The following is a 44,792-nucleotide window of genomic DNA, read 5'->3' as shown; positions in this document are numbered from 1 at the left end:
GGCGCCCGGCACGGGGGCCCGGCCGCGCGGCCGCCGCGCCCGGAACGCGTCCCGGCCGGCGATCAGCACCACCAGCTCGGCGGTCCAGACCACGGAGGTGGGGACGAACACCGCCGCGCCCGTGACGGTGACCTGCTGGTCGAGGGCCTTGCCGATCACGTACGCGACCGCCACGAACAGGCCCAGCAGCGCGTTCAGCGCGCAGAGCAGCACCGTCCAGCGCCAGGCGGTGCGCCGGCCCCGGCGCAGCCCGTTGACCAGCAGGGCGATGAGCGCCAGCGACAGCAGGACCTGCCACCCCGGTTCGCCCAGCCCCCTGGTCTCCCCGACCGGGCCGCGGCCCGGCACCAGCCAGACGACCAGCAGGATCGCCGCGATCAGGACCAGGCCGGCCACCGCCAGCAGCCGCCACTCCCGGCGGCTGAGCCGGCCGGAGGTCCGGGCCGCTCCCGGCACCCGCAGCCAGTGGGTCGCCGCCAGCCCGCCGGCGACCGCCAGCGCGTGCTCCAGATCGTCCAGCCCTCCGACGTAGAGCAGGGACACGCCCGCGTAGGCGGCCAGGCCCAGCCGCAGCCGCTGCCGCCACGGTGAGGCCAGCGCCGCCGAGGCCACCGCGCCCGCGCACAGCACACCCGCCGAGATGCCGACGTCGATGTCACCGGCCAGGTCCTTCGCCCAGCTCCACGCGGTGTGCCGCAGGGCGAACAGCAGCAGGGCCGCCAGCAGCACGGCGCCGAGCTGGCCGGCGACCGTCACCGCGGCGGTCCGGCGGGTCCCGATCCGGGCCTCCGCGAGACCGCAGAGCAGGACGACGCCGACGAGCACCGGGAGGTAGTCGATCGGCGTCGCGCAGAACAGCGGCCCGGTGGCCAGGGTCCACCAGCGCCCGTGCTCGAACGAGGGCAGGCCGTACGCGACGTCCGGGTACCAGGACCGGTCGGACACCGCGTCCCACAACCCGCCGACGCCCAGCCCCAGCAGCAGGAGTACCGCGGCGGTGGCGACGGTGAAGGGGAAGCGCCGCAGCACCGTCACGACCGCGGGCAGCACGTGGCGCCGCCGTCGCGGCTCTGATTCTCCCGGCACCTCGCACCTCCGCACGGTGTGGCCGACCTCACCCCCACCTCGGGCCCGGAGCCTCCTCGCTCAGCGTATCGGGATTCGGCGACCGGGGCCGGGCGAGCCCGTCGGCCCGCGTGCGACGGGCGCCGGACCGCGGCGAGGGGCTGCCGGCCGGCCGGGGCGACGGGGCGCCCGGCCCTCGATAGGCTGGTCGGGGCCCGCGGCGCGGGTCGCGTGCCGGCCGCGGTGAGCCTGCCGGCCGCGGGCGGACGGGGGCGCCCGGACGGCGTGACGGGAGGACGACCGATGACCATCGACCCGGTGGCCCCGGGCCCGGCCGGAGCCGGCGGCGGTTACGGGGAGTCCCTCTTCGAGCCGTGGCAGCCCGGCGAGGGCGAGCGCATCGACCTCGGCTCGCTCGCCTACGACCACGTCACCCGGGCCCGACTGCGCGCCCTCGGGGTCGGCCCGGAGGTCCGCTGCTGCGACGTGGGGGCCGGCACCGGCACCGTCGCGCGCTGGCTGGCGACGGCCGGCGGGGCCGGCGAGGTCCTCGCCGTCGACCGGGACACCCGCTTCGTCGACCCGTACGCGGGTGGCGCGCTGCGCACGCTCACGGCCGACATCACCGCGCCGGACTTCGACCCCGGCCGCTTCGACCTGGTGCACGCGCGCTTCGTGCTGATGCACCTGCCGGACCGGCACCGGGTGATGGCCGGGTTGCGGGACCTCCTGGCCCCGGGCGGGTGCCTGGTCCTGGGGGACCCGGTCGACCTCACCACGGCCGGCCCGCCCGACACCCCGTACCGGCGCGCGATGCGGGCGATGTGGCGCGCCCTGGGGGCGACCATCGGCACCGACATCAGCTGGACGCCCGACTACCCGCGGCTGCTGCGCGAGCTCGGGCTGACCGGGGTCGGCGCGGAGGTCTTCGTCCCGGCCCTGGTGCCGGACGCCCCGATCACCGCGTTCTGGCTGGACACCTGGGACCGCACCCGCGAGGCCATGCTCGCCACCGGCCTCGTCGACGCGGGAGTCCTCGACGAGGCCCGGGCGGCCCTGCTCTCGGGTACCGTCGCCGACCTCTCGCCCGGCCTGGTCACCGCCTGGGGACGGCTGCCCTGAGGGACCCGGCGCCGGTGCCCGCCGGACGGCTCAGGGCGCGTTGAACAGCAGCGGGAACCCGAGGGCCAGCCAGGGCCTGCGGCCCCAGGCGAGCACCTTGCCGCGGGCCAGCACGGCGAACGGGTTGCACCGGCCGAGGGCGAGCAGCAGGAAGGTCACCGGCTCGGTGAGGATCGTGCAGTCGGGCCGCGGTACCGGTTCGGGGGAGACGGTGGCGACGCCGTCGCGGAAGGTCACGGTGAAGCGGGCACCGCCGCGCACCCGCAGGTCGTAGCTGGCGGAGTGACCGGCGGCGGACCCGCCGTCGACCACCCTGGGCATGGCGGTCATCAGGAACGGCACGGTCAGGGCCACCCGGTGACGGTCGACCATGTGCGGCCGCCGCAGCGCCAGGGCCAGGTCGTAGCCGTGGCCGAGCATGTGGGTGAGCAGGTACGAGGCCAGCGTGGCGAGGTCCATCGGCCCGAGCGGGGTCAGCACCGGGGCCGACGCCGGCCGTCCGGCACAGGCCTCGGAGAAGGCGCGGGCGTGCCGGACGATCTCCTCGGCGAGGACCGCCGCGTCCCGTTCGGGGAAGGCGGCCAGCGAGGCCGCGTTGGCCGCGGCCAGGCTGTCCGGAGTCCCGTCCCCGTAGCCGCGCCGCTCACCGCCGGCCAGCGCGGCCATCAGGTCGTTGGCCAGCGCGAGGTGGGCCGCCGCCTCACCCACCGTCCACTCGGCGCCGGGGATCGGCCGGCCGCTGTCGGGGCGGTCGCGGAGCAGCACCGCGATGTCCTCCGCCACGCCGAGGACGGCGTCGAGGAGAGCGGCGGGCACGGGGTCCCGGGGGGCCTGGGCAGGGGTCATGGTGGTGAATCGTGGACCGGCCGAGCCCGGCTGTCCAGGGCTTCGACGGAGGAGATTACCGGCGAGTACGACCGGTGGCGCCGCCCGTGGCCGCGCGCGGGAGCGCGGGGACGGGCCCGCGCGCCGGCGACACGACGACGGCCCCGGTGCTTGGAGCGCCGGGGCCGTGGCAGTAGCGGGGACAGGATTTGAACCTGCGACCTCTGGGTTATGAGCCCAGCGAGCTACCGAGCTGCTCCACCCCGCGTCGGTGAACACCACTCTACGGCACGAACGGCGGCGGGCCGACCGGTTTCCCGGGCGGGCCGGTGGTCCGGGTGGTCGGCGTGGATCCGGCAGGCCGATCTCGGGTGCACAGGTAGGACATATCCGACATAAGGGATGTACTGCCGAGTCGGGGTGGCGAGCGTCACCCCGTCCCCGCGGTCGCCGCGTGCGGGGCGGCCCTGCCCGGGCCCGGCAGGCCGGGGCCCCGAAAGCACGGGCCGCAGGGCCCGTCCGGTTCGGGACCAAGGTCCTCGGTCCGGCCGACCTTCGTCCTCGTCGGGACCGGCCCGGAGCGGGCAACCGTGGACGGTCGCCCGGTGAGCCCGGGTGACGGGGCCGCCCGCCCGGGTGGCCCCGACTTCTGCCGTCTACCAGGCGTACGGAGTGCGGGAGCACCGCCGTACGCCCCGGAGGACCCGAATTCCATGTCCCGAACCATCGACAACGCCCCGTATACCGCCTTCCACCGGAGACTGGCCCTGGCCTGCTCCGGTGGGCCCCTGCTGGACGGCTACATCCTGAGCATCGTCGGCGTGGCCCTGATCGGGATGCGTCCCGAACTCGGCCTCTCCACCGCCGAGGTGAGCCTGATCGGCGCCGCGGCCCTGGTCGGCATGTTCGTCGGGGGCGCGCTCTTCGGCGTGCTGACCGACAAGATCGGCCGGGAGGTGATGTACACCGCCGACCTGTTGGTGATGGTGGCCTGCTCGGTGCTCTCCTTCTGGGTCGACACGGTGTGGGCGATCGCCGTGCTGCGCTTCGTGCTCGGTCTGGCGGTGGCGGCCGACTATCCGATCGCGACCTCGCTGCTCGCCGAGTGGCTGCCCGCCCGCGACCGCGGCCGGCTGCTCGGGCAGCAGATCGTCGCCTGGTACGCCGGTTCCGTCCTGGCCTATGTGACGGGCTATCTGTTCCTGACGATCGGCGGGCCGGGCAGCTGGCGCTGGATGCTGGCCAGCTCCGCCGTCCTGTGCGTGGTGTTCCTGGTGATCCGGCGCGGCTCGCCCGAGTCCCCGCGCTGGCTCGCCGCCCACGGGCGGGTCGGTGACGCGGTGCGCGTGGTCGAGAAGCACCTCGGGGTCCGGGTGGACGGCCGGGAGCTGATGCCGGACCCCGCCGAGGCCGGCCGTCCCGGCGGCCTGCGGCTGCTGATGACCCAGCCCTACCGCCGTCGCACGCTGTTCTGCGGCCTGTTCTTCCTCTGCCAGGTCGGCCCGCTGTTCGCGATGCTGACCTTCGGGCCGCAGATCCTCGCCTCCTTCGGGATGCCGGGCGGCACCGTGCTGGAGACGCTGGGCACCGGTCTGGTGAGCCTGGTCTTCCTGCTGGGCTGCTTCCCGGCCCTGCGGCTGATCGACACCTGGGGCCGTCGTCCGGTGATCATCTGGTCCTTCGCCCTGATGATCGTTCCGCTCGCCCTGCTCGGCGTCTGGCCCGCCGCTCCCGCCGCCGTCGCCGTCATCGCGCTCTGCGCCTACGCGTTCCTGTGCGGTGGGCCCAACGTGCTCGACTGGACCTACCCGAACGAGCTCTTCCCGACCGAGATCCGGGCCACGGCGGTCGGTGTCGCGACCTCGGTGAGCCGGATCGGCGCGGCCGTGGGCACGTACCTGCTGCCGCTGTCGCTCAGCGGGCTGGGCACCGGGCCGACCATGCTGATCGCGGCCGCCACCACGGCGGTCGGTCTGCTGGTGTGTGTCCTGTGGGCCGAGGAGACGCGCGGTACCGCCCTGGGCGCGGCGCGGGGCGCCGGGACCGCGGCGGGCGCGCCGGCCCGGCGCACGCCCGAGCCGGTGGGCTGAGGTCCGGCGCTTCCGTTCCGGGGGGCCGCGGCCCCGCCGTGCCCGCCGGTCGGCCCGCGAGCCCCGGTGCTCAGCGGGCCGGCCGGTGGGCGCCGGGGACGGGGGCCAGCCGGTAGCCGTCGCCGTGGGCGACGACCCGTCCGGCGGTGGGCGGGGGGAAGTGGGTGCCGAGGACCAGGGCGCCGGTGTCGGCGAGCGAGCGCAGCAGGGTCCGGCGGGTCGCCCGCGACCGGGTGGGGTCGATGTCCACGCAGCTGCCGATGGCGGGGTGGGCGAACTGGACCGGGTGGTGGACGCAGTCACCGGTCACGACGGCCGTCTCGCCGCCACTGGACAGCTGGACGGCCAGGTGGCCCGGGGTGTGGCCGGGGGTCGGCAGCAGTCGCAGGCCGGGAGCGACCTCGGTGCCGTCCGGGTCGAGGTCGACCAGGTCGAGCAGCCCGGCCTCCTCCACCGGGTGGACGGAGTCGCGGAACATCCGGCGGCGCGGCTCGTCCATCTCCTGGGCGGCCCAGTACGCGTGTTCGGTGCGTGAGGCGAGGTAGCGGGCGCGGGGGAAGGTGGGGTGCCAGGTGCCGTCGCCGTCGGTGCGGGTGTTCCAGCCGACGTGGTCGGTGTGCAGGTGGGTGAGGATGACGAGGTCGACGGCGCCGGGCGGGTACCCGGCGGCGGTCAGGCGGTCGAGGTAGTCGGTGTCGAGGTCGTGCCAGGCCGGGTTGGCCCGGGTCTTGCCGTTGCCGATGCCGGTGTCCACGAGGACCTTCAGGCCGTCGACGGTGAACGCGAAGGTGTGGCTGTCGAGCAGCGGGCGGCCGGTGGGGTCGGCGAAGTCGGGGGACAGCCAGGGCTGCCCGCGGACCACGTCGGGGGTGGCGTCCGGGAGGAGCCAGGGGCCGGTCTCGGGTGGCAGCGCGGTCTCGTCGATCCGGTGGACGGTGAGGTCGCCGACGGTCCAGCCGGGGGCGCCGGTGGGTGAGGTGTCGTGGGGGTCGGTGGGCGTGGTGCGCATGGTCCGGTGTGCCCTTCGTGCGGGGTGTCGTGCCGGTCGGCGGCGGCCGGACGGTCCGGGAGCGCGCGCTCTGCTGCTAAAGCTCTGTCTTTGCGTTAGTCGATCCTAGGGCAGGGGTCACCCCTAAAGCAAAGGCGTAGCGTTTAGGTCTGGCCGCCGCCGACCGGTCGATGGGGCGCCGTAGGTGACGACCCGTCCGCCCCGGCTACCGCAGCGCGGCGAGGTAGTCGAGCACGTCCGCGCGGCCCGTCGCCGGGACGGCGAGGGCGACGTGATGGTCCGGTCGGACGAGAACGAGGGCGTCGCCGGTGATCCCGTAGGACCGGCGGACGGAGCCGTCGGGGTCGTCGAGCGCCACCGCCCGGACGTCGTGGTCGGGCACGGCCCGCGCGGTGAGCGCGGGGCGGGCGCCCGGGCCCAGGCCGAGCAGGGTGAAGTGGTCGCCGGCGAAGTGGTCGAAGAGCCGCCCGGGCGTGCCGTCGGGGCCGGGGTGGACGGCGTCCGGTGCCCGGTCGCCGGCCCGAACCGGGCCGCCGAGGTCCGCGGCGGCGAGCCGGCTCCACGGGTAGCCGAGCGCGAGGCCGGTGAGGTCGCCCACCCGGCCGGCTTCGACGCCGATGCCGGGGGTGCTGAGGCCCTCGCCGACGGCGGCCATGCCAGCCGTGCTGACGTCGAGGGTCCACGCGGCGATCGGTCGCCGTTCCTCCTGGTAGGTGTCCAGCAGGGCCGGTGCGGCGAGACCGCGCGCCACGTACCCGAGCTTCCAGGCGAGGTTCCAGGCGTCCTGGATGCCGGTGTTCATGCCGAGCCCGCCGGCGGTCGGGTGCACGTGCGCGCAGTCGCCGGCGAGGAGGGCCCGGCCCGAGCGGTAGCGCTCGGCCACCCGGACGTTGACCCGCCAGGTGGAGAGCCAGGTGGCGGCGGTCAGCCGGAGGTCCGACCGGCCGGTGTGCAGGGCGGCCAGCCGTCGGAAGCTCTCCAGCGACGGGGGCACCGTCCGGCCGTCGGTGTCCGTCTCCGGGGTGGCCTGCAGCTGCCAGCGGCGGGTGCCCTCGAACGGGCAGAGCATGAACACGCCCTCCGGCCCGAACCACTGGTGCCAGGCGCCCCGGTCCAGCCCCTCGACCTCCACGTCGCCGCAGACCATCATCGGCTCCGGGTCGCCGTCCCCGACGAACGGGATGCCCAGCAGCTTGCGCACCGTGGAGCGGCCGCCGTCGCAGGCGACCAGGTACCCGGCGGCGATCCGCCCGCCGTCCGCGAGCCGTACCTCGACCCCGTCGCCGTCCTGCGTGAAGTCCACCAGCTCGGTGGCGAGTTCGACCGTCACCCCGTACCCGGCGAGCCGCTCGCGCAGCAGGCGCTCCACCCGGGTCTGCGGCAGCCACAGGCCCGCCGGGTACGGGACGCCGGCGCTGGGGCGGGCGTCGGCGAACGGCTCGGTCTCGTTGACGAACGCGCCGGCGAAGTACTTGCGGAACGGCAGGTGGGTGCGGCCCGCGGCCGCCAGCTGCTCGCCGATGCCCAGGTCGGCGAGGACCTCCAGGCTGCGCGGGTTGAGCGTCTTTCCGCGTGAGCCGGTGGGGAAGGCGTCCGCCTTCTCGATGATCCGGACCGCGACGCCCTGTCGTGCCAGCCCGCACGCCAGCGTCAGTCCGGTCGGTCCCGCCCCCACGATCACTACGGTCGTCATGGTGTGTCCGCCCTTCCGGTTGTCGGTGCACTCCATGAAACGGCAACCGGGTAAGAAATGCAACCCGGTAACAAATTTATCCGGGTTATGATCGGGGCATGAGCCCGAGCGAACCGGACACGGGTCTGCGGACCCTCAAGAAGCAGCGCACCCGGCAGGCCCTCGCCGAAGCGGCCATCGCCCTGTTCCTCGACCGGGGGTTCGAGCAGGTGTCGGTGGCCGAGATCGCGGCTGCCGCCGAGGTGTCCAAGCCCACCCTCTTCCGCTACTTCGGCAGCAAGGAGGAGCTGGTCCTGCACCGCTTCGCCGACCACCTCGGCGAGGCCGGGCGGGTCGTGCGCGACCGCGCGGCCGGGCTCACCGCGCTGGACGCCCTGGAGCGCCACCACCAGGCCGGTCTGGCGGCCCGCGATCCCCAGACCGGACTGACCGACGACCCCGAGGTGCTGGCCTTCCTCCGGCTGGTCTACGAGACCCCCAGCCTCTCCGCCCACCTCTTCGACTACCTGGAGGCCGACACCCGCGCCCTCGCCGAGGCGCTGGACCCGGACGGGGCGGTGGCCGCCCGGCTGGTCGCCGCCCAGTACACGGCGGTGCGCCAGGTGCTGGCCCACGCCACCTGGAGCCGGCTCGCCGCAGGGCTGGACTTCGGCGAGGTCGCCCGGACGGCCGACGCCGAGACGGCCGAGGCCTTCGCCCTGCTGCGCGGCGGCGCCGCCGCGCACGGGTTCTGAGCGGGGCCGCGCGGGCGTGCGGCCGCCGGTCGGGAAGGGCGCCGCGGCGCGGCCCCGCTCAGCCGCGGCGGGACACGGCGACGCCGGCCAGGCAGAGCACGCCACCCACCAGGGTGAGCGGCGCGGGTGCCTCGCCGAGCAGCGCCCACGCCATCAGGACGACCAGGGTCGGCACCGAGTAGGTCGTCGCGCCCATGCGCGCCGCGGTCGTCCGGGAGAGCGCGTAGGCCCAGGTGGTGAACGCCAGCGCGGTCGGGAACAGGCCCAGGTAAACCACGTCGAGCGTCGCGGACGGCGGCGCCGCCGCCAGGTCCGACACCAGCCGCGGCGCGAACGGCAGGCAGGCCGCCGCACCGATCAGACAGCCGAACGTCGTCACCTGGAGCGCGGTGCCGTGCCGCAGGGCGGGCTTCTGGCTCACCACTCCCGCCGCGTAGGCCACCGCCGCGAGCACGCAGAGCGCGATCCCGAGCGCCGAACCGCCGTCCCCGTCCGACGTGGACAGACCCACCACGACCACCCCGGCGAGCGAGACCGCCATGCCGGCCACCAGCTTGGGCGGGAGCCCCTCACGCAGCAGCCGGCCGCCCAGCAGGGCGATCAGCACCGGGCCGATGCCGACCAGCATCGCCGCCGTGCCCGCGTCCACCTGGGTCTCGCCCCAGTTCAACGCGACCATGTACAGGCCGAACCAGAGCACGCCCGAGGTGACGATCCCCGGCCAGGCGGATCGCGGCGGCAGGCCCTCCCGGCGGTACAGCAGCAGTCCGACCAGCGCCACCGCCGCCACCAGCAGCCGCCCGAGCGCGAGCGACCCCGGCCCGAAGTGGTCGCCCGCGCTCCGGATCGCCACGAAGGCGGACGCCCACAGCACCACCGCCGTCGAAGCCGCCGCCAGTGCCTTGCCGTCCCTCGGGGCCACGCCCGTCGCTGAAAGGTCCATGCGCAGAAGCTACGGGCTCCACGGTTCGGCCCCCACCGAAATACCGGGCGGGCCGGGCGGGCGGCGCGACCCCGGTCAGGCGCCGTCGCCCCGGACGGTCGGCCCGGCGCCGCGCGTCTCGACGAACTGCTTGAAACGACGCAGGTCACCGCTGACCATGCGGTCCAGCACGCCCAGCTTGTCGGCGGCCTTCTCGGCGAACCCGGTGGGCTGGAAGTCCATGGTCATCCGGACCCGCGTGTGCGTTCCGTCGATCGCCTGCAGCGAGACCGTCCCGGTGTGCTTCACGTTGTCGCCGCTGGTGCGCCAGGACACCCGCTCGTCGGGGACCCGCTCGACGATCTCGGTCTCGAACTCCCGGGACAACCCGGCGATCTTCGTCCGCCAGTGGGCGCGCACGTCGTCCAGCTGTCTGACCTCCTCCACGCCCTCCATGAACTCCGGGAAGCGCTCGAAGCTCGTCCACTGGTCGTAGACGACGCCGACCGGCACGTCCACGTCGATCGACTCCTCCACCCTGCTCATCGCCGCACCCACCTCCATGTCGCTCGGGCTCGCTGCCGACCGCCGGTCTCCCGGGCGGGGGCCGCCGACGGCACCACCACGAATGTCCGTCCTCCGCTGGGCGACGGCAACCCAGGCCGGGCCCGGTGGTCCGGCCCGGCGGCCCGGGGCGGGCCCACCCGGCCGGGGCGGTCAGTGGTGCGGGCCGAGGACGACCTCGGCGACCAGACGGGCCACCGCCTCGGGCTGTTCCACCATCACCAGGTGCCCGCTGTCGGGGATCACCTCCAGGGTGACGGAGGGGCACGCCACGAGCGCGGCGTGTTCGGCGTCGGTGAGCCCGATCTCGTCCCGGTCGCCGCGCACCACCCAGGCCCGGGACCCGGACCCGCACAGCCGGGGCACCAGGTTGCCGTGCCGGTCCAGATAGGCGAAGTACTCGGCCATGGCCCGGCGGCAGAACGACGCGGAGTTCTTCCTCAGATCGGCGACCAGGGCCTCCCTGCGCCGTTCCGGCATGCTGTCGGCCAGCACCTTGGGCGTCAGCCAGAGCATCGCCGGCCAGGTCAGCGCGCCGAGCCCGGGGATCCGTGCGAGCGCGGTGGCGACCGCCAGTGCGGTGGACTCGTCCGGTCGCGAGAACGTGGGGGAGAGCAGGACCACCGGCCCGGCGAAGTGCCCGCCGCCCGCCATCTCCAGCGCGACGTTCGCGCCGACGCTGTGGCCGACCACGACCGTGCAGCCGTGCTCGACCGCGAAGGCGCCGGCGAGCGCCGCGTAGTTCTCCATCGACACGTCCTCGGGCGCGACCGTCCCCGCGTGGCCCGGGACGGTCGCCGCCACCAGCCGGATCGGCGCGTCGGCGAGGGGAGGGGCGGCCGTCATGTCGTCGTAGAAGGCCGTGCCGCACATCCCGCCGGGCAGCAGCAGCACCCGGTGCGGGGCGTCGGCCGGTCCGGACTCCCGGACCTCCCAGTCGTCGAACTGCGCTGTGCCGCCCACGGTTTGACCTCCCGGCTGGTAGCGATGGCCGGTATTCTTCCGCGCCGGCCCCCGCCGCTCGGCGACCTTGGGCCGAGCGTGGCATGTCGGACGGCGGGGCGGTGGCGGGTACGGGGTGTCCCGGTCGGCGAAGCGGGTGCGAGGGCGGGCCGGGTAATTCGGTTGCGCCGGTCGTGGGGGACGCTAGGCTGTCGATCGTTCTCGCCGCGGTGTCGCCGTGGCTCCACCGCCGCACTCGTGTGCCGTGGTGTGAGGACTGACGTGGAGAAGCAGAGGAGGTGTGTCCCGATGGTTGCCGCCGTGTCGCGGCGCGCCCTCGTGTGCGCGCCATACGCCTCTTCCCCTCGTCTTTCGCCCATCGGCTGACGACGCCTCACGACTGGCGCACCGGTGGGTCGTTCCTCAGGAGCCACCACAGTGCGCGAGCGCTTTTCCGACACCGATTCCTTCTCCCGTATGCGCGCCAAGGGCGCACCCCGCCGCGGCCGCCGGTCCGAGCGGTTCGACGACCACGAGCCCGAGGCCGCGTTCCAGGAGGCCTTCGGGCCCGGGTTCTCCGGCCCGGGCGAGCACGACACCTACGACACCCATGCCGAGCACCTCGGCCACGACGAGTACGACGACTACGTCGGCTACGACGAGTACGACGAGTACGACGACTACGGCAAGGACGACGAGGCGGCCCACGCGGCCCCGGCCGGCGACGGCCCGGCCGGGGGCGACCGCTGGTCGACCTGGGACCAGTCCACGCCCACCGAGAAGGGGCCCGAGCCGCGCCCTGCCTGGGTGGTGACGGAGCTCGCGGCGGTCGACACCGAACTCGGGCTGGTGAAGACCGGCAAGGAGGCCGATGTCTTCCTCCTCGAACGCGGTGTGCCGGGTACCGACCGGCGCACGCTGATGGCGGCCAAGCGCTACCGCGACGCCCAGCACCGGATGTTCCACCGGGACTCCGGCTACCTGGAGGGGCGCCGGCACAAGGAGTCCCGGATCGCCCGGGCGATGGCCAAGCGCACCGCGTTCGGCAAGGAGGCCATCGCCGGGCAGTGGGCCGGTGCCGAGTTCACCGCCCTGTGCCGGCTCTGGTCGGCCGGCGTGGCCGTCCCGTACCCGGTGCAGATCACCGGTACGGAGATCCTGATGGAGTTCGTCGGCGACGAGAACGGCACCGCCGCGCCGCGCCTCGCGCAGTTGCGGGCGGAGGAGGCGGACGTCGAGGACCTGTGGGCGCAGCTGGGCCGCAGCCTGTCGCTGCTGGCGGCCGACGGCTACGCGCACGGGGACCTGTCGGCGTACAACATCCTGGTCCACGGCGGCCGGTTGGTGATCATCGATGTGCCGCAGATCGTGGACGTGGTCGCCAATCCGCGCGGACGCGCGTTCCTGGAGCGCGACGTGCGCAACGTCGGTGCCTGGTTCGTGTCCCGGGGCCTGCCGGAGCGGCGGGTCGGCGAACTCGTCGAGGCCCTGGAGTTCGACGCGCGCCTGGGGTGAGCGGAGCCGGAGCCGGTCGGCCGGCTGCCCCGGGCCCACCCCGGTCGGCCGGGTCCCCGGCCCCGCCCGCCCCCGCCCGTGACGGCGGGGGTGGTGGGCGCCCGCTTCACACGGACGGCCCACCGGGCGTGCGGGCGCTCCCGCGGTGACGGTGAATGGCGAGGTGCATGCCCCCGCGGCGTGGTGGTCGGTCGCGCGGCCGGGGTCGGATCGCCGACGATCGCCGACCGAGCAGACCACCGAGGAGTCGAGCGTGTACTACAGCAGCGGCAACTACGAGGCGTTCGCCCGTCCGCGGCGGCCGGAGCGGTCCGAGCGGGTCAGTGCCTGGTTCGTCGGGGCGGGGCTGGCCTCGCTGGCCGGGGCGGCGTTCCTGGTGCGGGACGCGCAGGTGCCCGGTGAGCGGATCACGGTCCTGGAGCGGCTCAGACTGCCCGGCGGCGCCCTGGACGGGATCAAGGAGCCGAAGAAGGGCTTCGTGATCCGGGGCGGGCGGGAGCTGGAGGACCACATGGAGTGCCTGTGGGACCTCTTCCGCTCCGTGCCGTCGCTGGAGATCGCCGGGGCGTCGGTGCTGGACGAGTTCTTCTGGCTGAACAAGGACGACCCGAACCGTTCGTTGCAGCGCGTCACCGAACGCCAGGGCGAGGACGCCGGTACGGACGGGCTGTTCGGTCTGAACGACCGTGCTCAGAAGGACCTCGTCAGGATCTTCCTCGCCACCCGTGAGGAACTGGAGGGCCGGCGCATCGACGAGGTGTTCGGCCGGGACTTCCTGGACAGCAACTTCTGGCTGTACTGGCGCACCATGTTCGCGTTCGAGGAGTGGCACGGCGCGCTGGAGATGAAGCTGTACCTGCACCGCTTCGTCCACCACGTCGGGGGCCTGCCGGACCTGTCGGCGCTGAAGTTCACCAAGTACAACCAGTACGAGTCGATGGTGCTGCCGCTGACGCGCTGGCTGCTGGACCAGGGGGTGACGTTCCGCTTCGGCGTCGAGGTGACCGACCTGGACTTCGACCTCACCCCGGGGCGCAAGCGGGCGACCCGCCTGCACTGGACCGAGGACGGCCGCCGGGGCGGCGTCGATCTGGGCGAGGACGACCTGGTGTTCACCACCATCGGCTCGCTCACCGAGAACTCCGACAACGGCGACCACGGCACCCCGGCCCGGCTGGACGAGGGGCCCGCGCCGGCCTGGGACCTGTGGCGCGCCATCGCGGCCAAGGACCCCTCCTTCGGGCGCCCCGAGGTGTTCTGCGGCAACATCGCGCAGAGCAAGTGGGAGTCCGCCACCGTCACCACCCTGGACGGGCGGATCCCCCGCTACATCCAGAAGATCGCCAAGCGGGACCCGTTCAGCGGCCGGGTCGTCACCGGCGGCATCGTCACCGCCCGGGACTCGGCCTGGCTGCTCAGCTGGACGGTCAACCGCCAGCCGCACTTCAAGCAGCAGCCCGCGGACCAGATCGTGGTGTGGCTCTACTCGCTGTTCGTGGACCGGCCGGGCGACTTCGTCAACAAGCCGATGCAGGAGTGCACCGGCGAGGAGATCACCCGGGAGTGGCTGTACCACCTCGGGGTGCCGGTCGCGGAGATCCCCGAACTCGCCGCCGACGCCGCCCGCTGCGTGCCGGTGATGATGCCCTACGTCACCTCCTTCTTCCTGCCCCGGCGGGCCGGTGACCGCCCCGCCGTGGTGCCGGACGGCGCGGTGAACTTCGCGTTCATCGGGCAGTTCGCTGAGACGAGCCGGGACTGCATCTTCACCACCGAGTACTCCGTCCGCACCGGGATGGAGGCGGTCTACCGACTGACGGGCGTCGAGCGCGGCGTCCCGGAGGTCTTCAACTCCACGTACGACATCCGGGCGTTGCTGGCCGCCGCGAGCGTCCTGCGGGACGGGGCCGAACTCGATCTCCCGGGCCCGGCGTTCGTCCGCAAGCGGCTGATCCACCGCCTGGAGGCCACCGAAGTCGGCGAACTGCTCCAGGAGTTCGACCTCATCAAGGAGGAGGAGCGGCCGTAGCGCCCGGTCGCCCGCCGGCCGGGCGTCGGGCGGGGAATCCTCGCTGCAAACGCAACGGATTTGCTTTAGTCGGCCGTAGAACCTACGTTCGGCTAAAGCAAACTGTTAGCTTTTGGGTGGGGCCTTTCGTGACCCCCGTCCCGATCAGGAGAGGACCTTCGTGTCTGCCGCCGAACTCACCCCCCAGGAGGCGGCCCGCTGGGCCGCCCGGGCCGGACTTCCGTTGCCCGCCGACCGGCACGCCGCGGTCGCGGCCACCGCCGAGCACCTCCACTGCGTCGTCGCGGTCCTGCGGGAGCTGGACTTCGCGGACACCCCTCCCGCCGTCGTCTACCGGGCGGGAGGGGAGCGGTCCGATGCGGCCGTATGAGCTCTCCCTCGCCGACGCCGCCGACGCGATCCGCGCCCGCCGGCTGTCCCCCGTGGAGCTGGTGGACTCGGTCCTCGACCGCGTCGGGCAGGTGGAACCCCGGCTCGGCGCCTATGCCACGGTCGGCGCGGAGCAGGCCCGCCGTGCGGCGCGCGAGGCCGAACGCGAGGCGGCACGGGGGCACTTCCGGGGGGCCCTGCACGGCATCCCGATGGGGCTCAAGGACCTGATCGACGTGGCCGGCACGGCGACGGCGGCCGGCTCCCGGGTGCGCGCCGGGCACCGTGCCCGGGAGGACAGTACCGTCGCGGCGCGGCTGGCTGCGGCCGGCGCGATCCTGGTCGGCAAGACCCACACCCACGAGTTCGCCTACGGCCTGACCACCCCGCAGACCAACAACGCCTGGGACCGCGGCCGGGTCGCCGGCGGGTCCAGCGGCGGCTCCGCGGTCGCGGTCGCCGCGTGCGCGGCGACCTTCTCGCTGGGGACCGACACCGGTGGGTCGATCCGGGTGCCGGCCGCGCTCAACGGGGTCGTCGGCCTCAAGCCGACCTACGGTCTCGTCCCCCGGCACGGCGTCACGTCGCTGTCCTGGTCGCTGGACCACGTCGGCCCGATCGCCCGCACCGTCGAGGACGCGGCGATGGTCCTGACCGCCCTCGCCGGGCACGACCCGCGCGACCCCGCCTCGCTGGCCGCGCCCGCCGTGGACTACCGGCCGGGTCCGGAGACGGACCTGACGGGGTTGCGGGTCGGCATCCCGCGCACCTACTACTTCGACCGGCTGGACGCGGAGGTCGAGACCGCCGTCCGGCGCGCCGTCGGGGAGTTGGAGGAGCTCGGTGCGGAGCTCGTCGAGATCGACATCCCGATGACCCGCTACATCCAGGCCACCCTGTGGGGGCTGGTGGCGCCGGAGGCCACCGCCTACCACGAGCGCACCCTGCGGACGGTGCCCGAGCTGTACCAGGCGGACGTCCGGATCCTCCTGGAGGCCGGGGGGCTGATGAGCGCGGGGGACTACCTGCGGGCCCAGCGCTCCCGGACCCTGATGCGGGAGGAGTGGGCCCGTGTGCTGGAGACGGTGGACGTGATCGCCGCCCCGACGGTCCCGACGACCGCGACGGGGGCCGGCCAGGCGACGCTGACCTGGTCCGACGGGACGACCGAGGGCGTCGCCGACGCTCTGGTGCGGCTCTGCGCCCCCGCCAACATCACCGGGGTGCCCGCGCTGTCCGTCCCGGTCGGCCACGACGCGGCGGGCCTGCCGATCGGGATGCAGCTGCTCGGGCGGCCGCTCGGGGAGCGCGTCCTGCTGCGGGTCGGGCACGCCTACGAGCGGTCGCGGCCGGTGCGGGCGCTCGCGCCGGTGGGCTGAGGGTGCCGCGCGGGCCGGTGGCGACCCGGCCCGCACGCCCGGCCGGCCCCGGGGTGCGGGGGTGTGCGGCGGGGTGCGGGGTGCGGGCGAGGTCCGGGGTACCGGACTGCGCGCCTTAAACGCAACGGGTGTGCTTTAAGGTGATGTCATGAGTCGCAAGCAGATGGTCCGCCCCGGCGGGCGCAGTGCCCGGGTGCAGGAGTCGGTGCACACCGCCGTGCGTGAACTCCTGGCGGAGGTGGGCCGCGACGCGCTGACCGTGCCGATGGTCGCCCAGCGCGCCGGGGTGACCCCGTCCACGGTCTACCGCCGCTGGGGCGATCTGCAGGAGCTGCTGTCGGACGTGGCGGTGGAGCGGCTGCGGCCCGACGCGGAGCCCGAGGAGCACGGCGACCTGCGGTCTGACCTGACCGCCTGGGCCGAGCAGTTCCTCGACGAGATGGCGTCCCCGTCGGGGCGTGCCTACGTTCGCGACGCCCTGCTCGGTGACCCGGACGGCGGCAACGCCGGTCGGTGCTCGGCCTACGCGGCCGAACAGGTCGAGGTGGTGCTGGCCCGGGCGGGCGCCCGCGAGGAGGGCGTTCCCGACGTCGAGACGACCATGGACCGGGTCGTCGCCCCCCTGATGTACCGCATCCTCTTCCGTCCGGCCGGTCTTGACGCCGGGTACGCGCGCGGGCTGGTCGCCGATCTGCTGGGCGCGAACGGTCGATAGGTCGGCGGGTGTCGTTCGCCGGGGGCGGGGCCGCGTCCGACGGAATAGTAGCCATGGACATAGTAGCCATGTACTCTATTTTCATGAGCAAGGGTTCACCGGGTCCCACGCCCGGCTTCCTGGTGTGGCGGCTCGCCAACAAATGGCGTGTCGCGGTCGATCGCGCCGTGGCCCCACTGGGCCTCACCCACGCGCAGTACTCCCTGGTCGCGTCGCTGTACGGGATGCAGCGCGCCGGGGAGCGGCCCAGTCAGCGCCGACTCGCCGATCACACCGGTCTGGAGGCGCTGTACGTCTCCAAACTGGCACGCGCGCTGGAGTCGGCCGGCCTGATCGAGCGCACGCGCGATCCCCGTGACCCGCGCGCCGTCCAACTCGCCCTCACCGAGCAGGGGCAGGCCGTCACCCGGCAGGCCGTCGACGTGGTTCAGGAGCTGCTCCAACAGTTGCTGCAGCCGCTCGGGGGCCTCGACGCCGCCCGCACGCGGGCGTTCACCGCGGAGCTGACGGCCCTGCTCGACGCACCTCTCGCTCCAACCGTCGCGCACGACCAGAGCACTCCGGGGAGAACACCATGACCAGCACCGCCGCCACCGCACCGGCCGCCGACGCCCGCGTCCTCGGCCTGGCCCACTACGCCGCCCGCGGCGTCCTGGAGCACGTCCTGGCCGGGCACGGCATCACCTTCCAGCAGCAGGTCGCCCTGCGCGCCGCCGTCAACGCCGACGCCCCGCAGACCGAGGACCGGCTCGCCGCCCAGGTCCAGGGCGCCGTCAAGGCCGATCCCGCCGAGGTCCGCGCCACCCTCGACGCACTGCTGGCCAAGGAGCTGCTCGTGGCGGACGGCGCGCACCTGCGCCCCACCGACGCGGGGCGCGAGCTGCTCGCCGCCGTCGGCGCGGCCACCGCCCCCGTCACCGCCCGGATCTGGGGCGGGATTCCCGCCGAGGACCTGGCCGCCGCCGGCCGCGTCCTGGCCCTGGTCACCGAGCGTGCCGACGCCGAGCTCGCGGCGCTGGCCGCCTGACCGGCTGCCTGACTGGCCGGTCGGCCGGTCGGCCGGTCCGCCGGACCGTCCGTCGGGCGGGGGGCTCAGTCCGTCGCGACCGGCAGCAGGCCGCGCTCGGCGAAGACCTTCTTGGCGACGAAGGTGGCGTTGAGGGCCTTGGGGAAGCCGCAGTAACCGGCGGAGTGCAGCAGGGCCTCGACGATCTCCTCGGGGCCGAGGCCGACGTTGAGGGCGGCGTTGACGTGGACGTCCAGCTGGGCCTCGCAGCCGCCGAGCGCGGTGAGCATGCCCAGGGTCACCAACTGCCGGTCGCGCGGTGCCAGCCCGGGCCGCCGGTAGATCTCGCCGAAGCCCCAGGCGACGATCTGGTGGCCGAGTTCGGGGCTGATGTCGGCCAGCGAGTCGACCACCCGCTGCCCGGCCTCGCCGTCGATGCGGGTCAGCACCTCCAGACCGCGGTCGTAGCGGTCCTGGCGGGTCTCGGCGGTGTTCGCGGGAGTGCTCATGGGGGTGCTCCGTTTCCGGCGGCGCGTCGGCGCCCGCTCGTCCTGTGCGGTTCTGTCACGACCGTAGAACCTTGAGCGCACTCGAACTCAACCCCACGGGCCGACCGGGGTACGTCCCCGCTCACCCGCGCCTGCCCCGGGGGCCCCGGGGCAGGCGCACGACGGCCCGTCGTCGCCGCGGCCGTCCGGGGCCCGCTCTGCTCCCGGCGGCTCCCCCCCGTTCGCGGTCAGCTCCGTGCGAGGAGTTCGAGGGTGTCGATGACGCGGTTGGAGAAGCCCCACTCGTTGTCGTACCAGGCGACCACCTTGACGTGCCGGCCGTCCACCCGGGTCAGCGCGGCGTCGAAGATCGCGGACGCGGGCTCGCCGGTGATGTCGCCGGAGACCAGCGGCTCGTCGGCGTAGTCGAGGACGCCCTTCAGCCGGCCGTCGGCGGCCTCGCGGTAGGCGGCGAGGATCTCGTCCCGGGTGACCTCGCGGGCCACCGTGGTGTTCAGCTCGACGAGCGAGCCCACCGGGACGGGCACCCGGATCGAGTCGCCGGACAGCTTGCCGTCGAGGTTCGGGAGGACCAGGCCGATGGCCTTGGCGGCGCCGGTGGTGGTGGGCACGATGTTCACCCCGGCGGCGCGGGCCCGTCGCAGGTCCCGGTGCGGGCCGTCCTGGAGGTTCTGCTCCTGGGTGTAGGCGTGCACCGTGGTCATGAACCCGTGCTCGATACCGGCCAGTTCGTCCAGGACCGAGGCCAGCGGGGCCAGTGCGTTGGTGGTGCACGAGGCGTTCGAGACGATGACGTGCTCGGCCGGGTCGTAGGCGTCGGTGTTCACCCCGAAGGCGAGCGTGACGTCGGCGCCGTCCGAGGGGGCGCTCACCAGGACCCGCCGGGCGCCCGCCCCGATGTGGGCGCGGGCGGCCTCGGCCGAGGTGAAGCGGCCGGTGGACTCCAGCACCAGCTCGACACCGAGCTCGGCCCACGGCAGGGCGGCCGGGTCGCGCTCGGCGAGGACCTTGATGCGGTGGCCGTCGACCACCAGGTCGGTGCCGTCGACCGAGACCGGGCGGTTGAGGCGCCCGAGCGAGCTGTCGAACTTGAGCAGGTGGGCCAGCGAGTCGGGTGCGGTGAGGTCGTTGACGGCGACCACTTCGAGGTCGCTGCCGCCGCGCTGGAGCAGGGCGCGCAGGCTGTTGCGTCCGATGCGACCGAAGCCGTTGATGGCGATGCGGGTCATGGTGTGGTCATCCCTTCCGTTCGTTTCGCTCTCCATGCTCGGCGTTCGGCCGGCGCGCCGACAGGGGCCGGATCGACAGGGTGCGCAAGTATCCCGCCACAGTTGTCGCCACCGCCCGCAAGGATCCCGCCGGACCGGCCGGCGGCCGCCGCGATGGGACCGGCGCCGAACCGTCCCCGGCGCGGGCGGTCAGGAGAGGCCCGGGCGGTCAGGAGGCCGGGGCGGCGAAGGTGTGGCGGTACTCCGTCGGCGAGGTCCCGAGAATCCGGTGGAAGTGCAGCCGCAGGTTCGCCCCGGAGCCGAGCCCCACCCGGTCCGCGATCTGCTCCACCCCCAGGTCCGTCCGCTCCAGCAACTCGCGCGCCAGGTCCACCCGGGCCCGCAGCACCCACTGCATCGGCGTGTAGCCGGTGTCCTCCACGAACCGCCGTGAGAACGTCCGCTCGGAGACCCGCGCGGCCCCGGCCAGCGTCGCCAGGGTCAGCGGTTCGGCGAGGTGCGCCAGGGCCCACTCGCGGGTGCCGGCGAACAGGTCACCGAGCGGCTCCGGCACACTCCGGGGGACGTACTGCGCCTGGCCGCCGCTGCGGTACGGCGCGGCCACCAGCCGCCGGGCCACATGGTTGGACAGCCCGACCCCGTGGTCACGCCGCACCAGGTGCAGGCACAGGTCGATGCCCGACGCCGCGCCCGCCGAGGTGAGCACCGCGCCCTCGTCCACGAACAGCACGTTCTCGTCCACCGACACCAGCGGATGCTGCTCCGCCAGGGCCTTCGTGTAGTGCCAGTGCGTCGTCGCCTTCCGGCCGTCCAGCAGCCCCGTGGCCGCCAGCGCGAACGCCCCGGTCGAGATCGCCGCCAGCCGCGCCCCCCGGTGGTGCGCGGCCACCAGCGCCTCGACCACCGCCGGCGACGGCGCGGTGGTCGCCGGATCCCGGTACCCGGGCACGAAGACGGTGTCAGCCTGCTCCAGGGCGTCGAGCCCGTCGGCCACGTGGTAGGCGAGCCCGTCTCCGCCGGTCACCAGCCCGGGCGCCGCTCCGCACACCCGCACCTCGTAGGGCATGCTCGGCCGGTGCGAGAACACCTGTGCCGGAATGCCGACGTCGAGCGGCTTCGCACCCTCCAGCACGAGCACGGCGACACGGTGATTCCTGCGAGCCATCGGACTTCCTCCCTGTCAGCGGCCGGGCCGGGCCCACCCGGCCCGGCCGCTCCCTGCCACCAGCATCCGGCCGGGTCCGGCCCGGCCGTTCCGTCAGCCGGCCGTGATCGCGTACGGCGGCTCGTCGCCCCGGGCCACCGCGAGCAGGTTGTCCGCCGCCATGTCGGCCATCCGCCGGATCGCCTGGGTGCTCAGGTAGGCGCAGTGCGGTGTGACCAGCAGCCGGTCCGGAACGAACTCCAGCAGCCCGTAGGGGTCTTCGGCCGGGTGCGGGGTCGGTTCGGCGTAGTACCCGTCGATCGCGGCGCCGGCGATCAGGCGCTGGGCCAGCGCGGCGCGCAGCGCCGCCGGGTCGACCAGGTGGGCGCGCGCGGCGTTGACCAGGAAGCCGTCGGAGCCGAGCGCGGCCAACTGCTCCGCGCCGACCACCCCGTCGTTGACGCCGGGCTCGTGCGGGAAGTGCAGCGACACCACGTCGGCGGCCTCGAACAGCTCGTCCAGCGAGGAGACGGCCGTGTACGGCAGTTCGTCCAACTCCGGCCGGTGGGTGCGGTTCCAGTACAGCACCTCCATCCCGAAGGCGGCGTGTGCCATCCGGGCCACCTCGCGGCCGATGTGCCCCATACCGGCCACCCCGAGCCGGGCGCCGACCAGCGACGGGGTCGCGTCCTCGCTCCACACCCCGGCCCGCACGCCCGCCACCCGGCGGGTCACCCCGCGGACCAGGTCGAGCATCTGGGCGACGGTGAACTCCGCGACCGCCACCGCGTTGGCGTGCGGGGTGTAACTGAACCGGGTCGGCGAGCCGCCCTCCGGCAGCTCCATGAAGGAGCCGTAGCCGGTCCCCATGAAGCAGGCCACCGCGAGGTCCGGCAGCTGCCCCCAGGCGCGTCCGGACATCACCTCCGAGCCGCCCAGCACGTAGCCCCAGGCACCGCGCAGCGCCTGGACCACCTTGTCCTCGTCCAGGTCGCCGGGGAGGGACTCGACGGTGAACCCGCCGGCCTCCAGCCTGCGCACCACGCGTTCCGGGAACGTCGCCCCCGTCACGACCACCCTGCGACTCTCCATGCCCGGCTCCTCGGTTGTCTCGTTCCCTCGGCACGGTCGACCCCCGGCGGTGCCGTGTCCGCCACCCTAAGGGTCTTCGCTCCCGGAGCCCGCGTCCCGCGGGTCGGTCCCGACCGGCGCGGCCGGGGACGCGGCGGATCCCACGGGCCGTCAGGCCGTCGTCGTGCGACGGCTCCTGTCGCACGACTGTGCCCGCCGCCCGGCGGAGGCCGGACGGGGTCAGCAGCCCTTGGCCGGCTGGTTACGGACCACCAGGGTGTCGCTGCCGGTGGTGGCGTCCAGCCAGACCACCCGGGTGCCCCGGTCGGCGGCCGGGTGGAACTGGGTGCCGCGGTTGCAGGAGAACCGCACGGGCGCGCCACCGGTGAGCGGCAGCTGGTAGAGCTTCGGCAGGTCGGCGTTCGACCAGCTGCCGCTCGGCCGGGGGCCGCGGTGCTGGAAGGTCACGGCCTGGTCGGTGGCGGTGAACGCCAGGTTCGCCGGGGTGTACGGCGAACCGGCGGACAGCAGTTCGCTCTCGCCCGAGCCGTCCAGGGCGCCGGACCGGAGGGTGTCCCCGCCCGAGGCCGGGTCGGCCGCGGCCCGCAGCCAGAGCAGCCGGCCGCCCGCGAACGCGGGGGAGGAGAGGACCGGCCGCGCGGCGCCGTCGGGGGTGCTCAGCGGGTACTGCGCGGTGACCCGGCCGGTGGCGATCGAGTAGACCGTCGCCGCCTGGAGGGTCGTCTGCCCGGCCGTCCAGCTCTCGATCCAGCCGAGCCGGCCGTCCTTGAAGGCGAGGGACGACGCGGTGAACGGCGAGACGCCGTGACCCTCGGGCATCGGGATCTCCACCGGCGGGGCCCCGTCGCGGGAGAGCCGGACCGAGGACCGGTCGGTCTCGCCGTCACGCACCACGAAGGCGATGTCCGCGCCGGAGATCCGCACGTCGACCGGCGACTGCGTCGAGGACTTGAACACGCTGCGGACCGGGCCGCCGGACAGCGAGCGGGTCAGCACCTCGGTGCCCCAGGAGCCGGTGGCGTCGATCCCGATCGCCAGCCAGACGGCGGACTTGCCGTCGGTGGCGGCCCAGCCGTGCATGCGGTCGTCGTCCGGGCTGAGCCGGGTGGGCGTACCGGAGTTGGTGGTGGAGCCGGTGTACAGGACGAACCCGCCCTTGCCGTTGGGGTCGGTGTCGCCCATCACCCAGTGGCCGCCGCCCGCGGCCGGCCCGGTCGGGGCGTAGGCGCCGGGCAGCAACGGGCGGCTGTCCGTGTCGATCCGGCTCTGCCAGCCGGTCCGGATCCCGTGGGCGTCGAACGCCGCCGCGACCGAACGGAGTCGGGCCCGGTCGAGGTTCAGCGCGCGGCCGGCGGCGAGGACGGCGTTGCGGCCGTCGACGAAGTCGTCCAGCGGGGTGAGGTACTCGGCGAGCGCGCGGTAGACCAGCCGGTCGGCGGTGAGCGGGTCCAGGGTGCGCCGGATGTCCCAGAGCGCGCCGCTGAAGATGGTGGAGTTGAGGTGGACGCCGCCGTTGTCGAGGTCGAGCCCGGCGCCGATGTAGTCCTTCACGGTGGTGCGGCGGTCGTCCAGCCGGCGGTTCGCGCACTCCTCGGGGGTGCCGGTGCGGCACAGGCTCTCGCCCATCAGGGCGGCCTTCGGGTCGGTCATCGCGAGGCCGCGGGCGGTCACCTCGATGGCGTTGCCGAAGTAGTCGGCCAGCGCCTCGTTCATCGCACCGGACTGCCCCGAGTACTCCAGGTCGGCGGTGTGCTGGATGACGCCGTGGGTCATCTCGTGACCGGCGACGTCGAGGGCCACGGCGAACTGGCGGTGCTTGGCGTCGCCGTTGCCGTAGACCATCTTCCGCCCGTCCCAGGAGGCGTTCGGGAAGGGGGCACCGCCGTTGCTCACGTTGACCACGGAGGTGATCGGGCTGCCCTTGCCGTCCAGGCCGTCCCGGCCCAGCCGGTCGCGGTAGAAGTCGTACACGGTACCGGCGTTGAGGTGGGCGTCGGTGGCGCCGCTGGTGCCGGTGGCGGCCGGGAAGTCCGGGGTCGGGGAGCCGACCGGGAGGGCGTCGGCGGGTATGCCGCCGAACTCCCGGACGTCCCGCCCGGCCCCGTCGTAGGTGGAGATGGTGGCCGGCCGGGTGAGGTCGACGAGCTGGTAACTCGCGTCCGGCTGACGGGCGATGTTCACCCCGACGGTACGGCCGAGCAGGTCGGGCGCGGTGCCGGTGGCGGGCTCCGCGGTGGATCCCGCCGGCGCGGCGGCGGCCGCGGTACGGCCGGTGCCCGTACCGACACCCTCGGCCCGGTACGGGCCCTGGGCGTCGTGGGCGAGGGCGACCACGCCGCGCACGGCGTCCACGTAGACCTCGCGGACCAGCGGGCTCCCGGTCGCCGGGTCGGTGGCGCGCACGACGAAGTGCTGGGCCAGCCGCCCCGCGCCGCCCGGCAGGACGACCGGGCCCAGGTCCTCGGCGGTGGCCCCGGACCGGGCGCGCGGGTCGGTGAGCGACTCCAGCGCGATCCGGCGCAAGGTGGCGGCCGGCACGGCCGGGGTGGTGGGCGCGGTCAGCCCGGTGAAGTACTTCCCGCCGACCGACTCCACCCGTTGGCCCGCTCCGGACCGGACGAGCCGCACCAGGTACTGTCCGCCGAGCACCGGCACCCCGCCGTGGAGCTGCTGGAACCTGACGGTGTCCCGCCCCTCGGCCGTGCGCTCGACCGCGAGTTCGGCCAGCTGCCCCGCGTCGATCCGGTACCGGTCGGGGTTGGCCGCGAGATGGGCCCGGGCCGCCTCGGCGGGATTGCCGGGCGCCGGGTCGGACAGCCCGGTCACCAACCGCGGGGTGGCGGTACCCTCGCCGGCCACCAGGCCGGGGACGGGATCGGGCTCGGCCGTCGGGCCCGGCGGCCCGCCCGGCGCGGCCAGGGCGGGCGAGACGGACAGGGTGAGCGCCAGTGCCAGGCTCAGGGCGGCGCCCGAGCCGAGCGCCCTGGCGGTGGGACGGGAACGGTGGTGCACGGCGGTCCTCCACGGAATCGGAATCGGGATCGACAGCGGTGAGTGCGCTGCGGGAGCGGCGATGTGACGCCGGATCACCCGATGCTCGATCGTGGACGCCCGGCCCGTCCAGGCCGGCGGGCGAAAGTGCGGCGGGGAGCGGGAACCCCTGCACATCGGCCTGCTCGCCGCGTGTACCAACGGGCACGAACCGCCGGTGGGCCCAGAAATCGCCCCCGCCGGTGAACCGCCCCGGGCCCCGGTCCGTACGGGCCCGGCGCGCCGCCGTTCACCCCGGTCGCGGGGCGAGGGGGCGGCGGGTCACCGGGGCGGCGGGGGCGGGCCGGCCCCCGCCGCCGGGGCGTCCGGCGGCCGTGTTCAGCGCTGCTTGCCGGGCGGGGTGGTGGCCGGGGTGGTGGCCGGGGTGCTCGCGCCGGCCCCGGCGGGGTCCGGCTCGGTCCTGGGCGCCGGGTCGGGGATGTCGGCCAGCTTCAGCGACTCCTTGGGCGCGCCCCGCAGGGCCAGGTTCATGGCGTCCCGCCAGATCGGCCCGGGGCCGTCGGCGCCGAACACCTCGGTGCGGTACTTCCCGTTGATGGTGATGTTCCGCATCTCCACGCCGCCGTTCGGGCCGCCGAGCCAGACGGCGGTGGCGAGCTGCGGCGTGTAGCCGTTGAACCAGGCCGCCTTCTTGTGGTCCGAGGTGCCGGTCTTGCCCGCGATCTGCCGGTTGCCCTCCAGGCTGAGCGCCGCGCCGGTGCCGTTGTTCTCGGTCACGCCGTTCAGGATGGTGTTCAGCACCTCGGCCGTGTGCCGGGAGAACGCCTTCTCGCAGTGGCCGGCCGGGACGGTGACGTCCTTGCCGTCCACCGTGGTGATCTTGTTGATCGCGACCGGGGTGCAGTGGGTGCCCTGGGCCGCGAAGGTCGCGTAGACGTTGGCCATGGTCAGCGGGCTCATCTCCTCGACGCCCAGGGCCATCGCGGGGACCTCCTCCAGGGGCTTGCCGCTGGCGCGGGTGGTGATGCCGAGCTTGTTGGCCATCTGCTTGACCGCGCAGAGGCCGATCTCCTCCTCCATCTGCACGAAGTAGGTGTTGACCGAGAGCGCCATCGCCTGCTTCAGCTGGTACGGGCCCTTCTCGCTCGCGGACTCGTTGGGCACCACGGCCTTGGGCCGGCCCTGGTTCTTCCAGGTGCCCTCGCAGGTCTTCATCGTCGGGTACTCAAGCTTGTTCGGCGACGAGTACTCCTGGGTCGGCGACAGGCCCGCCTCCATGGCCGCCGCCACGACGACCGGCTTGAACGTGGAGCCGGGCTGGAAGCCGTTGCCGCCGCCCATCGCCGCGTCGACGTTGAGGTTGACGACGGTCTGGTTCTTGTCCGTCTTCAGGCCGTACGGGCGGGTCTGGGCCATCGCCAGGATCTTGCCGCTGCCCGGTTCGACCATGGTGGCGGCGGCCGACACCGGGTCGGTGACCCGCACGTTGTCGCTCACCGCGCTCTGGGCCGCGGCCTGCTTGTCCGGGTCGAGGGTGGTGTAGATGTTCAGACCGCCCTGGTCCCAGAACTTCTTCCGGTCGGCGGTGCTCGCACCGAACGCCGGGTCCTGCTTGACCACGTGCCGGACGTAGTCGCAGAAGAAGCCCATGCCGGCGTTGGCGGTGATGCAGCCGTTCTGCGGCTCCTTGAACCGCAGGCCCAGCGGGGCGGCCTTCGCCTCCTTCGCCTGGTCGGCGGTGATGTGCCCGTTCTCGACCATCTTGTCGAGCACCACGTCGCGTCGGTGCTGCGCGGCCTGCGGGTGCAGCTTGGGGTCGTACTGCGAGGGGTTCTGCACCAGGCCGGCCAGGGTCGCCGCCTCGGCGACCGTCAAGTCCTTGTTGCTCTTGCCGAAGTAGCGCTGGGAGGCGGCCTCGACCCCGTAGGCGCCGTTCCCGTAGTACGTGATGTTCAGGTAGTTGGTGAGGATCTGCTCCTTGGTCAGCTCCTCCTCCAGCTTGATGGCGACCTTCAGCTCCTGGATCTTGCGGCCCAGGGTCTTGCGCTGCGCCTCCTGGACGGCGGCCTGGTCGTCCCCGGCCTTCTCCACGTTGACGTTCTTCACGTACTGCTGGGTCAGCGTCGAGGCGCCCTGGGAGGTGGTGCCGCTCTCGGCGTTCTTGCTCGCGGCGCGGAGCACGCCCTTGAGGTCGACGGCGCCGTGCTCGTAGAAGCGCGCGTCCTCGATGTCCACCTGCGCCTGGCGCATGTAGGGCGACATCTGGTCGGCGGTGAGCACCGTGCGGTCGCGCTCGTAGACCTTGGCGATCAGCCCGCCCTTGGCGTCGAAGATCTGCGTGGCCTGGGTCAGCGGCGGCGTCTTGAAGTCGTCGGGGATGTCGTCGAAGCCCTCCGCCGTGCTCTTGGCCGTCAGCCCGACCGCGCCGACGGCGGGCAGGGCCACGCCGGCCAGCAGCGCACCGGACACCACGCTCACCCCCAGGAAGGTCGCGCTGTGGCGGGCCAGCCGAAGCGCCGAACCGCGGGTCGGGGCGGCGGCAGTGCTGTCGGACGAATTCTGTATCGGCGGGATGTTCGATTCCATGGCAGCACATTAGCCTCCGCTTCGGGCGGATCCGGGGCATTGTCGGGCCTGGGTGTCACAACCGTGTGACAAACGTGAAGAGCTTGGTGCGACTGTATCGCTCGTATACGTACTGAAGTTTCGCACAAGGAATTACGGGTCTCTCGGAAGGAATTCCTCGACCTCTCGGGAGATGCGGACCGGAACGAATTCGGGCCCCTGTCGTCCCGCCGGTCGTCCGGCTGTGTGCGGGTCGCTACCGGCTCGTGACCGCGCATGCCCGACGTCGCGTACGGCGCCCCCGTCCTCCCGTTCCGTGGCCCCCTGTCAGGTAGATGCCCTGGGGGCGCGAAACGTTGCACACGAACCCGGCCTCGGCGGGCCGCTGCCCGTTCGTCACACCGGAACTGCCCGTTCGGTCCCCGCCCCGTCCGGCCCGGTCCGGCCCCGGGGCCCGGTACTCAGTCCAGGTCGGCCGGGGAGAGCGGGCGCAGCCGCCGGTGCGTCGTCCGGACCTTGCCGGTGGCATCGACGTCGACGGTCTCGACCCACAGCGCGGTGTCCGCGGGCGGGGTCGCCCCGGCGGCGGTCGTCCGGGCCCGGACCAGGTCGCGGAAGGCGCCCAGGTCACCGTCCAGGGCCTCGGCGGCGGCGTACTCGCGCGACAGCCCGGCGGTGGAGCAGCCCGCCGTCGCCGGGGTGGGCAGGACTTCGGCGCCGTTCGCGCGGCGCAGGGTGACCACCGGCGAGGGGCGGTAGGCGTCCGCGAACATCGGGAGGTCGGAGAAGGGGAAGACCCGGTCGCCCAGGGCGAACGACAGTGCCGCGCACACCGCGAACACGACCGCACCGGTGGCCCCGGGGTCCAGGCCGGTCCACGGCCCGGCGCCGGCGGGCAACGGCAGCGCCACCAGGCCCGCCAGCATCGCGTTCTCCCGGAAGTCGACGGCGAGCAGCCGGAGGGAGGCGAGGTGGAAGAGCACCAGGGACAGGCCGACGGCCGCTCGCGTCCAGGGGCCGCACAGCAGCAGGGGGGTGGCGAACTCCAGCAGGAGCGCGGCCCACAGGACCGGCACCCCGAGGCCCGGCCGCCGCACCAGGAGCCGGACCGGAGCGGACTCCCGGACGCCCTCGCCGTCGCCCGCGCGGTAACGGGCGAACAGGGTGAGGTAGAAGGGGAAGAGCCGCCGGTCCGGCCAGCGCAGCCCGCGTTTGCGGACCTTGGAGACGGCCGAGACGAAGTAGTGGGCGGCCACCGCCCCCCACAGGCCCTGGGCCATCCACCCGGTGACCCGGTGCGGGTCGCCGCCGGGGGCGGCGGCGAGCCCCGCGCCGGCCACCGCGAGCAGCGCCAGCCCTGTCAGGTGGAGGTGGTGGTGGACCTTGAAGTGGCGGGTCCCGTCGTCGTCCTCGGTGACGTAACCGGCGAACTCCTGGGACAGGTGAACGGCGGTGACCGGTACGAACACGGCGGCCATGACCACCGCCGCCGCCACCGGGAGGACACCGGCGGTGAAGGCGAGGCCGGCGAGCAGCAGCGCGACGGCGAGGGCGGTGCGCACCCCGGGCCGGACGAGCCGCACGCCCAGTCGTGCCCCGAGCGTGCCCGGCCGCCAGGTCGCCCCGGGGGTCAGTCCTCGGAGGGGTTCCCGCGCGGCCAGCAGGACGACGGCGGTGAGCAGGGCCCGGAAGACCAGGTCCTGCCACCCGCCCGGGACGTCTCCGGACGGGGGCCACGCGGTGGTCTCGAACGACACTCGACATCCCCCAGCCGTGGGTGCCCGATTGTGCTTCCAGGATCGGGCACGGTGGAGGGCGCGGGGGCCGTTTCGAGTGAGCCGCTCAAAGGATGGATCATCAGATGATGTCCACTTGCCTTCCGGTGGCGGGCCCGAGCGTCGCCGGGGCGGATGACGTACGGTGTTCGCCCCGGACGGTGCGTGCCTCTCGCCCGCACGGCGCGTGCTGTCGACCCGCACGGTGCGTGTCTCTCGCCCGCACGGCGCGTGCGACAGCCCGGGATCGAGAACGGAGCGACAGATGAAGGCAGTCCGGTTCGACCGGTTCGGAGGCCCGGAGGTCCTGGAGATCGTGGAGCTCCCCGATCCGCGCCCGGGGCCCGGTCAGGTCCGGATCGCCGTGCGCGCGGCCGGCGTCAACCCGAGCGACTGGAAGAAGCGCCGGGGCCTGCTGGACGAGGAACTCCCGCAGACGCTCGGCCACGAGGCGGCGGGCGTGGTCGACGCACTCGGCGAGGGCGTCACGGACGCGGCCGTCGGCGACCGCGTGTTCGGGTTCTCCGTCGAGGGGGCGGCCCAGGCGGAGCTGGCCGTGCTGTCCCACTACGCGCCGATCCCGCCGTCGCTCGACTTCCCCGCCGCCGCCGCACTGCCCGCCGCCGTGGAGACGGCCACCCGCTCCCTCGACACGCTCGGCGTCCGGGCCGGCAGCCGGCTGCTCGTCAACGGTGCCTCCGGCAGTGTCGGCGCCGCCGCCGTCCAGCTCGCCGTGGCGCGCGGCGCACGGGTGATCGGCACGGCCGGTGCGGCCAACCACGCGTACCTGCGCTCGCTGGGCGCCGAGCCCGTCGCCTACGGCGCGGGTCTCGTGGAGCGGGTCCGCGCGCTCGCGCCCGACGGTGTCGACCTGGCGCTCGACGTGGCCGGGAGCGGGGTGCTGCCCGAACTCGTCGGGCTGGCGGGCGGTCCGGAGCACGTCGTGACCATCGCCGACTTCGCCGGTGCGCGGGAGCACGGGGTGAGGTTCAGTCGCGGGGACGACGGCCGGGCGGTCCACGCGCTCGCCGGGATCGGCGCGCTGGTCGAGGCCGGGCGCTTCGCGCTCCCGGTCGGGCGGACCTTCCCGCTCGCCGACATCGCGCAGGCGCACCGGGCCGGCGAGGACGGGCAGGTGCGCGGCAAGCTCGTACTGCTGGTCGGCTGACCCGGCTCGTGGACGGGGTCGGCCGGGCCGCGGCGACCGGGTCGGCCGGAGCGGCCGTGGTGACCGGGCACGCGCCGACGGGCCGACGGCCGGCACCACCGGAACGGGTGAAGATCCCCGAAACGCCGGACAGGCGGGCCCCGGCCCCGGCAGGCTGCTGACGGGTTCGCGGGGATCGCGGCCCGGTGGCGAGCGGAGGGGTGGGCAGTGCCGGTGGAGCAGGTGTTCGGAGGTCCCGCCCCGCCCGTGGGGTCGGTCGTCCCCCGGCAGGCCGGTGGGCAGCGGCCGGTCCCGGTGCCCCGCCATGTCGCGTGTGTGATGGACGGGAACGGCCGCTGGGCGGCGAGCCGTGATCTGCCCCGCACCTCCGGTCACCGTGCGGCCGAGGCGACGGTGATCGACGTCATCGAGGCGGCCCGGTCGGCGGGCGTCCGGTGGCTCAGCCTGTACGCGTTCTCCACCGAGAACTGGTGCCGGCCCGGCGAGGAGGTCGACTACCTCCTGCGGCTGGTGCGCCGGGTCGTGCGCAAGCACGCCCCGCTGCTGCACGCGCGGGGCATCCGCTGCCGCTTCCTCGGCGGCGCCGATCCGCGGATCCCGGCCGGCCTGGCCCGCGACTTCGCGGATCTGACGACGCTCACCAGCCGCAACCGGGGCATGACGCTGACGGTGGCGTTCGACCACGGCGGGCGGCGGGACATCGTCGAGGCCGCCCGCTCGCTGATCCGCAGCGGCGCGGCGCCCGAGACGGTCGACGAGGACTCCTTCGCGGCCCATCTGCCGTTCCCCGACACCCCGGACGTGGACCTGGTCATCCGGACCTCCGGGGAGCAGCGCATCTCGAACTTCATGCTCTGGCAGGTCGCCTACGCCGAGTGGGTCTTCCCGCCGGTGCTGTGGCCCGACTTCCGTGCCACGCACTTCCTGGAGTGCCTGGACACCTATCAGCGCCGCCACCGCCGGTTCGGTGGCGTGGTGGCCGACCCGAACGGAGAACCCGGACCGTGACCCAGACGACCGGCACCGACCCGGGCGGCGCGGATGCCGCTCCCGCGACAGCGACCGAGGCCGAAACAGCGACCGAAACATTGACCGGGGCCGGAGCCGGAGCCGCGACCGCGACCGAGGGCGCCGGGCGGTCCGGGCCGCTGTTCGGCCCGGGGACGCGGTTCCACCGGCTCTTCGACGATCCGTGCTGGGCCGTGGCCATGATCCGGGCGACGGTCCTGGAGGCCGCCCACCCGCAGATCGGCGCGGCCCTGGTCGACAGCTCCACCTTCGTGACGCACCCCTGGCGGCGGTTCACCAACACCCTGCGCAGCCTGCAGCGCATGACCGGGACGGACGAACCGGCGAGGGAGCGGGAGGCGGCCCGGCTCAACCGGATGCACGGCCGGCTGAACGGCACCGACGCCGCGAACCGGCCCTACGACGCGATGGATCCGGCGGCCCGCGCATGGGTCGTCGCCACCATGTTCGAGAGCGCCGTCATCATGTTCCGCTGGAGCGGGCGGCCGCTCGACCAGGCCGCGATGGAGGAGCTGTACGCCGAGTTCCGACGCTTCCTGGCCGTGATGGGCGACGCCTCCGGCCAACTCCCGGACTCCCTGAAGGACTTCTGGCCGTACTACGACCGGGTGGTCGAGGAGGAGCTGGAGAACACCCAGGCGCTGCGCACCATCCTGTACCACCTCTTCGACCACGTCCCGGCGCCGCCGTTGCTGGAGGGTCTGCCCACGGTGTGGGCGGCCGGGCGCGCGCTGGCCGGGCCGACGATCGGCGCGGTCACGGTCGCCTCCCTCCCGGAGGCGTTCCGCCGACGGGCGGGGTTGACCGAGATCCCCGGCGCCCAGGCGCTGACCCAGAGCACCTATCTGGCGCTGGGTGCGGCCCGGTTGCTGCCGGACGGCTGGATCACCGGTGAGAACCTGCTCGACCTGCTCTCGCTCTCGCCCGACAGCGACGATCCCAGGGCGAGGGCACTGGCGGCGGTGGGGGACGGGATGAAGCGGTTCGGCGCCTTCCTGCGCCTGGTCACCCCGCTGCCGGACGAGCCCGACCGGCCCGACGGACGGGGCAGCGGCGGTTCGTCCGGGTGGACGGCAGCGGGAGGTACGGCAGGCAGCGGTGCGCCAGCGGGCGGTGCGACAGCGGGCGGTGCTGTTCGGCGCGGTGCCGAGGAGTTCTTCGACGCCGTCCTGGACCAGACCGGGAACGGCCACCTGGACTGGCCCGATCTCGCGGCCATGGCCAGGGAGTTGTCCGGCCGGCTCGATCTGGACGAGCCGGAGGAGACCAGGCTCTACAACGCCTTCGCCGCCTGGTGGCGGGAGCTCCAGTCGACGCTCGACACCGACGGTGACGGCCGGGTCAGCCGGCAGGAGTACGCGGAGGCGGTCCCCTCGCTGGCCGGTCCGGCGCTGATCCGGGTCGCCGAGGTGCTGTTCGACGTGACCGACGCCGACGGCAACCAGAGCATCGACGCGGACGAGTACCGGGCCCTGTTCCGCACCGGCTTCCGGCGCGAACTGCTGGACGCGGACGGGACGTACTCGCGGACCGCGTTCATCAAGGACTTCCTCGCCTTCATGGCGGGTCGTCAGCACTCCACCGCCTACGACCCGTTGCTCACCCAGGCGTGAGCCCGGGCGTGCCGGCCGGGTGGTCCCGGCGGCTCGCCGCCGGCCGGGCCGGGAGCGTCCTCAGCACGGTCCGTCGGCCCTGCTGCGGCGCTCCGGTCGCGGCAGCGGCCGCGGCGCCCGGCCCTGCCCGAGGCGGTGGCTGCGGCGGTGCCTCGGTCGGGGGAGCGCGGCCGGCTCGGCGGCGGCCGGGGGACGGCCGGCGGCGTGGCGCCGGAGGAGGCCGGTGAGCTGGGTGATGGTGGTGATGACGACGGGGAGTTCGCCGTCGACGAGCAACTCGTAGCGGCGGGGCCGGTCGCAGTCACCGGGGTACCGGCCGCTCGCGCCGGCGGGGCGGTGGAGCAGGCGCGCGGTCGGTGTGAGCGTGAAGGTGGCGGAGCCGTCCTCCGCCCCCCGCCAGTTGCCCGGCCGGGTGAGCGCGCCGTCGCTGCGGTCGAGGGCCTGGGCGCCGGCGGCGGCCTGGACGGCGGCGTGCGCGAGGGCGTCGGCGGCGAGCTGGGCCGAGGCCGGAACGGGCCGGGGCGCCCTGCTGTCCCGTTCGGCCCCGGGGTGGCCCGGGCGGCGGGCGTGCCGGTCGGCCGCCACGGCGGCGAGGCCCGCGACGGCGAGGGCGAGGGTGACGCGGATTCCCGAGGGCCGTCCGCGCAGCGCGTGGTAGGCGCCGAGGCCGGCGGCCCCGGCGGCGACCGCGCGCGGGGCGGCGCCGCCCGCGAGGGCGCGCCGGACGCGGGTACCCAGGGCGGTGGTCTGTTCGGTCATCAGATGTCGCTCCGGTCGGTGAGGTGGGGCTGGTCGGGTCCGGGCACCAGGTGCTCGCCGGCGGCCCGGTCGGACCGGTCCGGTCGGGCGGTGCCGGGGCCTGGTACGACGCGCGCGTCGAGGGCCGCTGCCGGGTGGTGCCCGGTCCGGTCCGGCGAGGCGTCCGGGCCGGGGTCGGGCGGCCGGACGGCCGGGTCGCGGACCCGGGGGAGTGGCCGGTGGTCGGGGCCGCGGTGCGGCGTGTGCACCGGGAGAGGCAGGACGTCACGGTCGGCACCGTCTGTGCGAGGGAACGGGAGTCTCATCCGCTTCACATCTCTTCGGCGGGCAGGCCGGCGACCAGCGGGGGTGTGCCGGACCAGGGGTGCCCGTGACCCGGGCGGCGGAGGTCTCCCGAGCACCAGCAGTGGACCACGGCGGTCCGGGCGGCAGCCAGGCGGTTGGACCGGCAGAACTGGCGTCCGGCGGTCAACTTCCGGTAGCTCGACGGGGGTGGGCCGGGCCGGGGGGGCGGGCACGGACGTCAGCGGACCGTCCCGAGCGCGTCGAGCTCGTCGGCGGCCTCCTGCCGGCGAGGGCTGTTGAGCGCGCCGAGGGCCTCATGGGCGGCGGAGAGTGCCTGGAAGGCCTCCCGGCGGCGGCCCAACCGGGCAAGGACGCGGCCGAGGTCCAGCCGCGCCGGTTCGCTCCACGGCTTCACGTCGCGCGCCTCGAAACGGGCCAGGGCGCCGGCCAACTCGGGTTCGGCCTCGCTCCAGCGCCCCAGCGCGGCGAGGTCGTTGCCGATGTTCTGCCGGATGATGGCGCCGTACAGCTCGGCGAGGTCGGGCGACCGTCCGGGGGCGCCGGCGCGGCAGATCAGCTCCGCGCGCCGGTGGACCTCCAGGGCCTCACCCGCCCGGCCCTGCTGGCGCAGGGTGTTGCCCAGCGTGTTGAGGACGGTGAGTTCGCCGAGGTGCGCCTGGACCGAGCCGAGGGCGCCGAGGCACGCCGCCGAGTCCCGCAACCAGGCGATCGACTCGGCCACCCGCCCGGTGCGGCTCAGCGCTCCCGCGCCGTAGCCCAGGGCCCAACCGACCTGGAGCCGGTCGTCGACCTCGCGGGCCGCGGTCAGCGCGGCCTCGGCGGCGGCGAGCGCGGCCTGGTGGTCGTAGACGCAGATGTTGTACGCCCACGCCAGGTAGTTGAGGTGGACCGCCTCCTCCCGGCGGCTACCGAGCGCGCGGGCGGCGTCGGAGGAGTACCGGAAGACCTCCGCCCACAGCTCCCAGTGCTGGTTGAGGTCGGAGAACCAGTGCATCGCCTCGGCCACGTCGACCACCTGCCGATGGTGCCCCGCGCGCGCGGCGCGGCGCAGGGCGGCGAGCCAGTTCGCGCGCTCGGCCTCCAGCCAGGCACGTGCCCCCTCCCGCCCGGCCGGGAGGGACGCCGGGTCGGGATCCGCGTGCGGCGAGTCCTGGTGGTGGTCGGCGTCGAAGCGGAGCGCGGCGGCGCCCGCCCGGCCCAGGATCCACCGGTCGGCCCGCTCCAGCGCCGCCCGGATGCCCTCCGGTCCGTCCTCGGCGGCCACCTGCTCACCGGCGAACACCTTGAGGAGGTCGTGGAACCGGTAGCGCTCGGCCGTGGGGTGGGGCTGCAGGAGCCCCGCGTCGGTGAGCTCCTCCGCGTGGCGGGCGGCCTGCGCGATCGGCAGGTCGGCCAGCAGGGCGGCGATCTCGGGGCCGAAGTCGGGGCCGGCCGCCAGCGCGGCCCGCCGGAAGAGGCGTCGCGCGGCCGGTCCCAGCTGTCGGTAGGAGAGCGCGAAGACCGCCCGTACCTGCAGACTGCCCGCCTGGAGCGTGTCCAGGCGCCGCCCCTCGTCGGCGAGCCGGGCGGCCAGCTTGCCGAGGCGCTCGTCGGGCCTGGCCGCCAGCCGCTGGCCGGCGATCCGCACCGCCAGCGGCAGCAGCCCGCACAGGTCCACGATGTCGCGGGCGGCCTGCGCCTCCCGCCCGACCCGCTCCGGGCCGAGGATTCTCGTCATCAGTTCGACCGCCTCCTCGCGCCGCAGCACGCCCAGGTCGCAGCGGTGCACCGATTCGAGCCCGGCCAGGGACTGCCGGCTGGTGACGATCGTGAGGGAGCGCCCGCCGCCGGGAAGCAGCGGACGGACCTGCTCCTCGCCGGCCGCGTCGTCCAGTAGCACCAGCAGTCGCCGGTCGCGCACGACGGAGCGCCACAGCCCCGCGCGATCCCCGGTGTCGGCGGGCACGCCGCTGTCCGGTACCCCCACCGCGCGCAGCAGCGCGGCCAGCGCGTCCCGAGGCTCGGTCGGTTCGTGTCCCATCCCGTGCAGGTCGACCGCGAACAGTCCGTCCGGGAAATGCTCCGCCAACCGGTGGGCGGCATGCACCGCGAACGAGGTCTTCCCCAGCCCCGGCTCTCCGGAGACCACGGCGACCGGCGCGTGCTCGCCGTCGGCCCGCCGCACCGCCGCACGCAACCGGTCCAGCGCGGGCCCGCGCGCGGTGAAGTCCGCGATGTCGCGCGGCAGTGCCAGCGCCCCGCGGACCACGGTCGCGCCGCCCGTCTGGGGGCGTGGCCTGCCCGCGGCGGCGGCCTGTTCCAGGGCCCGCTCGCCGGTCTCGTCCAGGCCCAGTGCCTCGGCGAGCGCCCGCACCGTCCGGCGGCGCGCTCCCCGGGCCCGCCCGCGCTCCAGGTCCGCCAACGCCCGGACGCTCACCCCGGCGGCGTGCGCCAGCTGCTCCTGGCTGAGCCCGGCGTCGCCGCGCAGCCGGTACAGCAGCTGCCCGAACCCGCCTCGGCCCGATCCGTCGTTCTCCACGTGGACACCCCCCAGATCAGCCCGGTCCCGGCGCGGCCCGGCGGAGGTGTGACCGCCGCTCCGACCGGACCCGGCGGAAGTATCGCCGAGGGCGCGACCCTACCGGCCCGGCCGTCCGCCAGCCGGACCGACCCGGTCCCAGCCCGTGCGGACCGAAGCGCTCGCGTCGACCGGAAACCCCGCGTCCACCGGAAACCCCGCGCCGACCCGGAAGGCCCGCGTCGACCGGAACGCCCGCGCGCCGTCGGAGACCGGAGAGCCGGCCGAGGGCGCGCGGGCGAGCGGGTGGGCGGGTGGCCGGCTACCGGAACAGGCGGTCGCCGCTGGTGGCCATGCGATGGGTGGAGCCGTGGCGGTTCACCCAGTCACGGACGAGGTTGACGGCGTTGGCGCACTGCCAGCCGTTGTCGTACTCGCGCACCCCGGTGAAGCTGCCGTAGCCCGCGATGATGCCGTCCACCCGGGCGTCGCCGAGAAGCTTGTCGACGTACCACGGATCGTTGTAGGTGGTCGTCCAGGACAGCGTGGCCGCGAGCCGCCCGGCGGCGCGGTCCCCGGCACCCTTCTTGAGCTCCGCGCAGGTGTTGTAGGCGGCTTCGGTGCAGTTGCCGAACCCCTTGGTGATGTCGGAGTCGCCGTAGTCCATCGCCCGGTGGCCGGCCGGGAACCCGGAGCCGGACCGGTCGAAGGCGCCAAGGACCTGGTCGCGGGTCCCGGTCGACGTGATGCCCTCCAGGCTGCCGAGCCGGCCCTCCAGGCTCTTCCAGCCCCGGCCGCCGACGTCCGGCGTGTTGCCGCCGTGGTACTCGAAGAAGCCGTAGAGCACCTGGATCCCGGCGGCCGTCAGCCGTTGCGCCTTGTCGCGCAGTCCGGCGACGCTGCAGCCGCGGTTCGGCTCCTCCCCGCAGTAGTTCGGGTCCTTGATGTCCAGCCAGACCAGGCTCAACCGCCGTCCCGCGCCGGCGTTGGCGAGGATGCGGTCGAGCATGCTGTCGAAGCTGGGGCCCAGCCGGTTCTCACCGGCCGAGGAACAGTCGTGGTAGGCCCGCCACTCGTTCGGGTTCCACCAGGCGCAGACGTCGATCTCGATGGCGTTGGCACCGTGGCCGAGCGCGGCGTCCACGCCGTCCAGGGTGTCCACCCGGTGCGCGATGGCGTAGACCGGCCGACGCTGATCGGCGGCCGCCGCCGGGGCGCCACCGGGCGCGGTGGGGGCGGCGATGGCGGGCGCGGCCGTGACGAGCAGCGCCGCCGCGCCCGCCGCCGCGGCGGCGGCACGGAGGAGACGTCGTACGGGCAGAGGCATGGGTGCTCCCTTTCCACGCGGGATCCGGTCCCGTTCCGTCCCGGGATCCGGGGTGAGGCGATTCCCGTTGATCATTGCGTGCATGACAAATGAACGAGGAGTACGATCTCGGCCAACTTCGTACACCAAGGGCTGGACGGGAAGGGGGCGCGCCGGGCTCCGGCGCGGCGGCGGTCAGCGCGGGAGTACCCAGCCCGGCCGCCAGGTCCCGACGGCGTCGTGGCCGGCCGTCGCGGCGGCCAGGTGGGCGCGCAGGGTGGTCAGCGCCGGGTGCGGGTTGTCGCGGTGCCAGAGCAGCGAGTGGGGGTAGACCGGTGTCGGGTCGGTCACCGGGATGCGGCGCAGGCCGTGGTCGGCGGGCCAGATGAGACGGGTCCGCCCGCCCATGAAGGTGGCCAGCGCCGGGGTGTCGGCGATGGTGTCGAGCAGGGCGTCGGAGCCGAAGTTGGGGCCGGTCACCTCGATGTCGAGGCCGAACCCGGCGACGAGGTCGTCGTAGTAGGCCGTCCACTCGGTGCCGGGGACGACGCCGGGCATCCAGATCCGGTGCCCGGCGAGCTGGGCGAGAGTCACCGACCGGGCGCCCGCCAGTACGTGGCCGGGGCCGGTGAGGAGGTCGAGCGGCTCGTCGAGCACCCGGACGGACTCGATGTCCTCGGGCAGCGGCCGGCCGGGCGCGGCGACGGCGCGGAACGAGGCGTCGATCGCACCGGACCGGATGGCGGCGACGGCCGTGTCGATGTCGAACAGGGTCAGCACGTCGAGCTCGACGTCCGGGTGCACGCGGTGGAAGCCGCGCATCAGGCCCGACTGCGCGCTGCGCGAGGTGAGCACGTCGACGCGCAGCGGGCGGCGGCCCGCCCGCACGGACGCCACCGCGCGTTCGGCGACCCGCAGCAGCTCGCGCGCGTGGGGCAGGAACGCCTGGCCGTCGATGGTGAGCGCGGCGCCGCGCGGGGTGCGGGTGAACAACCGCACGCCGAGGCCGCGCTCCAGCGCGGCGATCCGCTTGGAGACGGCCTGCTGGGTGACCGCCAGCTCGGTGGCGGCCTCCTGGAACTGCCCCGCCTCGGCGGCGGCGACGAAGGTCCGGACGGTGTCGAGATCCATACCGACACCCTAAGGCCACAACGGGTGGTTGTGGCTGGGCGGCTCGCGGTTGTTTGATCCCCGGGTACGGCGCTCGCTTTGATGCTTCCGATCGCTGATCGGTTGTACGGGCCAAGGGTGAGGGGCGTCGGAGATGGGGAGCGGGCACCGGCTGGGGGAACTGCTCGGGCATCGCCTGGGGTGGCGGTTCGGGTGGCTCTGGGGGGCGTACGGGACGAGCGCGCTCGGCACCTGGCTCGCCTTCGGCGCCCTCCCGCTGATCGCCATCCGGGTGCTGCACGCCGGGCCGGCCGAGGTCGCCGCGCTCGCCGGCGTCGGGGCCGCCGTGGGCGCGGCCGCGGCGGTGCCGCTCGGCCCGTGGGTGGAGTACCGCCGCAAGCGGCCCGTGCTGATCGCGACGGACCTGGTGCGGTGCGCGGCGCTGCTGACGATCCCCGCCGGGTTCGCGCTCGGCGTGCTCACCTTCCTCCAGCTCCTCCTGGTCTCGGTGGTGGTCGCGGCGGCCGACATCACCTTCCGGGCCGCCTCGGGCGCCTATCTGAAGACGCTGCTCCCGGCCGAGGACCTGCTCCTCGCCGGCGCCCGCTTCGAATCCACGGCCTGGACGACCACGATCGTCGGACCGCCGCTGGGCGGCGCGCTCATCGGACTCCTCGGTCCGGTGGCGACGGTGGCGGCCGACGCCGTCAGCTACCTGCTCTCGGCCCTCGGGATCCGCGCGACGGGCGGGGACGAGCCGCCGCCCCCGCCCCGGCCGGCCGCGCGCCCGCGGGCCGGGGACCTGCTCGACGGGTGGCGGTTCATCCTCGCCGACCCGGTCCTGCGTCCGCTGCTCCTCAACACCGCCGTGTTCAACGGCCTGGTGATGGCCGCCGAGCCGCCGCTGGCCGTCCTGCTGCTCGACCGGCTCGGCTTCGCGCCGTGGCAGTACGGCCTCGCCTTCGCGGTGCCCTCGGTCGGCGGCCTGCTCGGCGCACGGCTGGCCCGGCCGCTCGTCGCCCGCTTCGGGCAGCGCGAGGTCCTGGTCGCGTCCGGGGCGCTGCGCGCGCTCTGGCCCGTCGGTCTGGCCTTCCCTGGGGAGGGCACCGGAGGGCTGCTGCTGGTGATGGGCGTGGAGTTCGGCCTGATCCTCTGCTGCGCGGTCTTCAACCCGGTGTCCGCCACCTACCGGCTCCGGCGCACCGCCACCGACCGGGTCGCCCGCACGCTGTCCGCCTGGGCGGTGACCACCAAGGCCGCGACCGCGCTGCTGGTGCTCCTCTGGGGCGTGCTGGGCGCGCTGCTCGGCCCTCGTGCGGCCGTCGGCCTGGCCGGCGTGCTCCTGCTGGCGACTCCGTTGCTGCTGCCCGGCGGCGCGGCAGCGCTGGCGTCGGCGTCGGAGCCGGAGCCGGGGTCCGAGCCCGAGTCGGCGCCGGTGGGCCGGTGATCGGTGGGCCGGTGATCGGTGCGCCGAGGCGCCGGTGCTCGGTGGGCCGGTGATCGGTGCCCGGCTCTCCCGGGCACCGATCACGGCCGTCAGCCGCAGGAGGCGATGAACCGCAGCAGGTGCCCGTTGACCACGTCGGGGCGCTCCAGGTTGAGGCCGTGGCCCGCCTGCGGCACGATCTCGGCCCGGACTCCCGGGATCAGCCCGGCGACCCGCTCCCGCGCGCGGTGCGCGCGGACCAGGGCGCTGCGGCGCCCCAGCAGGACGAGCGCGGGCAGCCGGATGGAGCTCAGCTCCCGGTCGGTGAACGGCTGGACCGGGGGGCGGGTGTTGGGCCGGTACGTCCGCATGCCCAGCATCAGCGGGGCGAGCATCTCGGGCGGCGAGCCGAGGGCGGGGTTGGCGAGCAGCCGGCCGAGTGCGGGGCGGAGCCGCCGGGGGGCGAGCATCCCGAACAGGCCGCCGATCAGGTGGGCGTAGAAGCGCGCGGGGACCTTGTCGATGCCGCCCGGGTCCAGTGCCGTGACCGACGCGAGGCCCTCGGGCGCGTGCACGGCCTGGTTGAGGGCGAGCCAGCCGCCGTAGGACGCGCCGACCAGGTGGACCCGCTCCGGTCCGAGCGCGGCGAGGACCTCGCCGAGCCAGGCCGCGTTCTCCGCCGGGCCGGTCGCGACGGCGCGCTGCACACTGCGGCCGGGGTCGTCCAGCGTGTCGACCGCGTACACCGGGTGGTGCTCACCCAGGGCGCTGATCTGCGGGTACCAGTTCGAGGCGTGTCCGGCGTGGCCGTGCAGGAGCACGATCGGCTCGCCGGTCGGGGCTCCGTAGTGGTGGACGTGGACGGTGCCGTAGCCGGTCTCGAAATCCAGTTCCCGGCGCGGGCCCGGCCACAGGTCCATGGCCCGGTCGTACGCCGCCAGGAACTTCGTCCGGGCTTCCTCGCTGGTGAAACGTCCGACACTCGTCCTGGTCATGACCCCTCCCGGTCCGCGAAACGGCAACGCTTGATGGTATGTTTGTACCATAAAAATGTTCGAAGGGAACCCCATGCCGAAACTGGTGGATCACGAGGAGCGCCGGGCCCACATCATCGAGGCGCTGCTCCGGGTGGCGGCGGACGGCGGACTGCACGCCGTCACCATGCGGTCCGTCGCGACCGGGGCGGGCGTCTCGGTGCGGCTCGTGCAGTACTACTTCGACACCAAGGAGCAACTGCTGCTCGCCGCGCTCACCCACCTGGCCGTGCGGATGGGCGAGCGGGTCCGCGACCGGGTGCGGGAGGCCGGCTCCTCGACGGATCCGCGCGATGTCGTCGAGGCGGTGCTGCTCGAAGCGGTGCCGACCGACCGGGAGAGCCGGACCTTCCATCTCGTTTACACCGAGTACGCGGTGCTCTCCGTCACCGACCCGGCGCTCGCCGGGCAGCCGTTCCTCGCGGCACCCGACGAGATGGAGGCCTTCCTGGTCGACCGGCTGGCCGCCGCGCAGCGGGCCGGGGACGCCGACCCGCACCTGGACGCCCGCCGGGAGGCCGTCGTCCTGCTGTCCGTCTCGGCCGGCCTCGGCCTGAGCGTCCTGCTCGGCCAGCGGACGGCGCGGGACGCGGTCGAGGTCCTGCGCTACCACCTCGGTCGGATCTTCCCCGGCGGGCGGGCCCGCGACGACGGCGGCACGGCGGCCGGGCGGGGGTGAGCGTCGGCCGGCCGGACCGTGCCCGGCGCGGCCGTCCGCTACCCGCGCATGACGGCGGGTTCGTGGCGGCGGAGCAGCCGGCTGACCAGGATCCCGCACAGCACCGAGAGGGCGACCAGCATGCCCATGTCGAGCAGCCAGGTGGAGGGCTGGTGGGTGAAGATCGGGTCATTGCTGAAGGTGTCGGGGAAGACCCGGGCGAGGTCCATGGTGGCGACCATCGCGCCGAAGGCCCAGCGGGAAGGGACCAGCCAGGAGAGCTGGTTGAGCACCAGGGCGTTGCTCAGCTGCAACAGCGCGCCGCAGAACACCACCTGGATGATGGCGACCAGGACCAGCAGCGGCATGGTCACCTCCTCCTTCTTCACCAGCGCGGAGATCACCAGGCCGAGCATCATCGCGGTCACCGAGAGCATCGCGACGGCCAGGGTGATCTCGACCAGCGGGGGCATGAAGATGCCCTTGGTGCCCGGGGGCCCGAGTTGCACGCCGACCAGGGCGACCATGGTGAGGACCACCGACTGGACGACCGTGATGGTGCCGAGCACCACGATCTTCGAGCAGAGGTACGCGGATCTGGACAGGCCGACGGCTCTCTCGCGTTGGTAGATGCTGCGCTCCTTGACCAGCTCGCGCACCGAGTTGGCGGCGCCGATCAGCACGCCGCTGACGCAGAGGATGAGCAGCGTGTTGAGAGCGGTGGAGTTGTCGAGGCGGCTGCCGGCCAGGGCGCGGGCCAGGGCGCCCATGATGAACGGCAGGGCGATCATCACGGCGAGGAAGGTGCGGTCGGCGGACAGCGCGGTGGCGTAGCGCCGGACCAGGGTGGAGACCTGCTTGCTCCAGCGGCGCGGCTTGGGCTTGGGCGCGGTCGGTGGGGCGGCGGCCGCCGGGGCGGCGGGGCCGGGCGGGACGGGCCCGGGGGTCGCGCCGGCGATGTAGCGGCGGTAGGGAGGGGAGGCGCGGTACTGGCCGACCCAGTCCCGGTCGGTCTGGTTCTCGAACGCGTCGAAGGCCTCGGACCAGCGGCTGAACCCGAAGTAGTCGAGCGTCTCCGCGGGCGGCCCGTACCAGGCGAGCCGCCCGCCGGAGACGAGCAGCAGCAGGCGGTCGCACAGGTCGAGGCTCAGCACGCTGTGGGTGACCACGATGACGGTGTGCCCGTCGTCGGCGAGGTCGCGGAGCATCTGCATCACGGAGCGGTCCATGCCCGGGTCGAGGCCGCTGGTGGGCTCGTCGAGGAAGAGCAGGGAGGGCTTGGTGAGCAGTTCGAGGGCGACGCTGACGCGTTTGCGCTGGCCGCCGGAGAGGCTGGAGATCACCTGGTCGGCGCGTTCGGTCAGGCCGAGTTCGGCGATCACCTCCTCGACCCGGGCGGCCCGTTCGGCGGGGGCGGTGTCGCCGGGGAAGCGCAGTTCGGCGGCGTAGCCGAGGGCCCGGCGGACGGTCAGCTGGGTGTGCAGGATGTCGTCCTGCGGGACGAGGCCGATGCGCTGGCGCAGCTCGGCGTACTCGCGGTACAGGTCGCGCCCGTCGTAGCGGACGGTGCCGCGATCGGCGGGGCGCAGTCCGGTGAGGGCGTTCAGCAGGGTGGACTTTCCGGCGCCGCTGGGGCCCGCGACGGCGAGCAGGCAGTGCTGGCCGACCGGGAAGGTGACGTTGTCGAGCAGGACGCGGCCGCCGGCGACCTCGACGCTCAGGCCTTCGACGTCGAGATCGATGTCGCCGGTGTCGACGAACTCCTGCAACTGGTCGCCGACCAGGCAGAACTCCGAGTGGCCGATGCCGATCAGGTCCCCGGAGCCGACCAGCGCCTGCCGGACGGGCCGGCCGTTGAGGTAGGTGCCGTTGTGGCTCTCCAGGTCGACGATCTCGTACCAGCCGTCGGCGTGGGCCCGCAGCTCGGCGTGGTGCCGGGAGACCGACAGATCACCGGTGACCAGGTCGTTGTCGGGCGCCCGACCGATCCGGATCACCTTGGTGGGCAGGGGCCGGACGCTGGTCGGCGGGCGGTGCGAGCCGGTGATGGAGGTCAGCGCGGAGGGCGGCAGATCGCTCACGGCGGTCGGCCTGGCCACGGCGCTCAGCGTGCAGCGGGGCCCGTCGGAGGCGCTGCCGAAGCGGACCGTGTACCCGGGGCCGACGTCCAGGTGCTCGACGCGGTGGCCCTTGCAGAAGGTGCCGTTGGTGGAGCCGGTGTCGTCGAGCACCCAGTGGCCGTCCCCGACGTGCAGGACGGCGTGGTGCCAGGAGACCCGCGGGTCGCTGAGCACGACGTCGCTCGTGGGGTCACGCCCGACGGCGTAGCTGTGGCCCGGGCTGATCACCTTCGAGTCGCTGTCGGTCTCGAGGACGAGCTGGGGCGCGGTGAGCGCGAATTCTCGCTCTGCCATACGACCGATGCTAGTCCCGCCGGAGGGCACCTGCCCGGGTGGCGGGGACCGATGGCCGGCCGGCGGGCGTCCGGCGCGGGTGGCCGAGGGTTGCGGCCCCCCCCGCCCGGGGGGGTGCGACGGGGGGACGCCGGCGCGCCGGGGCGGGCCCGGGGCGGGCCGCGGGGGGGGGGCCCGGCGGCGGGCGC

The 44,792-nt window shown here is 74.4% G+C and carries 35 protein-coding genes, 1 tRNA gene and 1 pseudogene; 15 read left to right on the top strand and 22 right to left on the bottom strand.

From position 1 onward, the window contains the following. Nucleotides 1-1,086: pseudogene (locus ACFXHB_RS04695) on the bottom strand (hypothetical protein); the annotation flags it as partial. A 282-nt stretch (nt 1,087-1,368) separates the two neighbouring features. Here ACFXHB_RS04695 and ACFXHB_RS04690 point away from each other — a divergent pair. Further along, entirely contained in the window at nt 1,369-2,187 is an 819-nt protein-coding gene (locus ACFXHB_RS04690) for a class I SAM-dependent methyltransferase (protein WP_380572035.1), read from the top strand. A 30-nt stretch (nt 2,188-2,217) separates the two neighbouring features. On the opposite strand, the gene ACFXHB_RS04685 is transcribed toward ACFXHB_RS04690, so the two are convergent. Continuing rightward, nucleotides 2,218-3,033, bottom strand: coding sequence for a maleylpyruvate isomerase family mycothiol-dependent enzyme (locus ACFXHB_RS04685; protein WP_380572033.1), 816 nt, complete (start codon nt 3,031-3,033; stop codon nt 2,218-2,220). 173 nt (nt 3,034-3,206) lie between these two features. Next, a tRNA-Met gene (locus ACFXHB_RS04680) sits at nt 3,207-3,280 on the bottom strand. Nucleotides 3,281-3,725: 445 nt separating this feature from the next. On the opposite strand from ACFXHB_RS04680, the gene ACFXHB_RS04675 reads away from it, so the two are divergent. Further along, nucleotides 3,726-5,102: an MFS transporter gene (locus tag ACFXHB_RS04675; RefSeq protein ID WP_380572031.1), complete on the top strand. Its 1,377-nt coding sequence runs from the start codon at nt 3,726-3,728 to the stop codon at nt 5,100-5,102. 70 nt (nt 5,103-5,172) lie between these two features. Here ACFXHB_RS04675 and ACFXHB_RS04670 read toward each other — a convergent pair whose 3' ends face one another. Both ACFXHB_RS04670 and ACFXHB_RS04665 read right to left on the bottom strand, forming a co-directional pair. Beyond that, complete coding sequence (locus tag ACFXHB_RS04670) at nt 5,173-6,111, bottom strand: MBL fold metallo-hydrolase (protein ID WP_380572029.1); 939 nt, start codon at nt 6,109-6,111, stop codon at nt 5,173-5,175. A 205-nt stretch (nt 6,112-6,316) separates the two neighbouring features. Then, complete coding sequence (locus ACFXHB_RS04665; RefSeq protein WP_380572028.1) at nt 6,317-7,804, bottom strand: FAD-dependent monooxygenase; 1,488 nt, start codon at nt 7,802-7,804, stop codon at nt 6,317-6,319. A gap of 98 nt (nt 7,805-7,902) precedes the next feature. Here ACFXHB_RS04665 and ACFXHB_RS04660 point away from each other — a divergent pair, with 98 nt between their 5' ends. Continuing rightward, nucleotides 7,903-8,538: a TetR family transcriptional regulator gene (locus ACFXHB_RS04660; protein WP_380572027.1), complete on the top strand. Its 636-nt coding sequence runs from the start codon at nt 7,903-7,905 to the stop codon at nt 8,536-8,538. A 58-nt stretch (nt 8,539-8,596) separates the two neighbouring features. Here ACFXHB_RS04660 and ACFXHB_RS04655 read toward each other — a convergent pair whose 3' ends face one another. The 3 genes from ACFXHB_RS04655 to ACFXHB_RS04645 all read right to left on the bottom strand — a co-directional run bounded on the left by ACFXHB_RS04655 (nt 8,597) and on the right by ACFXHB_RS04645 (nt 10,987). Further along, nucleotides 8,597-9,481 carry a DMT family transporter gene (locus ACFXHB_RS04655; protein WP_380572026.1) on the bottom strand — a complete coding sequence of 295 codons (885 nt, stop codon included), beginning with the start codon at nt 9,479-9,481 and terminating at the stop codon, nt 8,597-8,599. 75 nt (nt 9,482-9,556) lie between these two features. Further along, a complete protein-coding gene (locus ACFXHB_RS04650) occupies nt 9,557-10,006 on the bottom strand; it encodes an SRPBCC family protein (RefSeq protein WP_380572025.1) in 450 nt (149 codons plus the stop codon). A 171-nt stretch (nt 10,007-10,177) separates the two neighbouring features. Then, on the bottom strand, nt 10,178-10,987 hold the full coding sequence (locus ACFXHB_RS04645; RefSeq protein WP_380572024.1) for an alpha/beta fold hydrolase: 810 nt from the start codon (nt 10,985-10,987) through the stop codon (nt 10,178-10,180). A gap of 417 nt (nt 10,988-11,404) precedes the next feature. Between ACFXHB_RS04645 and ACFXHB_RS04640 the strand changes: the two genes are divergently transcribed. The 7 genes from ACFXHB_RS04640 (at nt 11,405) to ACFXHB_RS04610 (ending at nt 18,000) form a co-directional block, all read left to right on the top strand. Further along, the gene (locus tag ACFXHB_RS04640; RefSeq protein WP_380572023.1) at nt 11,405-12,481 is read left to right on the top strand and encodes a serine protein kinase RIO; all 1,077 of its coding nucleotides are present in this window, start codon (nt 11,405-11,407) and stop codon (nt 12,479-12,481) included. 253 nt (nt 12,482-12,734) lie between these two features. Then, nucleotides 12,735-14,510: an oleate hydratase gene (locus ACFXHB_RS04635; RefSeq protein ID WP_380572022.1), complete on the top strand. Its 1,776-nt coding sequence runs from the start codon at nt 12,735-12,737 to the stop codon at nt 14,508-14,510. 160 nt (nt 14,511-14,670) lie between these two features. Further along, entirely contained in the window at nt 14,671-14,880 is a 210-nt protein-coding gene (locus ACFXHB_RS04630; protein ID WP_380572021.1) for a hypothetical protein, read from the top strand. Beyond that, complete coding sequence (locus ACFXHB_RS04625) at nt 14,867-16,258, top strand: amidase (protein ID WP_380572020.1); 1,392 nt, start codon at nt 14,867-14,869, stop codon at nt 16,256-16,258. The genes ACFXHB_RS04630 and ACFXHB_RS04625 overlap by 14 nt, the downstream gene beginning before the upstream one ends. Before the next feature lie 148 nt (nt 16,259-16,406). Further along, nucleotides 16,407-16,973 carry a TetR/AcrR family transcriptional regulator gene (locus tag ACFXHB_RS04620; protein WP_380572019.1) on the top strand — a complete coding sequence of 189 codons (567 nt, stop codon included), beginning with the start codon at nt 16,407-16,409 and terminating at the stop codon, nt 16,971-16,973. 83 nt (nt 16,974-17,056) lie between these two features. Then, a complete protein-coding gene (locus ACFXHB_RS04615) occupies nt 17,057-17,551 on the top strand; it encodes a MarR family winged helix-turn-helix transcriptional regulator (RefSeq protein ID WP_380572018.1) in 495 nt (164 codons plus the stop codon). Continuing rightward, a complete protein-coding gene (locus ACFXHB_RS04610; RefSeq protein ID WP_380572017.1) occupies nt 17,548-18,000 on the top strand; it encodes a MarR family transcriptional regulator in 453 nt (150 codons plus the stop codon). The genes ACFXHB_RS04615 and ACFXHB_RS04610 overlap by 4 nt, the downstream gene beginning before the upstream one ends. A 65-nt stretch (nt 18,001-18,065) precedes the next feature. Here the strand turns inward: ACFXHB_RS04610 and ACFXHB_RS04605 are convergent, their stop codons facing one another. From ACFXHB_RS04605 to ACFXHB_RS04575, 7 genes are all read right to left on the bottom strand, one after another. Then, entirely contained in the window at nt 18,066-18,488 is a 423-nt protein-coding gene (locus ACFXHB_RS04605) for a carboxymuconolactone decarboxylase family protein (protein ID WP_380572016.1), read from the bottom strand. A 227-nt stretch (nt 18,489-18,715) separates the two neighbouring features. Then, on the bottom strand, nt 18,716-19,717 hold the full coding sequence (gap, locus tag ACFXHB_RS04600) for a type I glyceraldehyde-3-phosphate dehydrogenase (RefSeq protein ID WP_380572015.1): 1,002 nt from the start codon (nt 19,715-19,717) through the stop codon (nt 18,716-18,718). Between the two features lie 208 nt (nt 19,718-19,925). Beyond that, a complete protein-coding gene (locus ACFXHB_RS04595) occupies nt 19,926-20,882 on the bottom strand; it encodes a GlxA family transcriptional regulator (RefSeq protein ID WP_380572014.1) in 957 nt (318 codons plus the stop codon). Between the two features lie 93 nt (nt 20,883-20,975). Beyond that, entirely contained in the window at nt 20,976-21,953 is a 978-nt protein-coding gene (locus ACFXHB_RS04590) for a 2-hydroxyacid dehydrogenase (RefSeq protein WP_380572013.1), read from the bottom strand. A 219-nt stretch (nt 21,954-22,172) separates the two neighbouring features. Further along, nucleotides 22,173-24,965, bottom strand: coding sequence for a M4 family metallopeptidase (locus ACFXHB_RS04585; RefSeq protein ID WP_380572012.1), 2,793 nt, complete (start codon nt 24,963-24,965; stop codon nt 22,173-22,175). Between the two features lie 357 nt (nt 24,966-25,322). Further along, nucleotides 25,323-27,530, bottom strand: a complete 2,208-nt coding sequence (locus ACFXHB_RS04580; protein WP_380572011.1) for a transglycosylase domain-containing protein — start codon at nt 27,528-27,530, stop codon at nt 25,323-25,325. A gap of 440 nt (nt 27,531-27,970) precedes the next feature. Beyond that, nucleotides 27,971-29,266, bottom strand: a complete 1,296-nt coding sequence (locus tag ACFXHB_RS04575) for a hypothetical protein (protein WP_380572010.1) — start codon at nt 29,264-29,266, stop codon at nt 27,971-27,973. Nucleotides 29,267-29,549: 283 nt separating this feature from the next. Here ACFXHB_RS04575 and ACFXHB_RS04570 point away from each other — a divergent pair, with 283 nt between their 5' ends. The 3 genes from ACFXHB_RS04570 (at nt 29,550) to ACFXHB_RS04560 (ending at nt 33,094) form a co-directional block, all read left to right on the top strand. Then, nucleotides 29,550-30,452: an NADP-dependent oxidoreductase gene (locus tag ACFXHB_RS04570; protein ID WP_380572009.1), complete on the top strand. Its 903-nt coding sequence runs from the start codon at nt 29,550-29,552 to the stop codon at nt 30,450-30,452. A 246-nt stretch (nt 30,453-30,698) separates the two neighbouring features. Further along, nucleotides 30,699-31,460 carry a polyprenyl diphosphate synthase gene (gene uppS, locus ACFXHB_RS04565; protein ID WP_380572051.1) on the top strand — a complete coding sequence of 254 codons (762 nt, stop codon included), beginning with the start codon at nt 30,699-30,701 and terminating at the stop codon, nt 31,458-31,460. Nucleotides 31,461-31,540: 80 nt separating this feature from the next. Next, entirely contained in the window at nt 31,541-33,094 is a 1,554-nt protein-coding gene (locus ACFXHB_RS04560; protein WP_380572049.1) for an oxygenase MpaB family protein, read from the top strand. Nucleotides 33,095-33,154: 60 nt separating this feature from the next. On the opposite strand, the gene ACFXHB_RS04555 is transcribed toward ACFXHB_RS04560, so the two are convergent. The 5 genes from ACFXHB_RS04555 to ACFXHB_RS04535 form a co-directional block, all read right to left on the bottom strand. Then, nucleotides 33,155-33,853 (bottom strand): hypothetical protein, encoded by a 699-nt coding sequence (locus ACFXHB_RS04555; RefSeq protein ID WP_380572008.1) that lies wholly within the window; start codon nt 33,851-33,853, stop codon nt 33,155-33,157. Further along, entirely contained in the window at nt 33,853-34,101 is a 249-nt protein-coding gene (locus ACFXHB_RS04550) for a hypothetical protein (RefSeq protein ID WP_380572007.1), read from the bottom strand. The genes ACFXHB_RS04555 and ACFXHB_RS04550 overlap by 1 nt, the downstream gene beginning before the upstream one ends. A 275-nt stretch (nt 34,102-34,376) precedes the next feature. Next, nucleotides 34,377-36,677: an ATP-binding protein gene (locus ACFXHB_RS04545; protein ID WP_380572006.1), complete on the bottom strand. Its 2,301-nt coding sequence runs from the start codon at nt 36,675-36,677 to the stop codon at nt 34,377-34,379. 301 nt (nt 36,678-36,978) lie between these two features. Beyond that, the gene (locus ACFXHB_RS04540) at nt 36,979-37,983 is read right to left on the bottom strand and encodes a phospholipase (RefSeq protein ID WP_380572005.1); all 1,005 of its coding nucleotides are present in this window, start codon (nt 37,981-37,983) and stop codon (nt 36,979-36,981) included. 174 nt (nt 37,984-38,157) lie between these two features. Beyond that, complete coding sequence (locus ACFXHB_RS04535) at nt 38,158-39,093, bottom strand: LysR family transcriptional regulator (RefSeq protein ID WP_380572004.1); 936 nt, start codon at nt 39,091-39,093, stop codon at nt 38,158-38,160. Nucleotides 39,094-39,226: 133 nt separating this feature from the next. Here ACFXHB_RS04535 and ACFXHB_RS04530 point away from each other — a divergent pair, with 133 nt between their 5' ends. Beyond that, nucleotides 39,227-40,519, top strand: coding sequence for an MFS transporter (locus ACFXHB_RS04530; protein WP_380572003.1), 1,293 nt, complete (start codon nt 39,227-39,229; stop codon nt 40,517-40,519). 89 nt (nt 40,520-40,608) lie between these two features. Here the strand turns inward: ACFXHB_RS04530 and ACFXHB_RS04525 are convergent, their stop codons facing one another. Continuing rightward, nucleotides 40,609-41,493: an alpha/beta fold hydrolase gene (locus ACFXHB_RS04525; protein WP_380572002.1), complete on the bottom strand. Its 885-nt coding sequence runs from the start codon at nt 41,491-41,493 to the stop codon at nt 40,609-40,611. Nucleotides 41,494-41,566: 73 nt separating this feature from the next. Here ACFXHB_RS04525 and ACFXHB_RS04520 point away from each other — a divergent pair, with 73 nt between their 5' ends. Continuing rightward, nucleotides 41,567-42,211, top strand: a complete 645-nt coding sequence (locus ACFXHB_RS04520) for a TetR/AcrR family transcriptional regulator (protein ID WP_380572001.1) — start codon at nt 41,567-41,569, stop codon at nt 42,209-42,211. Nucleotides 42,212-42,249: 38 nt separating this feature from the next. Here the strand turns inward: ACFXHB_RS04520 and ACFXHB_RS04515 are convergent, their stop codons facing one another. Further along, the gene (locus ACFXHB_RS04515) at nt 42,250-44,604 is read right to left on the bottom strand and encodes an FHA domain-containing protein (RefSeq protein ID WP_380572000.1); all 2,355 of its coding nucleotides are present in this window, start codon (nt 44,602-44,604) and stop codon (nt 42,250-42,252) included. Between the last annotated feature and the right edge of the window lie 188 nt (nt 44,605-44,792).

The sequence above is a fragment of the Kitasatospora sp. NPDC059327 genome, from assembly GCF_042752535.1.
GTDB lineage: Bacteria > Actinomycetota > Actinomycetes > Streptomycetales > Streptomycetaceae > Kitasatospora.
Note: the sequence above shows the minus strand (reverse complement) of the source record. Positions and strands in the feature narration are given on the sequence as shown.

Coding starts and splice junctions, on each gene's coding strand:
- ACFXHB_RS04685 (WP_380572033.1), bottom strand. CDS start 3,033: ATGACCCCTGCCCAGGCCCCCCGGGACCCCGTGCCCGCCGCTCTCCTC.
- ACFXHB_RS04690 (WP_380572035.1), top strand. CDS start 1,369: ATGACCATCGACCCGGTGGCCCCGGGCCCGGCCGGAGCCGGCGGCGGT.
- ACFXHB_RS04660 (WP_380572027.1), top strand. CDS start 7,903: ATGAGCCCGAGCGAACCGGACACGGGTCTGCGGACCCTCAAGAAGCAG.
- ACFXHB_RS04595 (WP_380572014.1), bottom strand. CDS start 20,882: ATGGCTCGCAGGAATCACCGTGTCGCCGTGCTCGTGCTGGAGGGTGCG.
- ACFXHB_RS04530 (WP_380572003.1), top strand. CDS start 39,227: ATGGGGAGCGGGCACCGGCTGGGGGAACTGCTCGGGCATCGCCTGGGG.
- ACFXHB_RS04670 (WP_380572029.1), bottom strand. CDS start 6,111: ATGCGCACCACGCCCACCGACCCCCACGACACCTCACCCACCGGCGCC.
- ACFXHB_RS04570 (WP_380572009.1), top strand. CDS start 29,550: ATGAAGGCAGTCCGGTTCGACCGGTTCGGAGGCCCGGAGGTCCTGGAG.
- ACFXHB_RS04515 (WP_380572000.1), bottom strand. CDS start 44,604: ATGGCAGAGCGAGAATTCGCGCTCACCGCGCCCCAGCTCGTCCTCGAG.
- ACFXHB_RS04580 (WP_380572011.1), bottom strand. CDS start 27,530: ATGGAATCGAACATCCCGCCGATACAGAATTCGTCCGACAGCACTGCC.
- ACFXHB_RS04540 (WP_380572005.1), bottom strand. CDS start 37,983: ATGCCTCTGCCCGTACGACGTCTCCTCCGTGCCGCCGCCGCGGCGGCG.
- ACFXHB_RS04620 (WP_380572019.1), top strand. CDS start 16,407: ATGAGTCGCAAGCAGATGGTCCGCCCCGGCGGGCGCAGTGCCCGGGTG.
- ACFXHB_RS04535 (WP_380572004.1), bottom strand. CDS start 39,093: ATGGATCTCGACACCGTCCGGACCTTCGTCGCCGCCGCCGAGGCGGGG.
- gap (WP_380572015.1), bottom strand. CDS start 19,717: ATGACCCGCATCGCCATCAACGGCTTCGGTCGCATCGGACGCAACAGC.
- ACFXHB_RS04590 (WP_380572013.1), bottom strand. CDS start 21,953: ATGGAGAGTCGCAGGGTGGTCGTGACGGGGGCGACGTTCCCGGAACGC.
- ACFXHB_RS04625 (WP_380572020.1), top strand. CDS start 14,867: ATGCGGCCGTATGAGCTCTCCCTCGCCGACGCCGCCGACGCGATCCGC.
- ACFXHB_RS04675 (WP_380572031.1), top strand. CDS start 3,726: ATGTCCCGAACCATCGACAACGCCCCGTATACCGCCTTCCACCGGAGA.
- ACFXHB_RS04650 (WP_380572025.1), bottom strand. CDS start 10,006: ATGAGCAGGGTGGAGGAGTCGATCGACGTGGACGTGCCGGTCGGCGTC.
- ACFXHB_RS04665 (WP_380572028.1), bottom strand. CDS start 7,804: ATGACGACCGTAGTGATCGTGGGGGCGGGACCGACCGGACTGACGCTG.
- ACFXHB_RS04615 (WP_380572018.1), top strand. CDS start 17,057: ATGAGCAAGGGTTCACCGGGTCCCACGCCCGGCTTCCTGGTGTGGCGG.
- ACFXHB_RS04610 (WP_380572017.1), top strand. CDS start 17,548: ATGACCAGCACCGCCGCCACCGCACCGGCCGCCGACGCCCGCGTCCTC.
- ACFXHB_RS04525 (WP_380572002.1), bottom strand. CDS start 41,493: ATGACCAGGACGAGTGTCGGACGTTTCACCAGCGAGGAAGCCCGGACG.
- ACFXHB_RS04520 (WP_380572001.1), top strand. CDS start 41,567: ATGCCGAAACTGGTGGATCACGAGGAGCGCCGGGCCCACATCATCGAG.
- ACFXHB_RS04605 (WP_380572016.1), bottom strand. CDS start 18,488: ATGAGCACTCCCGCGAACACCGCCGAGACCCGCCAGGACCGCTACGAC.
- ACFXHB_RS04655 (WP_380572026.1), bottom strand. CDS start 9,481: ATGGACCTTTCAGCGACGGGCGTGGCCCCGAGGGACGGCAAGGCACTG.
- ACFXHB_RS04555 (WP_380572008.1), bottom strand. CDS start 33,853: ATGACCGAACAGACCACCGCCCTGGGTACCCGCGTCCGGCGCGCCCTC.